This window comes from Novosphingobium sp. BL-S-19 (genome assembly GCF_055521675.1).
Genome location: NZ_CM145498.1, coordinates 3,286,396 through 3,342,334, shown reverse-complemented (window position 1 = coordinate 3,342,334; position 55,939 = coordinate 3,286,396). Strand labels below are relative to the sequence as shown.

Below are 55,939 nucleotides of genomic sequence, written 5' to 3'. Positions count from 1 at the left end.
TTGGCGGCGGCCTCGGCCAGCAGTTGGGCCACGGTCTTGCCGCCGTTCATGTTGGTGCGTAGCGCCTCGGTCAGATGGGTCGGCGCGGCGAGGTCCAGTTGCTGCATCATCGCCACGAACTCGGCCCGATCGGTCTTCTGCAGGCGAGGGTTTCCGGCAATCTCGGCGCCGATGGTCGAGTGGCTGCGGCCCTTGTAGTCGTGCGCGGGGTAGACCCGCGTATCCGCCGGCAGAGTCAGCAGCTTGCCGAAGAGGCTGTCGAACAGCGCCTCGGGATCGCCGCTGGGCAGGTCGGTGCGGCCGGTGCCGCCGATCAGCAGGGTGTCGCCGGTGAACACCCGGTCCGCCGCGACAAGGCACAGGGAATCGCGCGTGTGCCCCGGCGTATGCATCGCGCGCAGGCGCAAGTTGCCGACGATCAGCGTGTCCCCGTCATCCAGCCGCATGTCCGCATAGGGCGCCGGACTCAGCCGGTTCATCACCACCGGGGCATGGAGCAGCTGGGCAAGCTCCCGGCTGGCAGAGAAGTGATCGGCGTGGGTATGCGTGTCGATCACGTAGCGCACGTGAACGCCCATCTGCCCGGCCAGACCCATATAGCGGTCTATCTGCGACTGTTCGGGATCGATCAGCACCGCCGCACGCGTTTCCGGGCAGGCGAGGAGGTAGGACTGGCAGCCCCCCGTTGCGATTTGCTCGAAAAGCATAGGCGCATCTCCCGGCGATGAAGGCTCTTTCTGCCCGTCTCCATCGGGCCCAACAAGGCCGCGTCTCCGTTTCGGGCGCATATCTTTCGGGTGGGGCGAGCCTTGGCCGGGGTGGACCGAATCCGCACGGCTTGCCTCGGCAGGGGCGGGAATCCTAACCCTCGGCGTCCGGGTCACATTTTTCAGATCAAGGACATATCATGAAATTCGCTCTCGCCGCGCTGACCGCGCTTGCCGGCTTTGCCGCTGCCACGCCCGCCATGGCCGATGTCGTGACGGCAGAGGCCAACGTCGCCCGTTCCGAAGGCGATTGGGGCGGCGAACTGGCCGTGGGCGTGCCGGTGGTCCAGGACGGCGGCTTCGCGATCACGCCGGGCGTCGGCCTGTTCTTCCACGACCGCGATCATCCGAACTACTACCACGACAATGGCGACTGCTTCAGCAAGCAGAGCGGCGATCAGGTGTCCGGCGGCAAGTGCGACGATTCCGGCACCAAGGTCTTCGCCAAGGTGGAGGCGACCTATCGCCTGCCGATGTTGCTGGCGCTTGGCGTCGGCGCGCGGCTGAGCGGGGATAATGTGCGGCCCTATGGCACGGTATCGATGCCGGTGTTTCCGCATATCGATGTGAAGGGCAACGTGGGCGACCACTATGTCGCAGCGGGGCTGCAGGCGCGGTTCTGAACTGGTCGAAGATCCTCCCCATCGGGGGAGGGGGATCGCCCGTAGGGTGGTGGAGGGGGCTGGCGCAGCGCTGCCGAAAGCCCCCTCCGTCAGCGCTGCGCGCTGCCACCTCCCCCGGTGGGGGAGGAGCTTTGAGGCTTAGCCTTCCAGCAGGTCCAGATAGGCGATCACGTCATTATCGGTGGCGATGAACAGGCCGTCCTGCACGTCCTCGGTCTGCTGAGAGGCGACCTCCATCGCTTCCCATAGCGACCCGTAGAACAGCGTGGTCACCCCGCCGCCCTCGGGGCCGCCGTCGAGGTGGTAGAGCCGCACCGAAGCTTCGCCTGAAGTGGTGCGCATCAGCCCTTGTCCTCTGGGCGTTCGCGCTTGGCGCCATCGACCACGCGGTCGATCCGGGCGACTTCCGCCTCGGTGGCCTTGCGCTCGTTCTTGCTGCGGCCGTGCTGCGCGCGGTTGGCGTCTGCCTGCGCCTTGCTTTCCGAACGGGCCTTGGCCTTGCGGGCCATGCGCAGGTTGACGATCTCGGCCATGAGACCCTTCTACGCCTCGATGGGCGCGGTGGTAACCCCCAGATCGGGCAGGCCGACGGAGCGCTTGCCGGAAAAGTCCGTGCGCACGACGATCAACCCGTCCTTCTCCAGGAAATCGAGCAGTCGCTGCACGCGGCGCGGGCTGCTGGTGCCGTATGTCCGGGCCAGCACCATGTCGTCCGGGCAGGGCTGATCGTTCATCGCGGCGAGCGCGATCAGGTAGAATGGCGCCAGCGCATCGTCGGGCACGTGCTTGGCCAGATTGAACAGGTCGAACCACTTTTCGTCGTCCGGATCCTCGATCCCCGCCAGCGCGGCGGCGAAGCCGCGGCGGAAGGTCGTGGCGTCCAGCCCGCGCACCGAAATGCCCTTCATGCGGCAGCGGATCGTGAAGTCCTGGAACAGCGTGGTGGCCGGCTGGAACGCGCAATCGTCGTCCTTCGCCATCAGGTTCAGAATCTCGACCATCGCCGCGCGGTTTTCCTCGGGCTCCGGCTCCGGACGCTCGGGGCGCGGGGGCGGGGCGGCGGCGAGGGTGGGCGATTGCTCGATGGAGGCGGACAGGTCCTCCACATCGATCACCGGGCGCGGCGGCGGGCGGTGGAACTCCTGCCGCTCCGGCTCGACGTGCAGATTGTCGTGCAGCAACTCTCGCAGTTCGTCGGTGGAGGCGGTGGGCAGCGGCATCAGGCCGGGCGTGATCGACTTGGCGCCGGTGCGCACGGTGCCGATGTTGACCGCCACCGGGCGACGGCTGATCGCCGGGCCCAGGCCCAGGAACTGGCCGCGCGCAAGATCGCGGATCGATTCCGCCTGCCGCCGTTCCATGCCGAGCAGGTCTGCCGCGCGGATCATGTCGATGTCCAGGAAGGTGCGGCCCATCAGGAAGTTGCTGGCTTCCGCCGCCACGTTCTTGGCCAGCTTGGCCAGACGCTGGGTGGCGATGACGCCCGCCAGACCGCGCTTGCGGCCACGGCACATCAGGTTGGTCATTGCCGCCAGGCTGACGCGGCGCGCTTCTTCGGTGACTTCGCCGGCAGCGGCAGGCGCGAACATCTGCGCTTCGTCCACCACCACCAGCACCGGATACCACTGCTCACGCGGGGCATCGAACAGGGCGTTCAGGAACTGCGCGGCGCACTTCATCTGCTGGTCGATTTCCAGCTCGTCCAGCGCCAGCACGACCGAGGCGCGATGCTGGCGGATGCGCGCGCCAAGGCGGACGATCTCCGCCTCCGCATAAGCAGCGCCGTCGATCACCACGTGGCCGAATTCCTCGGCCAGACTCACGAAGTCGCCTTCCGGATCGATCACCACCTGCTGCACGATCGGCGCGCTCTCTTCCAGCAGGCGGCGCAGCAGGTGCGACTTGCCGGACCCGGAATTGCCCTGCACCAGCAGGCGGGTCGCGAGAAGTTCCTTGATGTCGATCTCGATCGGTTCGCCCTGCGGCGTCTGCCCGATCACGATGTTGGCGCTCACAGGTGCCTATTGGCAAAACCGGACGGGCGGGCGCAAGGGGGCGCGCCGCCTTTATCCATAGGTAGCGGCTCGGGGTGGCGGCCTCAGTCCGCCAGCGCGCTCCTCATGCGGGCCTGCAGTTCGGGCAGCACTTCGTTCTCGAACCAACGATTCCGCGCCATCCACAGGCGGCTGCGCCATGCGGGATGGGGCAGGGGGAAAAATCCTTCGGGGGCATCCCGCCAACGGCGGACGGCTTCGGTCATGTTCGGCGCGAATCCGCGCGGCAGGTAGCGTTTCTGCGCGTACTGGCCGACCAGCAGCGTCAGCCGCACGTCCGGCAGAGCGGCGCGCAGGCGGGAATGCCACAGCGGCGCGCATTCCGGACGCGGGGGCAGATCGCCGCCGGTACCTTTGCCCGGATAGCAGAAGCCGCTGGGCATATGCGCCACGCGCTCCGGATCGTAGAAGGTTTCGGGCGAAAGGCCGGTCCAGTCGCGCAGGCGGTCTCCGCTGTCGTCATCCCAGGCAATGCCGCTGGCGTGGACCTTGCTGCCCGGCGCCTGACCGATCACCAGAATCCGCGCGCCGAGGCCGGCCTGCACCACCGGACGCGGCGAGTGCGGCAGGGAATCGGCACAGACGCGGCAGGCGCGGATCGCGGCTAGCAGACCGTCCAGATCGGGCTCCCCCTCCACGGTGCCGCTATCCGGCGACCCGCAGCGAGGTGAGCGAGGAGGAATAAGGCGCAACCAGTTCCGCCGCGCGTTTCCAGTCGCCCTTCAGCCACAGATCGTGCGCGGCGGGATCGGCGGGCAGGATCACCGGCATCGTATCGCGCCCCTCCGCCCGCAGCGCGGCATTGGCGGGGGTGGTGAGCAGCGCGAAGCTGGGCACTTCGCTGTCCTTCCACACGGCCGCCATGGCGAAGATCGGCTGGTCGGACGCGCCGAACCAGCACTGGCGGCGCTTGCCGTCGCGCGGATCGACCTTGCCCCATTCCATGAAGGCACTGGCCGGGACGAGGCAGCGAAACTCGCTGTTGCGCAAGTTGCCGATCCAGAACGGGCTTTCTAGATTGCGCACGGTCAGGATGCCGTGGCGCCGTTCATCCGAGCCTTGCGGCGGCGGCGGCACGCCCCAGAGGCGCGGAATCATGCGGCGCGGCAGGCGCTTTTCCGGGCGCGGCCCCGCCACGAACTCGCGCCCCATGATGATCACCGGGGCAAAGCCGCCCGCCGAAACCGAGCCGCCGGGCCAGGGATCGTCGCCTGCATCGAACCCGAAAGTGCGGGCAACTTCGCGGGCGGGCGCGTCAAGGCGATAGATCATCGGCATGTCTGCTTCGGGCCCTAGACGCAGGAAAAAGCCGCGTCTATCGTCCCGCCATCCCCGGGGAGCTTGTGCCCAAGGCTTTCGAATCCCGAAAGCCGAACGGAAACAAATGGCTGAGAGGGGCAGGTCACGCTGCCCGACCCGTTGAACCTGAACCCGTTAACACGGGCGGAGGGAAGGGCGGGCCACAGGACTATTCTGTCGCGACCTTTCTTTCGTCCATAAGCCGAAGGAAAATCGCTTATGGCCGACATCAACTCCAAGCTGGAGATCGGCGTTACCACCGGACCCATTCGCGGGTCGAAGAAGATTCACGTCGGGCCCTTGGGGGTCGCGATGCGGGAAATTCACCTTGAGCCCGGTTCGGGCGAGGCGCCGGTACGTGTCTACGATACGTCCGGCCCCTACACCGATCCGAACGTCACCATCGACATCGCGGCCGGTCTTGCCGCCAAACGCCGCGAATGGATCCTCGCCCGCGGCGACGTGGAGGATTACGAAGCCCGCGCCGTCAAGCCGGAGGACAATGGCCAACTCGGACCTCATCGTTCGGGCGGCGTCCCGGCGTTCCCCAACGTGGTGAAGCGCCCGCTGCGTGCGAAGCCGGGCATGAATGTCAGCCAGATGCACTACGCCCGCCGAGGCATCATCACGCCGGAGATGGAATACGTCGCCGAGCGTGAGAACCTTGGCCGTGCGATGCTGAAAGAATATGCGCGCGACGGTCAGGACTGGGGCGCGGCCATCCCCGACTACGTCACCCCCGAATTCGTGCGCGAGGAAGTGGCGCGCGGCCGGGCGATCATCCCTTCCAACATCAACCACCCCGAAAGCGAGCCGATGGCGATCGGCCGCAACTTCCTGGTCAAGATCAACGCCAATATCGGCAACTCCGCCGTCGCCTCGGACGTGGCGAGCGAGGTGGACAAGATGGTCTGGTCGATCCGCTGGGGCGCGGACACGGTGATGGACCTGTCCACCGGGCGCAACATCCACGACACCCGCGAATGGATCATCCGCAACTCACCCGTGCCGATCGGCACCGTGCCGATCTATCAGGCACTGGAAAAGGTCGGCGGCATTGCCGAGGACCTGACCTGGGAAGTGTTCCGCGACACCCTGATCGAACAGGCCGAGCAAGGCGTGGACTATTTCACCATCCACGCCGGCGTGCGCCTGCCCTTCGTGCCGCTCGCCGCCAAGCGCGTGACCGGCATCGTCAGCCGCGGCGGATCGATCATGGCCAAGTGGTGCCTTGCCCATCACAAGGAATCGTTCCTCTACGAACGCTTCGACGAGATCACCGAGATCATGAAGGCCTACGACGTCGCCTACTCGCTGGGGGATGGCCTGCGCCCCGGCTCGATCGCGGATGCCAATGACGAGGCGCAGTTCGCCGAACTCTACACCCTTGGCGAACTGACCAAGCGCGCCTGGGCGCAGGACGTGCAGGTGATGATCGAGGGGCCGGGCCATGTGCCGATGCACAAGGTGAAGGAGAACATGGACAAGCAGCTTGAGGCTTGCGGCGAAGCGCCGTTCTACACCCTCGGGCCGCTCGTGACCGACATTGCGCCGGGCTACGACCACATCACCAGCGGCATCGGCGCGGCCATGATCGGCTGGTACGGCACGGCGATGCTCTGCTACGTCACGCCCAAGGAACACCTTGGCCTGCCGGACCGCGACGACGTGAAAGTCGGCGTCGTCACCTACAAGCTGGCCGCTCATGCCGCCGATCTGGCCAAGGGGCATCCGGCCGCCAAAGTCCGCGACGATGCGCTGTCCCGCGCGCGCTTTGAATTCCGCTGGCGCGACCAGTTCAACCTCAGCCTCGATCCCGACACCGCCGAACAGTACCACGACCAGACGCTTCCGGCCGAGGGCGCCAAGTCCGCGCATTTCTGCTCGATGTGCGGGCCGAAGTTCTGTTCGATGAAGATCAGCCAGGAAGTGCGGGACTTCGCGGCGAAGCAGAACCAGCCTTCGACCAGCTTCATCGCAGCGGAAGAGGGCGGCATGCTCGCCATCTCCGAGGCGGAGGCCGGCATGGCTCAGATGAGCAAGGTGTTCAAGGAAACCGGCAGCGAACTCTACATGGGCGCGGGCGGGTGCGAGCACGACTGACCGCGAGATTTCCCAAGACCCCACTTTTTGCGCTGCACTGCAAGAAAAGCGGGGTCTCCCGCCTTCGCGGTTGCGGAATGGGGTGCTAGGATGAGGGCCCCCTCAGGAGCCCCGAGTCCATGCGCAACCCCTCCGCCGACTGGATGAAGCTGGCGACCGACAGCTATTTGCTCTGGGCCGATTCGATGATGGTGATCGGGATGCGCACCTCGGACATGATGACCGGGCGCGGCAGCAGCCACGAGAATGTGCGCATGGTCACCGAAAAGGTGCAGGCCAACGCGGAACTGGCGGCCAAGCTGTTCTGGGGCGGCCCGACGACGCCCGAACGCGCCGCCCACAAGGCCGTGCGCCATTATCGCAAGCGCGTAAGGGCCAACCGCCGCCGACTTTCGAAGCGGTAAGGGGGGGGGCGGGCCACTCCCTTGCACTAACCCAATATTCGTCATTGCGAGCGTAGCGAAGCAATCCAGAGCGGCGCAAACCGCCCCTGGATTGCTTCGCTACGCTCGCAATGACGAAAGGGGGAGGTCGCGCCTCGCCTGGATCACCGCTTGCGCACGAACTCCGCGCGCAGCACCAGACCCTTGATGCCGGGATACTTGCAGTCGATCTCCTGCGCGTCGCCGGTCAGCCGGATCGAGGGGATCAGCGTGCCGCGCTTCAGCGTCTGGCCCGCGCCCTTCACGTCCAGGTCCTTGATCAGCGTCACCGCATCGCGCACTTCGATGGTGTCCGCCGCCGCGCGCTTGGCCGCGAGTTCGGAAGCGGGCAGCCATTCGCCGCTCTCTTCGTCGTAGATATAGTCTTCGTCGTCGCCCGACATGTCGTATTCTCCTGTTTTTCAGGCCCATGACAGGGCAAGCTGGCTTTGGCGAGCACCAAGGAGAGGCTGGGCATGAGCGCGGATAAGCAGGGCAAGGTCCATATAGGCATCGGCGGCTGGAGCTACGACCCCTGGCGAGAGACGTTCTATCCCAAGACCGTCTCCAAGGCGCGCGAGCTGGAATATGTCGGCCAGACCCTGACCGGCACGGAGATCAACGCCACTTTCTACGGCCGCCAGAAGCCCGCCAGCTACATCAAGTGGCGCGATACGGTGCCGGACGGCTTCCACTTCACGCTGAAGGGGTCGCGCTATTGCACCAACCGCAAGAACCTTGCTGAAGCCGGGGAGAGCGTGACCAACTTCGTCGAACAGGGCATCGTCGAACTGGGCGCGAAGCTGGGGCCGATCAACTGGCAACTGGCCGCGACCAAGAAGTTCGATGCTGACGAGATTGCCGCCTTTTTCGCCCTGCTTCCGAAGGAGCATGAGGGGCTGCACTTGCGCCACGCCATCGAGGCGCGGCACGAAAGCTTCGACGATCCCGCCTTCTTCGATCTCGCCCGCAAGGCCGGGGTGGCGGTGATTCTGGCGGACAGCCCGAAATACCCGGCCTTCGAAGCGGCGGCCGATGCCGCGCCCTTCGTCTACGCCCGCCTGCAAAACGCCCGCGCCGAGATCGAGCAGGGCTATCCCGACGCCGAACTCGACGCGTGGGCGGGGAAAATCCGGGGCTGGTCGAAAGACGGCAAGGACGTCTTCGTCTTCTTCATCGCCGGCGACAAACAGAGGAACCCGGCGGCAGCCATGGCGCTGATCGCGAAGCTGGCGGGATGACGAGGCAGTGGTCGCTCTACCCCCGATTCCGCTCAGGCTGAGCTTGTCGAAGCCCCGACGGCGTGGCGCGTACATCCTTCGACAAGCTCAGGATGAGCGGGGAGGGGGGAGACTTGGTCCAAGCCGGTCGCTCGGAACCTCCATCGCACTCCTCCGTTCCCTTGAGATGAGAAATCTCCTCGCCGCATCCGTACTCGCCGTGGCCCTTGCGGCCTGTTCCTCCGAACCCGCCAAGGCGCCCGAGCAGGCCAGCGAGACGGCGACCGCGCCGGCTGTGCCGGATGAGGTCGTAACCGAAGCGCCCACGGCATCCCCGACGACTGCGCCCGCGACCGACGCCAAAGTGCTGTCGCTGGAGGGCTTGGGCAATCTGCGCATCGGTGAGCCGGTACCGGCCGGATCCTCCTGGGCAGAGCGCGGGGCGCAAGCGTCCGACACCTGCCGCACGGTCACCTCGCCGGACTATCCGGGCGTCTATGCCATCGTCGAGCAGGGCAAGGTGCGGCGCATCACGGTGGGTGAGCGGTCGCAGGTCAAGCTGGTCGAAGGCGTGGGCGTCGGTTCCAGCGAGGCGGACGTGACGAAGTGGTTCGCCGGCTTCCGCGCGGAACCGCACAAGTACGAGGCGGCGCCTGCCAAGTATCTGACCGCGCCCAATGCGAAGAGCGGCGATCCTGCCTTGCGGTTCGAAATCGATCACGAGGGCAAGGTCAGCGCGATCCACGTCGGCACGATGCCTGTGCTGGCTTACGTGGAAGGCTGCGCTTAACACCCTTTTGCCCTGCCCTTAGGGCTGGCGCTCGCTTCGCACATGCGGCATGGGCAATTGATGCGTTCCCCCGATGCCCCCGATGTCAGGTCCGACCGCTTCCCGATGGGGGAAGTGGAATTCGTCCTCCTGATGGCCTCGCTCCAGGCGCTGATGGCGCTGTCGATCGATGTCATGCTGCCCGCGCTGGGCGCGATTTCGCACGATCTGCGATTGACCGACCCCAATCAGCGGCAGCTTATCGTCGGCGTCTTCCTGATCTGCTCCGGCCTGGGATCGCTGTTTCCCGGCGCTTTGGCGGACCGGTTCGGGCGGCGGCCGGTGGTGCTGACCGCGATCGCCGCTTACGTGATTACCGCCTTCCTTTGCGCGATTTCCGGCAGTTTCATGCTGCTGCTGATCGCGCGCGGGTTCATGGGGGCGTTCTGTTCGGCGATGATGGTCATGCCGATGACCATCCTGCGCGACCGCTTCGATGGCGACCGGATGGCGCGCACCCAGTCGCTGGTGGCGATGACGTTCATGGTGGTGCCGATGGTGGCGCCGATGATCGGGCAGACCGTGCTGCTGTTCGCCGGCTGGCGCTGGATCTTCGGGATCATGTGCACGATGGGCGTGATCGTGCTGGTCTGGAGCTGGTTGCGCCTGCCGGAAACGCTTCATGCCGATTATCGCCAGCCGATCCAGCCGCGCGTGATCGCCGGCAACATGGTGATGGCGATGAAGGAGCGCGCCTCGCTGGGGTACTTCCTGGGGGCGGCATTCGTGCAGGGCGCACTGTTCGGCTACATCAATTCCGCGCAGCAGCTGGTGGGCGAGCATTTCGGCGCCGGCACGCTGTTTCCGGTAGTGTTCGGCGGCATGGCGCTGGTCATGGCCTGCAGCAACTTCGCCAATTCGCGCATCGTAGAGCGGTTCGGCGCGCGGCGCGTCTCGCACGCGGCGCTGTGCTGCTACATCCTGTTCGCCGCGATCCACCTTGTGCTGGCGATGCGGGGTGAAAGCCTCTGGATGTTCATTCCGCTGATGACGGCGACGATGTGCATGATGAGCTTCATCGGTGCCAACTTCCAGGCGATCTCGCTCCAACCCTTTGCGCGGATCGCGGGGGCGGCGGCGTCGGTCATGTCGTTCGTGCGGACGGTGCTGGGCGCGGCGCTGGGATCGCTGATCGGGCAGGCCTATGACGGCACCGCGCGGCCGATCCTGGCGGCGATGGTGGTCTGCGGGCTGACCTCGCTGGTGCTGGTGCTCTATTCGGAGAAAGGGCAGCTGTTCCGCCGGGTCAATCCGCCGGGCTTCTACAAGGCGCATCCGCCAGCGGCGGGACACGAGTTCTGATGGTGTTTCGGGGGCGCACCGCCCCCGAATGTCATTCCGCTATGGTGGTTAGACCCTTCTGCCACGGAACAGCTGCACCAGTCCGACGACGATCGCGACGACCAGCAGCACGTGGATCAGCGCGCCCGTAACGTGGAATACGACGAAGCCCAGCAGCCACAGAATGATGAGGATGGCGGCTATGGTGAAAAGCATGGCATCTTCTCCTTGGTGAGATGCCGATAGAAACGCGCAAGGCGCTACTTGGCTGCACAGGCAATGCGGCAAATGCAACTCGTCTCAGGGGAGGGGCAGGCGGCAGATTGCAACGTTTGCAGCTGTTGCCGCGCCGCAGCGGGCCGGGCATGGTCCGGATGCGACCGCGAATCGCCCTTGCGCGCATCTCGCTGCCGCCCTTCGGGTCCACCGTTCAATACGATAGACAAGCGAAACAGACCGGCCGGGATAACCGACCGGTCTGTTTCGCTTGTGCTGCCGGCTGGCTTTGAAGGTTCAGTTTGGGAAGGTTCAGCTTGGGCTGGGTGGCGGGCGCCGGTGGGCCATGTCGGCAAGTTCGCGCCGGGACACGGCCGGGCGCGGCGCCTCGGTTTCCGGCCGCGGCCTTGCACGCGCTTCGCGCCACGATTGCCAGAGCAGCGCCGCCTTGCGCGGGCCGGATACGCGCACGCGGTGGTCCCAGGCATGGGCGCCCAATTTCTCCACCTCGCGCGCGATGTCGCCATAGATATCGGCGGCGGCCAGCACCGCCCAGCGCTGGCGAAAGGCCAGCCTGGCTGCGCCTACCCGGGCGGAGGCTTCGTAGTCCCGCGCCAGCGCACAGGCGCGTGCCACCAGCGGCACCAGGGCGCCGCGATAATGGGGCTTGGTCACTTCGCCGGGCGGAATGTCCGCTTCGGCCAGCCATTCCTCCGGCAGATAGCAGCGGCCCAGCGCGTCATCTTCCCAGACGTCGCGCACGATGTTGGCCAGCTGGAAGGCAATGCCAAGGTCGCAGGCGCGGTCCAGCGTATCGTCGTCGGCCGGGTCCACGCCCATGACCAGCGCCATGATCACGCCCACCGCGCCGGCCACGTGATAGCAATAGCGCAGCATGTCCGCCTCGCTGCGTGGGCGCCATCCGCTGGCGTCCAGCGCGAAGCCGGCCAGCACGTCCTCGATCAATCCATCGGCGATCGGCACCTCGCGCCGCAATTGGCCCAGCGCGTCGAAGGCCGGGGTGCCGGTGCCTTCGCCCGCAAGCGCGAGTTCGGTCAGCGTGCGGATCGTCGCCAGCCGGTCCTGCGGGGCGAGGCGTGTGCCCAAGGGAGCCCGGCGCGCGGCCCGGCCGTGGTCCTGCTCATCGGCGATATCGTCGCAGGCGCGGCACCAGGCATAGAGCAGCCACACGCGTTCGCGCGTGGTCCGATCGAACAGCCGGCTGGCCGCGGCAAAGCTTTTCGAACCCTTGCGGATCGAGCTTTGCGCGGCTTGCACCAGGTCTGCGCGATCGGACGTCATGGCCGGTCCTAGAGCGTGCTCGGGTCCATTTTGACGATCGGCACGATCGGCTCATGCGCCGCCATGCGCGTCAGCAGGGGTTCCAGTTCGGTATCGTCGATGATGATGCCCTGATGCGCCGGGCGGACGAAGCCCACTTCGGCCATGTGGCGGTTGAAGGCCAGCAGCAGGTCGTAGAAGCCGAAGGAATTGAGCACGCCCACCGGCTTGTCGTGATATCCCAGCTGCGCCCAGCTGACCGCTTCCCACAGCTCGTCCATGGTGCCGACGCCGCCGGGGATGACGATGAAACCGTCCGACAGGCGGGTGAATTCCGCCTTGCGCTCATGCATGGTCTTCACGATGTGCAGTTCGGTGCAGTCGTTGTTGGCGACCTCGCCACCGCGCCCGTTACCGCCGACAAGCGCTTCGGGGATCACGCCGATCACTTCGCCGCCTTCGGCCAGCGCGCCGGCCGCCACAGCGCCCATCAGGCCCAGCCGGCCGCCGCCGTAGACCACGCCGATGCCCTTGCGCGCCAGCGTGGCGCCCACTTCACGGGCCAGTTCGATGTAGCGCGGGTCGGCGGGGGTGGCCGAACCGCAATAGACGGCGATACGCTTCATTTCAGTCGATAACCTTCAGTTGTACCGCCGCACCATCGGGCAGATCGCGTGTCTGCCGCGCCAGGTCGCCGGTTAGATAGATCAGTTTGACAAGATCGATGCTGATCAGGTTCTCGGGCGCATAGTCGCCCGCGATCAGGGCCGGAAGCGTCAGGCTGTAGACTTCCCCCATTCCCGTCCAGCCCAGCCGCTTCGTCGCCGCATCGATCAGCGCATCGGCGCGCCAGATCGCCTGTGTTTCCTCCAGCGCCATGTGATCGCGCGCCGCCGCTTCGTCGCCCAGCAGGGTGACGGTGCCCATTTCGGGATCGACATAGTGGAACGCGCCGGCCTTGTCGGTAACCAGCAAGTGCCCCATCAGGCTGTGCGCCACCACTTCGGCGAAAGTCACGCCGGTCCAGCCCCACGCGGTGTTGAGGGCGTTGACTTCGCGGCTCATCGCAATTGCTCCACCATCAGCTTGGCGGTCGCCTTGGCACTGCCGACGACGCCGGGAATGCCCGCGCCCGGATGGGTGCCGGCGCCGACGAGGTAGAAGTTCTTCAGCTTGTCATCCCGGTTATGGCCGCGGAACCACGCGCTTTGCGTCAGCAGCGGCTCCAGGCTGAAGGCATTGCCCTTGTAGGCGCTCATGTCGCGTTCGAAATCGGGCGGGGCATAGTGGAACTTGGTGACGATGCGGTCGTCCAGATCGGGGATCAGGCGGCGGCTGACTTCGGCCAGCACGCGGCGTTCCAGCACCGGGCCCACTTCGTTCCAGTCCACCGGCAGCTTGCCCATGTTGGCCACGGGGACAAGCGCATAGAACGTGCTCTTGCCCGCCGGCGCCATCGACGGATCGGTGACGCTGGGGTGGTGGAGATAGATCGAGAAATCGCGCGGCAGCACGCCGTGTTCGTAGATATCGTCCAGCAGGCCCTTGTAGCGCGGGCCGAACAGCACGCTGTGGTGCGGGATGCCCGGCCAGGTGCCCTCCAGCCCGAAATGGACCACGAAGACGCTGGGCGAGAAGCGCTTGTGCGCCAGCTTCTTCGCCATTTCCTGCCCGCGCAGGCTGCCCGCCAGCAGATCGCGATAGGAATGCATGATGTCGCCATTGCTGGCCACCGCGTCGAAACGGCCCTTCCAGCCGCTTTCGCATTCCACTTCGGTCACCCGGTCGCCCACGGTGTGGATATGCGCAACTTTGTCGCCCAGCCGGATGGTGCCGCCGATGCGTTCGAACTGGCGGGCCATCGCCTGCGCCAGCTTGTTGGTGCCGCCGCGCGCCCACCAGACGCCGCCGTCCTTCTCCAGCTTGTGGATCAAGGCATAGATCGCGCTGGTGGTCATCGGATTGCCGCCTACCAGCAGTGTGTGGAACGAGAGCGCCTGGCGCAGATGCTCGTCCTTCACATAGTGCGAGACCATCGAATAGACCGATCGCCACGCCTGATAGCGGGCCAGCGCCGGCGCTGCCTTCACCATGCTGGAGAAATCCAGGAACGCCTGGTGCCCCAGCTTGACGTAGCCTTCCTGATAGACCCCCTCCGCATAGTGGAGGAATTCCTCGTACCCGCCGATATCGTTGGGGGCGACGCGGGCGATTTCGCGGCGCAGGACATTGTCGTCGTTCGAATAGTCGAACGTCACGCCGTCGGTCCAGTTGAGCCGGTAGAACGGCATGACCGGCATGATCTCGACATCGTCGGCCATGTCATGGCCGGACAGCGCCCAGAGTTCGCGCAGGGCCGCCGGGTCGGTGATGACGGTGGGGCCGCCGTCGAACGTGAAGCCGTCCACCTCGCGCACCCAGGCGCGCCCGCCCACGGCATCGCGCGCTTCGATCAGGGTGGTTTCGACACCGGCGTTCTGCAGGCGGATGGCAAGCGCAAGCCCGCCGAAACCGCCGCCGACCACGCAGGCCCGGCTGGATATGACGGTGGTCATCATGCCGGACCCTGCTCAAGTCCCAGATCGGCAAGCGGCCTGCCGCCGCCCGAAAGGCTGGCCAGCGCCGCGCCCAGCGGCACCGGCGGGCGGCCGATCAGCAGTCGTGCCCGGTCCGCCAGCGTGGAGCGGCCGGCGTAGAAACGCTCCACCAGCGGCTGCGGCAGGCGATAGAATCGTTCGAGTACCCGCCATCGCGCACCCGGCGGTGCGGCGGCGAACAGCATGCGAGTCAACATCCGGTAATAGCGCCCCCCGCGCCAATGGTTTGCGGCCCATGCATGGCTGACCCTTCCTAGGCTGATGCCGGAGAGCTTGTCGAGAGTGGTGAGATGATGCGCGAAACGGGCGGCGTCGGGAAGCGAATAGGACGTCAGCGGATGAACCAGAGCTGCACGGGCCCCGGCGCGTGCCATTTCCGGTGCTTCGCCGGCGGCCCAGAAACGTTCGAAGTCTCCATCGGCGATCACCGGCAGCACGCCGGTCTCTTCGTATTCCACAGCGGCGACGTCCCAGCCGGCAGCGCGCGCATAGTCGGCGATGCGGCCGCGCAGCAGGGGAAGGTCCAGCACCGGGCTGTCGGCATAATAAGTGTCCTCAAGGAAGATCTCGTTTGCGGAGAAGGGCAGGGCATAGACAAAGCGGTAGCCGTCCGCCTGTTCCACGCGCGCGTCCATCACCACTGGATGTTCCAGCCCGTGCGGCCGGGCGGTGCGCAGCATCTGCCCCGCGAATTTCTGCCAGCCGCCGGCCATGTGCGGCAACCCGCGCGCGCCGCGTGCGTCGATCACGGCGTCGGCCGCTATGCTGCACCCATCGGCCAGCGTGACCGACGTCGGCGTGGCGTGCCGGACTTCCGCGCCGGTGAGCAGCGTGCCCTCCGGCACCGCCGCGCGCACAGTGGCATCGAGGTTGCGGCTGGTGACGCTGGCGTAAGGCGTGGAGAGATGGCGGGAGAAACCGGGAAAGTGCACGTCATATCCCGGCCAGCGCGCGGCGACCATCGGGATGACCAGTTCGCGCGCGGCCGGCGTCAGATCGCTTTCGAAGAAGGACCAGACGTGCTCACCCCCCAATGTTTCGCCGCGCTCGATCAGAAGCACGCGCAATTCCGGGCGGTGACGCGCCATGGCAAGCGCGATCAGCGATCCGGCAAGACCGCCGCCAAGGATAGCCAGGTTGCACGTGCGAAGCTCCATCGTCCTGACGTTTAGGGAAGCCGGGGCCATGTCGCAACGTGGCAGGACAACTTGGCAGGCTTCGTTGTATGCTGCATATTTGTGACGATGAACGGGGATTTGACCATCTGCGACGCCCGGCCGGACGATGCCGGGGCCATCGCGTCGATCTATGCGCACTACGTGCTGGAAAGCACCGCGACTTTCGAAACCGAACCGCCTGCGGAACTGGAAACGCGCCGCCGCATCGGCGCGACGCTGGATGGCGGATACCCGTTCCTGCTGGTGCGCGACGGCAACGGGGACGGCCGCGTGATCGGCTTCGGCTTCGCCCAGCGCTACGGCCCGCGCGCCGGCTATCGCTATAGCGTGGAGACGACGATCTATGTGGAGCCGGGCTGCGTCGGGCGCGGCATCGGCAGTCAGTTGCTGGGCGCGCTGCTGGACCAGTGCGAGGCGCGCGGGTTCCGGCAGGCCTTCGCGGTGATCGCGGAGAGCGAGCCGGCATCGGTGGTACTCCACGCCCGCGCCGGCTTCCGTCCGGTGGGCACGCTGGCGGCGGCGGGCTGGAAACACGGCAAGTGGCTGGACGTCTTCGTCATGCAGCGCCAGTTGGGCGAGGGCGACCAGACGCTGCCGGAGCCGGAAACGATGCGGACCGGCACGGACGGCGCGCGCTGATCTGCGGATGAGTGGCTTTAGCCACGAAAGTCGATGCGGTTGGCTAGGATCACGGCCTGCGTGCGGCTGAAGACCTGCATCTTCTGCAGGATCGCGGAGACATGGGCCTTCACCGTCGTCATCGAGACATCCAGTTCGTAGGCGATCTGCTTGTTCAGCATCCCGGCGGTGAGCCGGCCCAGCACCACGCGCTGCTGCGGGGTCAGGCTGTCTATCCGCGCGCGGATGGAGGCTTGCTCGGCCGCATGGGCATCGGGTTCGGCAGTTTCGATCAGGGCAGGGCGGTAGATCGCCCCCGCCAGCACCTGTCGCAAGGCGGAGAGAAGATCGCCGGGCTGCAGCGATTTCGGAAGGAACCCGGCCGCGCCCGCCGCCAGTGCGCCGTGGATGGCATCGGGATCGGTCAGGCCGGACACGATCGCCACCGGCGTTTCCGGAAACCGCGCGCGCAGGGTTTTGAGGTCGGACAGACCTTCGCGCCCCGGCACCGGCAGGTCCAGCAGGATCAGATCGACCTTGCCCGCCCCTGCCATGCGCTCGGCCGCTTCGGGCAAGTCCGCCGCCTCCAGCACCGCGCAGCCGAATGCCTGTTGCAGCACCGTGCGCAGACCGTCGCGGACCAGAGCATGACCGTCGATGACGATTACGCGTTCCGGATCACCGAGCTTCACCGGCACGGCACGTCCTCCCCTGGTTGCCCCTGCGCTGTCGTCCCGGATTTTACGCCGATACGGACCGGCCTGCCACGAAGGCATGATCGGGACTGGAGCAATTCACCGGATGGGCGCGCAAAAGGTCACGGCCCTGTCACACGCGCGCGGCATAGGCGCGGAGGTAATGGCTTCTACGGATCTCCCTGACAGCCTGGAAGACGAACCGCAGCCGCTGCGGCTTGTGGTTCTTGCCGGGCACGGACCGCGTTCCGCCCTTCGCGGGGCCGACGCGCTGGCCCAGCATTTCGGGCAGAGCCATCGCTGCCTCGTGCCGTTGGCCGGCCGGCCGCTGATCGCGCATATCCTGCAGACCGCCGCGCAGCACCCGCGCGTCACCAGTCTGGCGATCTGCGTGGAGCGGCAGGCGTTCGATCCGGTGTGGGATGTGCTGACCCAATTGCCCGGGCGCGGCACCGTGGCGCTGGTGGAAGCGCAAGCAGACATTGCCGCCAGCGTGCGCGCGGCGGCGAAGGATTGGGACGGACCCTTGCTGGTCACCACCGCCGATCACGCGCTGCTCTCCGCAGACTCGATCGATGCGATGATCGCGGCGCTTGAGGCGGCAGACGTGGCCTTCGCGCTGACCCGGCGCGAGGCGGTGGAGGCCGCGCATCCTTCTGCCGGTCGCAGCTTCATCGCACTGCAGGACGGCGAATTCGTGGCCTGCGACCTCTACGGCATGGCATCGGCGCGCTTCGTCGATGCCGTGAACGTGTTTCGCGGCGTCCGCACGTCTGACCGCGAAGGGCTGCGCATCTGGCGCGCGATCGGGCTGGTGGGTTTCGTGATGGTGCGGCTGGGCATGGAAACGCTGTCCGGCGCCGTCATCCGCGCCTCGCGCCGGCTGGGCATGCGCGTGCGCGCGGTCGTGCTGGCGGACGGCACGCAAGCGATCGATGTCGACGATGAGCGGACGCACGCCATCGTGCGCGACCTGCTGCATGATCGGGGTGAGCAGGCGGACCCGAGCCGGGAAGCGGGCAGAAGCGCAAAGGCGGCTTTCGCCTGACGCACTGCGCCGGTGGCCCGAAGGCTTTGTTAGATCTCGATTTTCAGGGATTTACCAGGGTGATGGTGCGGTCGAGAAGACTCGAACTTCCACGGGCTTTCGCCCACAACGACCTCAACGTTGCGCGTCTACCAATTCCGCCACGACCGCACTGATCACCGGGGCTGTTTGGAACCGCCCCGTGGTAGGAGCGCGCCACTAGCAAGGAGCTTCGGACCCTGCAAGCGATTCGGGTGCGATTATTTATGCACAGCGCGATTTTTTTCCGTTTTTGGGCGGAGAAGCGCGAAATTCCGGGGTTTTTGCGAGAAAGAAAATTGCGAATGCTTGTATTGGTGGGCCGGAGCGTGGGTAGGTGACGCTCCGGCAGTAGGGTCCGCGGCATCGAAATCGTGCCGGGCAGGGCGTTGGGAAGCGGCGATCCGATATAGCCGTCGTGCCAACGCTACGGCTCCAATCCACCCCAACCCCGTCATCCCCGCGAAGGCGGGGATCCCGCTTTTCTTGCGGCATACGAGAGGGTGCAGAAGAAAGCGGGGCCCCCGCCTTCGCGGGGGCGACGAAGTGGTTTGAGTAAGCCCACCTGTTTCGCCGCCAGGCGGGGCGCCGTTCTGGATTGCTTCGGCGGCTTCGCCCCCTCGCAACGACGAAGGGGGCGATTGAGGGAGTGCCTCAACGGTTGCCGAGGTCGCCCTTGCCCACGGTGCCGCTGGCCATCTCCAGCATGCGGTCGAGGCTTTTCTTGGCGTCGAGGCGCAGCTGCTCGTCGATTTCGATGCGCGGCTCCAGATCGCGCAGGGCGATGTAGAGCTTCTCCATCGTGTTGAGCGCCATGTAGGGGCAGATGTTGCAGTTGCAGTTGCCGTCCGCACCGGGCGCGCCGATGAAGGTCTTGTCCGGGATCGCCAGTTGCATCTGGTGGATGATGTGCGGTTCCGTGGCGACGATCAGCGTCTGGGCATCGGTGGTCTTGGCATATTGCAGGATGCCGCTGGTCGAACCGACATAGTCCGCATGGTCGACGATGTGCGGCGGGCATTCCGGATGCGCGGCGATCGGCGCAGTGGGGTGCTGCGCCTTCAGCTTCAGCAGTTCGGTCTCGCTGAACGCCTCGTGCACGATGCAGACGCCGGGCCACAGCAGCATCTCGCGGCCGAACTTGCGGCTCAGATAGCCGCCGAGGTGGCGGTCCGGCCCGAAGATGATCTTCTGGTCGGCGGGGATCTGCTGCAGGATCGTTTCGGCGCTGGAACTGGTGACGATGATGTCGGACAGCGCCTTCACTTCGGTCGAGCAGTTGATGTAGGTCAGCGCGATGTGATCCGGGTGCGCGGCGCGGAAGGCGGCGAACTTTTCCGGCGGGCACGAATCTTCAAGGCTGCAACCCGCTTCCATGTCCGGCAGCACCACGATCTTTTCAGGCGAAAGGATCTTGGCGGTTTCGGCCATGAACTTCACGCCGCAGAAGGCGATCACATCGGCATCGGTCTCTGCCGCCTTGCGGCTGAGTTCCAGACTGTCACCCACGAAATCGGCCAGATCCTGCAATTCGGGGCGCTGGTAATAGTGCGCCAGGATCACCGCATTGCGCTCCTTGCGCAGCCGTTCGATCTCGGCACGCAGGTCGAGCCCGGAAAGGTTGGCGGGAATTGCGGTCATGGTGTCCCTCTGTCTGGCCGGTCCGGTTCGATGTCGGAATGCCCGACGCCGGAATTTGCGGCCTATCTAGGGACGCTTGCCGCGATGCCCAAGTGGAAAATTCACCCCGCCAGACGGCTCGCGAGGGCGATCCACCAAGGCGTGACCGACAGCAGTTCCACCATGACGTGCGACAGCAGCACAACCATCGCCACCGCCATGGTGGCGGGATGGGTATGGCCGATCTCGCGCCGGTCGTGGCGGACGATCAGCAGGACCACGCCCAGCTGGACCACCATCGAAACCCATTCGCCCCAGGGCATGATCAGCGGCATCGGCAGCAATCGGCCCAGCGCGGGTTCCATCAGGAGTATGGTGGAGCCGATCATCAGCCGCTTGTGCCAATCGCTCTGCTTGCGGCGAGATACCGCCATGCCCACCAGCAGCGCGAAGAACGCGGCCTCTATATGGACGAGCGCCAGGAAATAGGCCGGCGTGAAGAACGGCGGGAACATGTGCAGTTGCAGCGCGGTCAGGCACAGGGCGCTAGCCAGCACGACCATCGTCGGCACCATCACCGCGCTGGCCCAGCCCAATTTGCGATGCAGGGCCAGTCCGCCTCTTCCAGCCAGCAGCGACTGCGTGGTCAGCAGCCCCAGCCAGGCCAGCATCGCCATGCCGTGCAAATGCATGACCAGCGGCGCATGGGCATAATCGACGAAACCGCGCAGGCCGAATTGCGCGAAGGCGAAGACAATGAAGGCCGAAAGCCCGATCGCCATCTTCTGCCAGAAGGAAAAGGCGCCGATCCGCGCCTGCGGCAAAGTTGCCATGGAAATCTCCCCACTCACCCGTTTTCACGGGCCCCATCTTTTTCGAGATGTGGGGGAAATACTTGAAAACGGATTCAGGAAATACGCCGTTTCGACGAATTACTCTTTCGCCGCGACGAGCGTCCAAGTGTCTTCTTGGCGATTTACAAGGCTTCTTCTTTGCAGATCAAGAAGATGGGCAAGAACAGAGCGTCCGGCGGCGGGCCATAGTCTTTCATCCACGCCCTTGTACATGCGCGGTACCATTTCGCCGATGGTGTGATGGCCGGCCTCGATCTGTTTCAGGATCTGGCGTTCGCGCTGGCGGCGGTGACCGATCATCCCGCGCACCAGCTGGCGGGGCTTTTCGACGGCGGGGCCGTGGGCGGGGAAATAGACCGCGTCCTGCTGGCGCTCATAGAGCTTGGACAGGCTTTCCAGATAGGCGGTCATGTCGCCATCGGGCGGGGAGACGACGCTGGTGGACCAGCCCATCACGTGATCGCCAGTGAACAGCGCGCCGGTTTCCGGCAGCGCGAAGCACAAGTGGTTGGAGGTGTGGCCGGGGGTGGCCACGGCTTCCAGGGTCCAGCCGTCGCCATGGATCGCCTCGCCATCGGCCAGCACGCGGTCCGGCGCGTAGTCGGGATCGAAGGCGGCGTCGGCGCGTGGGCCGTCGTCGTCCAGCGTCAGCGGCGCGCAGCCGATGATCGGCGCGCCGGTGCGGGCCTTCAGCGGCGCGGCGGCAGGCGAATGGTCGCGATGCGTGTGGGTGCAGGCGATGGCGACGATGCGGGCTTGGCCCACGGCGTGCAGGATCGCCTCGATATGTTCGTCCTCGGCCGGGCCGGGATCGATCACGGCGACTTCGGCGCCGTCTCCGACGACATAAGTCTGGGTGCCGGTATATGTGAACGGCGAAGGATTGCGCGCGAGCACGCGGCGGACCAGCGGGGCGATCCGCTCTGTCACGGCATAGGGCTTGTCGATCAGGTCCGGTGCGTTCATGGCGCCGATATGGTGATTTGCGCGGCCGGTGTCGAGGTTCGCGTGCACGATGGAAGAGGGATGTGGATGGCCAAGAGCGTGGCAGGTGAGGCCGAACTGATCCTGGTGATCGATGCCGGGACGACCTCCAACCGAGCGATGGTCTTCGCGCCCGATGGCAGCGTGCGGGCGACGGCCCAGCGCCCGCTGACCCAACACTATCCGCAGCCCGGCTGGGTGGAGCACGATGCCTCGGAAATCTGGCAATCGGTGCTGGCCTGCGCGCGCCACGCGGCCTCTCAAGTGGGCGGGGCGGCGCGGATCGCGGCGATCGGGCTCGCCAACCAGCGCGAGACCGTGGTGGCGTGGGACAAGGCGAGCGGCGAACCGCTGGCCCGCGCGCTCGTCTGGCAGGACCGGCGGACCGACGATTTCTGCGCGGCCTTGCGAGAGGCCGGGCATGAGCCCGCAGTGCAGGCAGCGACCGGCCTGGTGCTCGACCCCTATTTCTCCGCCAGCAAGATGCGCTGGCTGATCGACAATGTGCCCGAAGTGCGCGCGGCGGCCGACGCCGGGCGGCTGGCACTGGGCACGGTCGATTCCTGGCTGCTGTTCAAGCTGACCGGTGCCCATGTCACCGATGCCGGCAACGCCAGCCGCACCGCGCTGATGGCGCTGGATGGCAAGGGGTGGGATCCGGGTCTGTGCGATCTGTTCGGGGTGCCGTCAGCCGCCCTGCCGGAAATCTGCGACAGCGCCGGCACTTTGGGAACCACACGCGGCGAATGGCTGGGCGCGGCGATTGCGGTAACGGGCGTGGCGGGTGACCAGCAGGCGGCGACGATCGGGCAGGGCTGCCTTACCCCCGGCGCGACCAAGGCGACGTACGGCACCGGCGCTTTCGTGCTGGCGAACATGGGGGAGGTGCCGCCAACTTCGCGCCACCGGCTGCTGGCGACAGTGCTCTGCCAGTTGGATGGCAAGCGGACTTATGCGCTGGAAGGGTCGGTCTTCGTGGCGGGCAGCCTGGTCCAGTGGCTGCGCGATAGCCTTGGCCTGATCGACGCGGCGGGCGAGACCGAAGTGCTGGCGCGTTCGGTGCCGGACAATGGCGGTGTCGTCATCGTCCCGGCGCTATCGGGGCTGGGCGCGCCGCATTGGCGGCCCGATGCGCGTGCGGCGATCACCGGGCTGAGCTTTGCGGCCAGCCGGGCGCATCTCGCCCGCGCGGCGCTGGAGGCGATGGCGATGCAGACACGCGATCTGGCGGAAGCGTTTGCAGCGGACGGCGCGCGCTGGACGCATCTGCGGATCGATGGCGGCATGAGTGCCAACGACTGGATGGCGCAGGACATCGCCGACGTGTTGGACATCCCGGTGGAGCGACCCGGCTTCGTCGAAACGACCGCGCTGGGTGCGGCGATGCTGGCGGCGAGCGGGGTGGGTCTGTTCGCGAATCTGGGCGAGGCGGCCAGTGCGATGGCGGGTGAGCGCAGCGCATTCGTGCCCCGAATGGCGGCTGAAGAGCGCGAACGCCGGATTGCGGCGTGGATGAAGGCGCTTGGTGCCGTCTAGGTCGCTTTAGGTGTCGTCTAGGTCGTTTTAGGTGCTTAGCTGGCGAGGCGGCGTTCGATCCGTTCGCGCAGCTGTTCCAGCGCGCTCGGCATCTTCTCGTCCGCCAGCTTCCAGCTGCCCTCCAGCCGCAGCAAGCGGTCGTAAAAGCGGCGCGTGGTCTCCACCAGCGTGGCCACTTCGGGCTCCAGCATCGCCAGTTGCCGCGCGTCGGACTGGCGCATGACGGGGGACAGGCGGCCATGGCGGCGCAGCTGCAATTCGCTGATCTCGCCCATGAAATAGGCACGGTGATTCAGCAGCCAGGCAATCGCATGCATCATCCGGGTGGTGGTGCGCAGCCCTTCGCTGGAGAGGGCGACACGCGCGAAATCGTCATCGCTGACCGGCCTGCCCGAAAGCCTGCCCGCCGGCGCGAATGCGTGGCGGACTTCGTCTGACAGCAGCAGCGCCTCTGCATAGAGGGCGTCGACAATGCGCGGGTTTATGGTCGCGGTTTCGGACATGCGGCGCCCGATATTTCTTAACAACGACTCGCGCACAACCGCCCAAAGGTAAATTTCCAAACCTATTTCGCGATTGTCCCCGTTCGGCACGCTTCATCGCTAACGGCGGTTAACTGAATTCATTGGGAAATTTTGAAAGGGGAATCGGTTCGTCGGGGCGCTTGCGACAGAGTCCTTTGTCCGGACTGACGTCCGGAAGCGGCACCAGCCCACTCCCCCACCCGACCACCCATTAGGATACACTCGTGGGTGGTCGGGTGGGGGAGTGGGCTGGTGCCGCTCAAAACGGCCGGATGGCCGTTTTGCCCGACCGCAAGGTCGGACAGCAAATTACGCGATGATATCCGGGATCAGATAATCCTCGATCAGCGAAATCTGGTCTTTCAGCCGCAGCTTGCGTTTTTTCAGGCGGGCGATCTGCAACTGGTCGCCGGCGCCGGCGGAATTGAGCGCGTCGATCGCCGCATCGAGATCACGATGCTCGATCTTCAGCATTTCGAGGCGCTTACGCATTTCCTCTTCGGTCACGCCGGGGTTCCCTAGTCTCGATCGGCAGCCCTGATTCGGCTGCCAAATGGCCGTCTGCAGCTATTTTTGCGTTGGGCCCACTTAACGCAGGCGGCACGCAGTTCACCGATATGAAGCAATCACACTCTTCGCAAGATAGCGCGAATGTGGTTCGATCTCTTTCGCGCCGCATCCGTCGATGCCGAGTCGCCAAGAAGCCGTGGGTGCCGCGGCAGACAGAACATTCGGTCGTCGGGTTTCGGCCCGGTCAGCTTCGCGGAAAAGCTGGCTCGGGTGCGGCTCAGCCCCCCGGAGAAGAGGAGAACTGTCGATGGATAGTCGTCACGTCAACGCCCTGCAAAGCAAGCATGCCGGCCTGGAGCGTCAAATTCATGACGAAATGTGCCGACCCATGCCCGATGTCGTGATGATCCAGGCCCTCAAGAAGAGAAAGCTCAAGCTCAAGGAGGAATTGGCGCGCCATTGAGCATGACCGCTCGGTGATGCCGGCGGCGCCTTGTTTCCCGGAAACAGGGGCTTTCACGGCCCCTTTAAGGCGCCGCCACGCCGGGATTTCGGTTTTGTAATCGCTGATCGCCTGCGCGAATGCGCGACGTTCTCAGGATAACAGCTGATTTCACGGCTTCGCCGCGTTTCCAAAGCGCTCGCTTTCGGTTACTCGGGTAGCCATGACCAGCGGAGCCGTCGAAGCAGCCCGGAATATCCTCACCCGCCTCCATGAGGTCATGGCCTCGCGCAACCATGCGCAGTCCAAGCTCAACAACGTGGTGGAAACGATCGGGGAGTGTCTCAATAGCGAGGTCTGCTCGATCTATCTGTTGCGTGAAGGGATGCTTGAACTCTTCGCCACGCGCGGCCTTGCGCAAGAGGCCGTGCACGTCACCCGCATGGCTGTGGGCGAAGGTCTCGTCGGCTCGATCGCCGACCGGATCGAGACGCTGAACCTGGCCGAAGCGGCCGCACATCCGGACTTTTCCTATCGGCCGGAAACGGGCGAAGACAAGTTCCACTCCTTTGCCGGTGTGCCGATCGTCCGCCGCGAACGCGCGGTGGGCGTGCTCTGCGTCCAGCACGTAGAGCCGCGCCGGTACGAGGAAGTGGAGATCGAGGCATTGCAGACGGTGGCCATGGTGCTGTCCGAGCTGATCACCAATGCCGACCTTGTCGACGAAGACGATATCAACGCGGCGGGATCGCTGCAGTCCGGCCCGCAGCAGCTTCGCGGGCTGGCGCTGGTAAAGGGCCTTGCCTCCGGCGTGGCCGTCTATCACCAGCCGCGCGTCACGATCGAGCACATCGTTGCCGAGGATACCGAGGCCGAGCGCCAGCGCGTGATCCTGGCGTTCGACAAGATGCGCGAACAGATCGACCGCATGGCCAGCCAGGCGGAATTCGGCATGGGCGGCGAGCATGAGGAAGTGCTCGAGACCTATCGCATGTTCGCCTACGACGAAGGCTGGACGCGGCGCATCAACGAGGCGATCGATTCCGGGCTGACTGCCGAAGCGGCGATCGAGCGCGTGCAGCAGCGGACCCGCATGCGCATGCGCCAGATCGACGATCCGCTGCTGGCGGACCGGATGCACGATCTGGAGGATCTGGCGAACCGCCTGCTGCGGATCGTTTCGGGTCAGCTGGGCACTGCCGCCTCGATGGGGCTGCGCAACGACGCGATCCTGATCGCGCGCAACTTGGGCCCTGCCGAGCTGCTGGAATACGACAAGCGCCGGCTGAAGGGCGTGATTCTGGAGGAAGGCTCGCTCACCAGCCATGTCGTCATCGTTGCGCGGGCCATGGGCATTCCGGTGCTCGGCCGCGTGCGGGGGCTGCGCGGCGTTGTGCGCGAAGGCGATCAGTTGCTGCTCGATGCCGATCAGGCGACGACGATGGTACGCCCGCCCGCCGGCGTGATCGAGGCATTCGAAGCACGTTTCGCCGAGAGCCGCCAGCGTCAGGCCGCCTATGCCGCACTGCGCGACGTGCATCCCACCACGCGTGACGGTACGCGCGTGCAGGTGATGATCAACGCCGGCCTGCGCGACGACATCGCCAATCTGACGATGACGGGCGCCGATGGCATCGGACTGTTCCGCACCGAGTTCCAGTTTCTGGTTTCCGCCACGCTGCCCTCGCGCGAACGCCAGACCCGGCTCTATCGCGATGTGATGGAGGCGGCGGGTGAAAAGCCGGTCAAGTTCCGCACGGTGGACATCGGCGGCGACAAGACGCTGCCCTATCTGCGGCATGACGATGGCGAGGGCGAGGAGAATCCGGCGATGGGCTGGCGCGCGCTGCGCGTCGCGCTCGAACGAGAGGGGCTGCTGAAAGTGCAGGCACGAGCGCTGCTGGAAGCGGCGGCGGGGCGCACGTTGCACGTCATGTTCCCGCTGGTGGCCGAACCCTGGGAGTTCGATCAGGCCAAGGCGGTGTTCGAGGGGCAGCTGGCTTATCTGCGCAAGCAGAAGAAAGTGCTGCCCGAAGCGATCCACTACGGCGTCATGCTGGAAGTGCCGGCGCTGGCCGAGCAGTTGGACGTGCTGGCGCCGAAGATTTCGTTCCTGTCGATCGGCACCAACGACCTCACGCAGTTCCTGTTCGCGGCCGATCGCTCCAATCCCAAGCTGGCGGAACGCTACGACTGGTTGAGCCCGGCGATCCTGCGCTTCCTGCGCCGCGTGGTGCGCAGCTGCGAAGGGCACAACGTGGAAATCGCGGTCTGCGGCGAAATGGGTGGTCGCCGTCTGGAGGCACTGGCGTTGCTGGGGCTGGGGATTCACCGGCTGTCGATCACGCCGGCCTCGGTCGGTCCGATCAAGGATCTGGTCGGCAAGGTCAATCTGGCGGAAATCGAGGCTGCGGTGGACGGCTGGCTGGCCGAACCGCCGCGCGATCTGCGCGCAGCGCTTACCGCCTGGGCCGCCGAACGCGGCATCGCGGTGGAATGATGCCGAGGCTGTTGTGGAGTGGTGAAAAGCCTCCGCAATGGCCGATTGACACGGGTTTGACTTGCGGGGATGTTACTTACCGTGCACGGGGTCGCATCCGCCGCAGATTTCTGAGAGAATAGTCGGCGCCCCGATTGACTTTGGGAGGCTGCCCGGCTTGGTGTCGATCCCGGTTCGGAACTGTCAAACTCACTGAATTCCCTTCGGGAGCGGAATGGAACACGTCGAAAATCAAGATGCGGGCGATCAAGCGCTCAGGAATGCGGACATCACCGTAGGCACCGTGCTGACACGCGCGCGTGAGGCGGCGGGCCTGTCGCGTGCCGATATCGCCATGCAGACCAAGATCGCCGAACGCCATCTGGCCGCGATCGAGGAAGACCGGCTGGGTGATCTGGCCGCGCGCACCTATGCCGTGGGCTTCTCTCGCGCCTATGCTCGCACGCTGGGGCTGGATGAGAAGGAAATCGCCGAGATCGTCCGTCGCCAGCTTGAAGCGGAAGGCGGGCGCGAGCCGGTTGTGGTCCACGATTTCCAGCCCGGCGATCCCGCCCGCGTTCCTTCGGCCAAGCTGGCCTGGTTCGCCGGCGCCGGTGCGCTGTTGGTGATCGTGCTGCTCGTGGTGTTCTGGGGCAGCTATCTCTCGCCCGAGGGCAAGCTGCCCGATCTGCTTTCGCCCAAGCCCGCGCCTGCGCCCACTCAGGTGGCTGTGCCGGTTCCGGCAGCTACGCCCACCGCTGCGCCCACCAATGGCCCGGTGGTGCTCACCGCGACCGAGGAAGGCGTGTGGGTGCGTGTGACCGATGGCGCCAATCGCCTTGTCGAAACCACGCTGAAAAAGGGTGAAAGCTGGACGGTGCCGCAGACTGCGCAAGCACCGCAGCTTCGCACCGGCCGCCCCGATGCCCTGGCGCTGACGGTCGGCGGGCGGGCGATTCCGGCGCTGGCCGACAAGCCGACGGTGATGTCGGGTGTGTCGCTTACGCCGGCGGACCTGGCTGCGCGGGCCAATCCGCAGGCTGCCGCTCCGTCGGGCGCGGCGCCCGCCGCTGCCCCGGCTGGCGCGTCCGCCGGCCAGCGTGCGCCTGCCCGCCCGGCCTCGCAGGCGACCGTGCCGGTGACCGAGGCGAACCCGGCGCCGGTTCCCGGCAACGACGCTGCGGCGCCGGCCGCCGCACCGCTTTCCACGACTTCCAACTGACCCTGCCTCGACAGGGGGCGCATCTTGCGGCACCCCTGTCCGCAGGCTTGGTTAATGCCTCGTTCGGAGCGGACGCGGCAGCCTTGAGCCGACCGACCTGTCGACCGATCTGCCGCGCGGCAGGGGCGGCGTAAAGGGGGCGTGTCAGCCGGGCATCGCCCGAGACGGAGATGATTTTGCAATGACTTCTTCACTGAACAGCGTGCGCCGGATGCGCCTTGCCGCGACCGGCGTTGTCGCGCTGGCCCTTGCCGGCGTGAGCTTCGCCGCGCCCGCGCAGGCGCAGGATGGTTCGACCGATGCCCGCCTCAAGAAGGTGGAGACCGAAGTGCGCGCGCTGCAGCGCAAGGTCTTCCCGGGGGGCGACGGCAAGTATTTCGCGCCGGAAATCACCGCTCCCGCCGCCACGCCGACCCCGGCGCCCGGCCAGCCCGCTTCCACGCCGGTCAGCGACATGCTGGTGCGTCTGGACGCGGTGGAAGCGCAGATGGCGCGCCTGACCGGGCAGGTGGAGCAGAACACCAACCGCATCGACCAGCTTGAAGCCAAGCTTGCTGCAGGCATGCCGGCGCCTGCTCCGGTTCCTGTCGATCCCGCTGGCCCGCAGCCGACTGCCTCTCAGTCCAACCTGTCTGCCATGGGCGGCACCCAGCCTGCCGTGATGAAGCCCGCCGCCAGGCCGGCCGAGCTGAAGCCGGCGGTGGAGACCAAGCCGGTGGGTCCGTCGAACTCGCGGATCGACGGGGTGAAGGCGGTCGTCAAGCCGCAGTCGGCCGACGCTGCCGATGACGAATATTCCTATGGTTTCCGCCTGTGGGAAGCGAAGTACTATCCCGAGGCCGAGCAGCAGCTGAAGCTTTACCTCGAAAAGTATCCCAAGCACGCCCGCGTCAGCTGGGGCCGCAACCTGCTCGGCCGCGCCTATCTGGATGATGGCAAGCCGCTGGAAGCTGCCAAGTGGTTCGTCCAGAACTATCAGGCGGACAAGCGCGGCGATCGTGCGCCGGACAGCCTGCTGTACCTCGCGATCTCGATGAAGCAGATGAAGGACACCAAGCGCGCTTGCATCGCGCTGTCCGAATTCAGCGAGACTTACGCCGCAGAGGCCGCCGGCCGCCTGAAGGGTCTCTACGATTCCACGCGCAATGGGCTCACCTGCGCCTGATCTTCGCTTGATACCGGCACCGGAGGCGGTTGAACGCTTCCGTGCCGGGATCGAGGCGATCTGGCCGGAGCTGGCCGATGAAGCCGCGCGATTGGGTGTGGCCGTGTCAGGTGGGCCGGACAGCACGGCGCTGCTGCTGCTGGCCGTGGCGGCACTGCCCGGCCGGGTGGAAGCGGCCACGGTTGACCACGGACTGCGCCCCGAAAGCGCGGGCGAAGCGGCCGATGTGGCGCTGCTGTGCGGGCGGCTGGGCATTCCCCATGCGACGCTTTCCGTCACCGTCGCGGCCGGCAATGTGCAGGCGGAGGCACGTGCTGCGCGCTATGCTGCGTTGGCGGATTGGGTCGCGGAGCGCGAGCTTAGCGCTCTGACCACGGCGCACCATGCCGACGATCAGGCCGAAACGCTGCTGATGCGGCTGAACCGGGGCAGCGGTGTCGCTGGATTGGCCGGGACGCGCGGGCGGGGGCGGGTGCCGGAAACCGCGATCCCGCTGCTGCGCCCGGTGCTGGATTGGCGGCGCGCGGAACTGGGCGAGGTGGTTGCGGCAGCGGGCCTGGTGGCGGCGCAGGATCCCAGCAATTCAAACGACCGCTTCGATCGCGTGCGCATCCGCAAGGCGCTGGCCGATGCGGATTGGCTCGATGTGGCTGCCATTGCCCGCAGTGCCGAGAATCTGGCGGATGCCGATGCCGCGCTGGACTGGATGGCGGCGCTGGAATGGCGTTCCTGCGTGAAGAAGGAACCGATGGGGCTGCGTTATCGCCCTCAGGCCCCGCGCGCGGTGGCGCTGCGGGTCTTGGCGCGCTGCGTGGCCGAACTGGGTGGGGATGAGCCACGCGGCAGCGCCATCGCGCGGTTGTTCGACACGCTGTGCGAGGGCAAGCCGGCGTCGATCGGCGAACTGGTCGTGCGGCCGAATGCGGGCGGGTGGAGTTTCGCCAAGGCCCCGGTGCGCGCGGCGAAGAAGATCAAGGGCTGATTGCGGGGCGGTTGCCGAGGAGCACGCCCCGCTATTCCGGAATTCCGCCACCAAATCCCGTCATCCCCGCGCAGGCGGGGATCCCGCTTTTCTTGCGGTATACGAGGGGTTGCAGAAGAAAGCGGGGCCCCCGCCTTCGCGGGGGCGACGGGAGTGGTGTTTGTCATGGGTTCAATGGTTCTGGTCGTTGTTTGGTCTGCCAGCCACGCCGCCCATCGTCATTGCGAGCGTAGCGAAGCAATCCAGAGCAGCGCAAACCGCCCCTGGATTGCTTCGCTACGCTCGCAATGACGATGTGAGGTTGTGATGCAGATGGGTGCTGCTCAGGCGCACTCGCCCGCCGCAATCACGCTCCGACGAGATTGTCGCCCATCGCGGCCTGCTTGCCGCGCGTGATGTAGACCTTGTCGCCCAGCTTGGTCACCGCGAACAGCTTGGCTGCGAAGTCGTCCGGCATGCCGACGCAGCCGTGGCTGGCGTAGCCCTTCGCCACTTCCGAACCGTGCAGGGTAATGCCGTCGTTGGTCAGCCGCTGCATGTAGGGCATCGTCGCCCCGGTGTAGATGTTGGAGACGTGATCCTTGTCCTTCTCGGTGATCGGGAACACGCCGAGCGGGGTGGGCGTATCCTCGGTACCGAGCAGCACGGCAGTCGCACCGATCTCGTAGCCGTCGCGGAATACCGACAGCACGCGCGCGTCGAGGTCTACGGTGATGACGATCGGGCCGGCGGGCGCGCCGGTTTCGTCCCAATGCCATTCGCCGTACTTGATCGCGCCTTCGATCGGCAGGATCCGCTTGATGACGAAAGCGCTTTCGGCGGCCCGGGCAGGGGCGGGCGCAGGGGCCGGAATTGAGGCCGGTGCTTTTGCCGGAGCAGCAGCGTGGAATGTCGACGCCGCGCTGGCCGGGGTTGCGGGCTGCGTGGCCATGATCAGCACGCCCGCGATCACCGCAAGAGCAGGTGCCGCCGAAGCGAGGAGGAGCTTGGCCCCCATCGGGGCGCGCTTGCGAAGATTGGCGTTGTTTTCCACGAGGACGCTTATCGCGCGTTCTCGCAAATCTTGCCAGCGCGTTAACTAATCACGTCCCGATTTAGGACCGATTTGCCGCCGAAACGTTAACGTGCTGCGTTAGTCCGTTAGTTTTCGTTCGGCGCGGCAATGCCTTGGCGCAAAATGGAATTGGCGAGGTCTGCCACATCCTCTGGCTGCATGTCATCCGACCAGACGGCGTAGCGCAGGCCCAGAAATACGTTCATGCCCATGATCGCCCAGGCATGCGCCTCGCCCAGTCCTTCGCGCAATTCGCCCTTGCGCACGCCTTCGCCCAGGCGTTCGGTAATGCGTCTGGCGGTCGATTCGTAGTGGATGCGGAAGCTGGCGGGATCGACGAATTCGCACTCGTCGATGATGCGATAGATTTCCTTGTGATCGCGGGCGAACTGCAGGAATGCGGTCAGCGCGGCCTGCTCGGTTTCCAGCGCGGGCAGGGGCTCGCGCAGCGCTTCGCGCGCGGCTTCGCGCACTTTGCCGCTGAGATCGTCCACCAGCGCGCGGAAGATCTCATCCTTCGAATCGAAGTAGGTGTAGAAACTGCCCAGCGCTGTGCCCGCGCGCTGAGTGATGCCGGTGATCGAGGCTTCGTGAAAGCCGCGCTCTCCGAATTCCACCGCCGCCGCGTCCAGCAATTTGCGCAAGGTTCGCCGCCCGCGTTCGGTGCGGGGGGTCTTGGCCGATGTCAGCCGATCTGCAGGTGCGGCATCGACCGGCGGCGAGGGGGCGTCTGTGGTCACAGGGACACAGCTAGACCTGGAACCGGTCCGTGGCAAATGTTCAATGTTGAAACATGGTTCAAGTATCAATATGGTCGCCTCCAACGATAAGATCCATTGGGAGCGACTAGTGATGCAAAAGGCGCAGAGGGGCGGCGCGCGCGGCCGTGCAGCGAAGAATTTCCTTACCTTGACCACGATTCTGGCGGGCCTGTCCGCAGTGCCCGCGATGGCGCAGGATGCCGCGCCGGCACCGGACGCTACGGCCCCGGCCACCGTGGGAGAGGGCGAGATCATCGTCACGGCCCGCCGCCGCGAGGAACGCCTGGTGGACGTGCCGATCGCCGTCACCAGCTTCAGCGGCGCCCAGCTGGAACGGTCCGGCGCGGCGGACATCACCGATCTGGCCCAGACGGTACCTAACGTGACATTGGAGCCCTCAAGAGGCACTAATTCCACGCTGTCCGCCTTCATCCGCGGCGTCGGTCAGCAGGACCCCGTTTCGGGCTTCGAACAGGGCGTCGGCATCTATCTGGACGACGTCTATCTCAATCGTCCCCAGGCCGCCGTGCTCGATATTTACGACGTGGAGCGCATCGAAGTGCTGCGCGGTCCGCAGGGCACGCTTTATGGCCGCAACACCATCGGCGGCGCGGTGAAGTACGTCACCAAGTCGCTGCCGGACGAGTTCGCCTTCAAGGCCCGCGCGACTTACGGCACCTACAACCAGCTTGACGGCGTCATCACCGCCTCGGCGCCGATCAACGAGATCGTCCGCGTCGGCGGTTCGGTGGCGCGGCTTACGCGCGATGGCTTTGGTGAGAACATCACCACCGGCAAGGACAATTACGACAAGGACATCTGGGCCGCGCGCGGCACGGTGGAGATGGGCGGCAGCGGCCAGCCGGTGCTGATCCGCATCACCGGCGACTATACGCGCGATCGCAGCAATCCGCGCGGGGGGCATCGCCTGATCGCCGGCTCCGCACCGGGCAGCGAGATCCTGCCGGACGTGTTCGACACTGCCGGTGCCATCGACGATCCGAAGCAGGATATCGAGGCCTGGGGCCTGGCGATGAACATCAAGGTCGATCTGACCGACGCGCTGATGTTCAAGTCGATCAGCGCCTGGCGCAAGGACCATTCGGCGACGCCGATCGACTTTGACGCCAGCCCCACCGTCGATCTGGACGTGCCGGCGTTTTACGACAACGAACAGCTGAGCCAGGAATTCCAGCTGGCCTACGACAAGGGCCCGCTGCAGGCGATGGTCGGCTTCTACTGGCTGAACGCCAGTGCCGACACCTACTTCGATTCGCGCACCTACACGACGTTGCCGGCTCTGCTGCCGATGCTGACCGGTCATACCGAGGCCGATGTCGACACCAAGACCTGGGCGGTCTTCGGCGACATGACCTACAACTTCACCGACCAGCTTAGCCTCTCGGTCGGCGGCCGCTATACCTGGGACAAGCGTGAGGCGGACATCATCAAGCAGACCTATTTCCGGGGCGGCGGCGCACGCTTCGGCAATCCGGGCATTCTCTATTCCACCGACACGAACTTCTCCGGCAGCGCGGTCTACAAGAAGTTCACCCCGCGCGCTTCGCTCTCGTTCAAGCCGAACCGCGATCACAACATCTATGCAAGCTATAGCCAGGGCTTCAAGGGTGGCGGCTTCGACCCGCGCGGCGTCGGCAAGAATGCGCCCACCAGCAATGCCAACGGCATTCCAAGCGATGCGGAAGTGGCCGATTACCTGAGCTTCAAGCCGGAAACGGTGAACAGCTACGAAGTGGGCTACAAGGGCAACCTGTTTGGCGGCGCGCTCTACGTGGCGGCAGCGGCGTTCCGGATGGACTACAAGGACATCCAGATCCCCGGTTCGGTGGCCTGCACCGTCAGCGGCGTGCCCACGTTCTGCGGTGTCGTCTCAAATGCCGGCAAGGCGCGCCTGCAGGGGCTGGAACTGGAAACCACCGCGCAACTGGGCCGCGATCTCGCCACTTCGGGTGACAGGCTGAGCCTGTCCGCATCGATGGGCTACATCGATGCCAAGTTCCTGAAGTACGAGACTTACATCGCGGGGAAGACCGTGGACGTGGCCGATTACCGTCACATCCAGAATACCCCCAAGTGGACCGCCAGCGGCACGCTCAGCTACGATCTGCCGGTGGGTGAGGGAGACGTGATGTTCGCCACCACCGTGTCCTATCGTTCGAAGGTTCACCAGTTCGAATATCCGAACCCCTATCTGGACCAGAAGGGCTATGCCCTGTGGGATGCCAGCCTGGTCTATTCGGCGCCGGGCGGACGCTGGACGCTGGGCGTGTACGGCAAGAACATCCTCGACAAGGAGTACATCACCTCCGGCTACAGCTACATCCGGCAGGATGCGGTGACCGGGGCGGTGATCCCCGATGCCAATGGCAACCCGATCCCGACGCTGGGCACCCAGGGCACGCTGACCGGCTTCTACGGCAATCCGCGTCAGGTGTTCGTCACCGGCACGGTCAAGTTCTAAAATCGTGCAGGGGGAGCGTGGGGCCTGCCACGCCGGCAGGCCCCACGCACAACCGGTTCAAGAGGATCCCATGAGGATGGACTACAGCCTCCATCGCTATCGCAGCGCCTGCGGGCGGCTGGACCTTGTCGCCCGCGACTATCCGGCGCGCGACTTCACGCGCACCGGCCCCGCGCCCGTGCTGTTGATGATGCACGGGTTGACGCGGAACAGCGCCGATTTCGAGCCGCTTGCGGCGCACCTTTCCGGCACTTACCGGCTGATCGTGCCCGATCAGCGCGGGCGCGGGCTTTCGCAGTGGGATCCGGATCCGGCGAACTACCGGCCGGACGTCTATGCGCAGGACATGTTCGCCCTGCTGGACGGGCTGGGCATCGAACGCGCCTGCCTGATCGGCACCTCCATGGGCGGGCTGATGGCGATGGTGATGAATGCGCTGCGGCCCGGCCTTGCCAGTGGTTTCGTGTTCAATGACATCGGCCCGGTGCTCGATCCCGCCGGGCTGGCGCGCATTCAGGGCTATGTCGGGCCCTCGGCGCCGATGGCGTCGTGGACCGAGGCGGCGGCGCGCTGCCGCGCGGTCAATGCTGCGGCCTTTCCCGATTACGGCACGGCGGAATGGCTGGCCTTCGCCCGCCGCACCTGCCGGGAGAATGAGAACGGCACCGTCTTGCTCGATTACGATCCCGCGATCGCACAGAGCATGGCGGGTGACGCGCCGCAGACCGTGCCGCCCGATCTCTGGCCCTTGTGGGATGCGCTGGATGCGGCGCCGGTGCTGACGGTGCGCGGCGCCTTGTCCGACCTGCTGAGCCTGGAAACCGCGCGGGAGATGGCACAGCGCCATTCGGGGCCCTACAGCCATGTCGAAGTGCCGCGTGTCGGCCATGCCCCGATTCTCGATGAGGTGCCCGCGCTCGCGGCGATCCTCGCTTTCTGCAAGGAACATCTGGACTGATATGAGCGCCTCCGCTTCCCTGCCGAAGGTTTCGTCACGCAAGGCCGCCTCGCCCAATCTGGTGCTGGCGATGCTGCTGCTGGTCTACATCTTCAACTTCGTGGACCGGCAGATTCTGGCGATTCTGGCCGCGCCGATCCAGAAGGAGCTGGGGCTGGACGATGCGCAGATGGGGATGCTGGGCGGGCTGGCCTTCGCGATCCTCTATTCGACGCTCGGCGTGCCGCTGGCTTGGCTGGCCGACCGCACCAGCCGGTCCTGGGTGATTACCGGATCGCTGCTGGTCTGGAGCCTGTTCACCGCGCTTTGCGGCGCCGCGCAGGGGTTCTGGCACTTGTTCTTGGCCCGCCTTGGCGTCGGCGTGGGGGAGGCGGGCGGCGTCGCCCCGTCCTACGCGGTGATCGGCGATCATTTCCCCAGCGAGAAGCGGGCCTTCGCGCTTTCCATCTATTCGCTGGGCATTCCCATTGGCGCTGCGGCGGGCGTGCTGGCGGGCGGCTATGTCGCCGCGCGGGTGGACTGGCGCACGGCTTTCGTCGTCGTCGGGCTGACCGGGTTGCTGGCCGCCGTGCCGTTCCGCCTGATCGTGCGGGACAAGCCCAAGCCGGTGGTTGCCGCGCCCACGGTGCGTTTTGCCGAGGTGGCTTCCACGCTGATGCGCAAGAAGGCGTTCTGGCTGCTCTCGTTCGGCGCGGCGTCCAGTTCGATGCTGGGCTATGGCGTGATGTTCTGGATGCCCAGTCTGCTGCAGCGCAGCTTCGGGCTCGATCTGGTGCAGACATCGTGGTTCCTGGGCGCGGTGCTGCTGCTGGGCGGCACCGTGGGCGTGCTGGCCGGTGGGCGACTGGCGGACCGGCTGGGCAGTGCAGACCGCGCTTTCTATGGCTGGGTGCCCGCAATGGCCTATGTTCTGGCGGTGCCGCTCTATGCCGGTGGCATCTGGACGCACAGCGTGCCCACTGCCTTCTTGCTGTTCCTGTTGCCGCAGGCGCTGGCCTACGTCTGGTTGGGCCCGGTGACGAGCGCGGTGCAGCACCTTGTCGAGCCGCCCGCGCGGGCGACGGCATCGGCGCTGTTCCTGTTGATCAACAACCTGATCGGCCTTGGCGGCGGCATCTATGCGCTCGGCGCGCTGTCGAAGGCATTGACCCCGGTGTGGGGGGCGGAGGCGCTACGCTATTCGATGCTGATCGGGTTGGGACTCTATCTGCTGGCGGCGTTGCTTATGGGGCTGGCCGGACCAGCGCTGCGCCGGGAATGGGTACGCGAAAGCGCCTGATCCCAAAACGGGATTCCGGCCGGTGAGAGGGCTGGCTTGCGCACTGGGGGCGGTATAGGCTGGCGCCGGGATGCATAGCTACGGGTGGCTCAATCGGACGGGGAACTTGCGCCTGCGCTGGCTAACGCTGCTGGCGCTTGCCGTCTTTGCCGTGCCCGCTGCCGCCGATCCGCCGCGCACTACCGTTACCGCCGATACGCGGCTCGATTTCGGCAAGATGGTGGTGGTGGATAGCGGCAGCCGCCGCATTTCGGCCAGCGGCATGGTGACGGACAGCGGTGTGCTCTCCGCCCCCGGCAACAGCACAAGGCCGGCGCAGTTCACCGTGGCCTACGATCGCGGCAACGAAAGCCGGCGTCCGCTCGACATTACCGTGGAAGTCGTGCTCTCGGCGCCGGGCACGATCACCAGCGGCGGCGTTTCGGGGAAGCTTTCCGCCTTCGAGACGGACCTTCCCGGCTATGCCACCGTCACGCCGGGGCAAGTGGTGCGGGTAACGTTCGAAAGCTGCGCGCAGCGCGTCTGTTCGCGCAGTTTCCGCGTCGGCGCGCGGATGGACCTTACGCGCCGTTATGGCGGCGGCACGCTGGCGATGCCGCTGCCGATCGACGCCACCGTGGTCAGCGTCGACTGATCGGCAGCCCGCGGGCTTTTGCCTAAGGGCGCGGAAGGCCCGGCTTCGCTGATTTCTTCCTAGAATGAACAGGATGGCCCGGCGTCTGCCCGGTGCGGAACCCCTGCGCCTTCCGACCGTTTCCTTGCGGCGGAGGCTTGCAGGGCTCCGCGCTCGGTCAGGGGGCGGCCGGACGAACCGGAACTGGCGCCCCTTGCGCCGCGCAGCGAGTGAATGCCGTGTCCCGATCGCCTGTCCTTCCCGTGGCCGCCGGTTTCGTTGCGGCCGGTGCTCTTACCGGATTGGCCGGATCCGGGCCTGCGCTGGCGGCGGATGGCCTTGCCGGCACAAGCGGCGCCACCGGCCAAGCCGCCGGGGTGGCCAGCGCGACGGTGGTGCAACCGCTGTCGGTCCGCTCGCTGTCGGACCTCGATTTCGGATCGGTCGGCGATGTCGGCGGGCAGGGCGGCAGTCTGGTGATCGCGCCCGGAGGGGACAAGGCCCGTTATGCCGGGGCCGCCCATTCGGCCTGCCTTGCCGGAAACGCGGACTGCGCCAGCCCCCATGCCGCGCGCCTGCGGGTGGAGGGCGAACCCGGCCGCGCCTATCGCGTCGTCGTGCCGGGATCGGTGCAGGCCCACACGGCCGGTGACGACATGCCCACGCTTCCCGTCACCGGCCTGACCGTCCGCACTGACAGCCGCCCGCAGGCTGGCGCGCAGGGCGTGCTGGATCGGGCGGGTGCGGATGGTTTCGAGATCGGCGGGGAATTGCGCATACCGCCCGGGACCGAAGCCTCGCACTACCACGCGCAAGTCCCGGTCATAGTCGTCTACAGCTGATTCGGCGGGATTTTCGGTCCGATTACGCATCTCGGGGCCGGATTACTCATACAAGGGAATGAATCGGTCAGTACTTTGGTATGAAACGGAAGTATTGATTATTTTTCAGTAAGAACCCTCAGCATAAGTGCCTAGTCAACACGAGACGGGGTCGCCTCGTGCAGTTCGGTCGGTCGGGACGTCCGGACTATTCAGGAGGTACTTTTCATGAAGAAGCTTGCACTTGTTTCCGCACTGGCGGTTGCCGCCGCTTCGCCGCTCTTTGCCGGTTCGGCACTGGCCGCCACCGCGCAGGGCACCGCCACGGCCACCGTCGTCGCGCCGATCACGCTGACGCACACCTCGGGCGCGGCGCTGGCCTTCGGTTCGTTCACCGCCGGCACCGGCGGCACCGTGGTCGTCAGCTCGGCCGGCGCGGGTTCGAAGACCGGCGGCGTCGTCCTGGTCGCGGGCTCGACCAACACGGCGGACGCTTTCTCGGTCGGCGGCGATGCCAGCCGCGCCTTCACGATCTCCACCTCGGGCAGCACCGTTGCCAGCGGTTCGAACACGATGGCCTTCACCACTGCCGCCTCGTCGACCGCCGGCACGCTCGGCAGCTCGGGCGCGGCCAGCTTCACCGTGGGCGGGACGCTCACCGTGGGTGCGAACCAGGCGGCCGGCAGCTACACCGGCAGCTACGACGCGACCGTCACCTACAACTGACAACAGCTTTGGGGGGTGGGCCCTCCGGAGGCGCTGGGGGGCGCCATCCGAAGGTCCGTCCGTGTCGGCCCCGAGGGGGGCTCGGGGCCGACATACCTTTCCGCCAGCCGCCGCAAGGGATCGGGATGACCCGTAGGAGACAGAACCGGGCCAGTCTTGCTCTTCTCGGGGCAGCGCTTTTCGCGCTGTTTCCGGGGGCGGCGCTGGCGGCCGGGGCGAAAGGTTCGGCCACCGCCGAAGTGGTGGCGCCGGCGCAGATCGTGCCGCTGGCTTATTTGCGCTTCGGCAGCTTCACGCGGCCGACCACGGCCGGCACCGAAACCGTGAGCACCACCGGCACCGTCAGCGGCACCGGCGGCATGGCGGGCAACCTGTCCTTGCCGCAGGGGAACGGCGGGCGCGGGCAGGCCATGTTCCAGCTCAACGGGTCGGCCAATCGCCTCTACATCGTGTCCCTGCCGGGCACGACGACGATCTCCTCCGGCGCGGCGACGATGCAGGTGAGCGACTTTACTTCGGATGCGGGGATCTTCGGCATCGGTGTGCTAGGGGCGTCCGGGCAAGATACGCTGAATGTGGGCGGTACCCTGAACGTCTCGGCCAATCAGGCGCCGGGCAATTACTCCGGCACGTTCACGCTGACCGTCTACTACCTTTAATGGATTTGCGGCACCGGCCCGCTCCCCCACCCGGCCACCCACGAGTGTACCCTGATGGGTGGCCGGGTGGGGGAGCGGGCCGGTGCCGCTACGAAAATGCGCATTCGCGCATTTTCCAAACAAACGCATAAGTACTTAAGTATGATTGCGCCTGATTCCATGCAGTTGCATGGGTGGAATTACTAGGGGCATTCGGGGGTCGCAATTTTGCGCGTCGCATCGGTACTGGGGAACGGCGCGCGTCTGCTGCGTGCCGGCGGTTTGGCGACTCTTTGCGTCGCGACTGCCGCCGTGGCGCAGGACGATCCGCTCAAGGCCCCGCCGCCACAAGCCGCCGCTCCCGTGCCCGAAGGCGCCGTGGGCGGCATGGGCGATATCAATCTCTACCCCAAGCGTGTGGTGATCGACGATCGCGCGCGCATCGCCTCTGTCGGCCTCTACAACCGCAGCATCGAGCGCGGCGAGTACGACATCACCATTGCCGACAAGATGATGACCAGCGACGGCCGCCTGCTCGATATCGAAACCGTCGATCCTGCCGATCGTGCGAAAGTCCACGGCGCCGCGGCGATGCTGCGCTGGTCGCCGCGCCGCGCGGTGCTGGGCGGCAGCGAGGCGCAGACGATCCGCATCATGGCCCGCGTTGCGCCGGATACGCCGCCGGGCGAATACCGCGCGCACTTCTCCGCGGTTGCCGTGCCGCCAGAGGATGCCTCCTACTCGATCGAGCAGGCGGCGGGCGGGCAGAAGCCCAATTCCATCGGCGTGCGCATCGTGCCGCGTTTCGGCATTTCGATCCCTGTGATCGTCCGTGTCGGCCAGACCACGCTGACGGCGGGGATCGAGAACGCGCATCTGGTGCCCCTGCCCGGTGGAGGGAAGGGGCTGCAACTGACCATTACCCGGTCCGGCACGCGCTCCGCCTTCGGTGACATTGCCGTGACCGCGCCGGGCGCGAAGGCGCCGCTGGCGGTGCTGAAAGGGCTGGGCGTCTATACCGAGATCGATGCGCGGCAGGTTACCGTGCCACTGGACCCCGCTGCCGACGCGCGCCTTACGGCCAGCGGCGCGAAGCTGACCGTCACGTACACCGATGACGATGTTGAGCCCGGCAAAGTGCTGGCCAGCCGGGATATCACCGTGCCGTGAGCCGGGGCCGGGGCGGCCGGGACGAAAGGCGGACTGGCTTTCCGAAGGCGGCCGGGCTCGTACCGTTTCTGGCCGGCGCGTCGCTGCTGGTACGCGGGGATCGCGCCGCGCCGACGGCCTCGCCGGCCGGGGAGGACGCCCCGCCCGCGCCGCATCATGCGCTGGCACAACGCCCCGTTCCCCGTCCCAGTTTCGCCGCGCTTCCGCTGCCGGGATTGACCGCCAAACCGATCATCGTGCCGCCGCGATCATTGCCGATCCGGGTGGCCCTGAAGGCTTCGGCGGCGCCGGTTGCTCTGGCGGCCGCCGACGTTCGCACGGAACCTTCGGCTGAACCTGGGCTCGTTCCGGGGGGAAACACCGCCCGTCAGCCTTTGGCGTCGGCTGCACCGCGCCCGCTCGACCCGCCGCCTGCGCCGATCGCGCTGGTGTTGCCGGCGATGTCCGAGGTGCCGTTTCTGCCGGCGGTGGTTCCCCTGATCGACCGCACATCGGCGGCACCGCCCCCGGTGCTGGATCTGCCAGCGCCGGTTCCGCTGATCGCTGCGCTGCCTCTCGCCACAGCGCCCACGGACGACCCGCGCCCGGCATTGCTGCTCGCCGTTACCCAGCATTCGGCAGCGGACACACCTCCGACGGAAACCCCGTCGCAGGCCCTCGCGGCCTCGCGCTCATTGCCCATGCCCAGCTTCGGCCTCGGCAGTCCGCAAGCCGCCAAGGACGCCGCCCCCGCAAGCCCGGCCAATCTCACCCCCGCCAACGCCACGCAGACCTTTCCCGCCAATGTCACTCCAGTCATCACCTACGACGACGAGGTGATCCTGGCGGTGAAGGTCGCCACCGCAACCGGCACTACCGGGGGTGAGGACACCGTGATCGCCTATGGCACGCGCGGCGGGCTCTATCTGCCGCTGGGGGCACTGGCGCGGACGCTCGATCTGGCGATCTCGGTCGGGGACGAGGGCAACTACGCCAGCGGCTGGTTTCTGGACGAAAACCGGCACCTGACGATCAACTTGCGCGAAGGCACGGCGGAGGCGGGCGGCAAGGCGGTTCCGCTGGCGAAAGGCGATGCGGTCGCGTTCGACGGCGAACTCTACGTCCGGGCCGAGCGCATCGGTGATCTGCTGCCACTGACGGTCACGCCGAACCTGCGCGATCAGTCGATCGTCATCAAGACGCTGGAACCGTTCCCCGTCGAACAGCGTCTTGCCCGCGAGGCAGAGCGTGAGCGGCTGGGCAACGAGCAGGCCTCCGCCGCCAATACCGAGCGTCGTTTCCCGCGTGAGGATACGCCGTGGCTGCCGATCTCGGTGCCGATGGCCGATGTGGAGACGCGCGCGGTGTCCGACACGACGCTGGGCGAGCGGGTGGAGACCGACTTGCGGCTGGCGGGCGATCTGGCCTGGATGAGCGCGCAAGTCTTCCTCACCCATTCCACGCGCGATGGGCTGACGGCGGCGCATATCGAACTGGGCCGCACCGATCCCGATGCCGATCTGCTGGGGCCGCTTCATGCCACATCGTTTGCGATGGGCGATGTGGCGACCACGTCGCTGCCCATCGGCCTGCGCGGTGTGGCCGGGCGCGGCGGCACGGTGACCAATGCCCCGGTGGAGGCGGCATCGGTGTTCGACAGGATCGACCTGCGCGGCCAGCTTCCCGATGGCTACGAAGTGGAGCTTTACCGCAACGGCGTGCTGGTGGGATCGACGCGGCTGGCGGTCAACGGGCAGTACCAGTTCCTGCAAGTGCCGGTCGATTACGGGCTGAACCTGTTTCGCCTCGTGTTCTACGGGCCGCAGGGGCAGCGCAGCGAGGAAGTGCGCCGCATCTCCGTGGGTGACGGGCGGCTGTCGAAGGGGCAGGTGGTCTACACGGTGGGTGCGGTGCAGAAGGACGAGAACCTGCTGGGCGTTACCGCGCCGCGTTTTATTCCGGGGCTCGATTACGGCCGCTGGCGGGCGAGCGCGCAGCTTGCCTATGGCATGACCTCGGGCGTGACGGCGATGGTCAGCGGCGGCTGGTTCGATAGCGACTTCGGCGATCGCTGGCTGGCCAGCGCCGGCCTGCGCACCGGGCTGGGCGGGCTGGCCGCCAAGCTGGACTTTGCCATGCAGGACGGGGCGACGCCGCTGGGCGGCGTCGGCAAGACCGGGCGCGCGATCGAGGCGGGGCTGGGCGGGCGGGTGCTGGGCGCGTCCTTCACGCTGACCCATGCCGAATATCGCGGCGATTTCCTGGACGAAGTGCGGGTGTTCGACGGGCAGCCGCTGCGCCGCGTCACCGAACTGGATGCCAATGCCACGCTGCGGCCCGGCGGCGAGGGCGGGTTGGCGATCCCGCTCTATGCGCGGGCGCGGCGGATCGAATATGCCGGGGGCGAAGTACAGACCACCGCCTCGCTGCGCGGATCGGCCCGAGTGGCGGGGGTGCTGGCGTCGAATACGCTGGAATATTCGCGCTACGAGCCGGCGAAGGACGTGGGCGGCGGCATCGTCAACCAGTTGATCGGCACGTTCGACCTCTCCACCCTGAACGGATCGCGCACGCAAGTCCGCGCTTCCGCCAGCTATAGCGTGGTGCCCGATCCCCGACTTGAGGCGGTGTCGCTGGAAGTGGACCGCTCGCTGGATGATCGGACGCTGGTGCGCGCCTTGGTCGCGCAGACGTTCCGCCGTAGCGATACGCAATTGGGCCTGTCCGCAGAGCGCCGGTTCCGCCGCTTCACGCTGGCGTTCGACGGTACTTATGGCCTGCGCAACAAGGTTCATTCGGTGGCACTGCGGTTGGGCTTCGGCTTCGGCCGCGATCCGCTGACCGACCGCGTTTATGTCGCGCCGCCGGGGCAGGCATTGTCCGGCGCGGTGGCCTTGCGCGCCTATGAGGATAACAATGGCGACGGCCAGTACGACGCGGGCGACAAGGTCCTGCCCGAAGTCGCTTTCGGATCGGGTACCGGCACGGGGGAGACCGATGGGCAGGGCGTAGTGCTGCTCACCGGCCTGCCTGCGGGCACGCGCGCCAGCGTGCAGGTGGATCCCACGTCGTTGCCCGATATCGCGCTGGCCCCGGTGACGCGCGGCATCGAAGTGGTGCCGCGCCCCGGCCGCATCCACCGCGCCGACTTCGCGGTGGTGGCGATGAGCGAGATCGAGGGGACGGCCTATTTCGAAGGCGCCGGCGGTCCCGAGGGAAAGGCCCGTTCGCACGGGGTTTCCGGGCTGCAATTGCGGCTGATCGATGCCGCAGGAAAAATGGCGGCGAATGCGCGGACCGAGGCGGACGGGTTCTATCTGTTCGAGCAAGTGCGCCCCGGCCGCTACACCTTGGCCATCGATCCCGATCAGGCGGCGCGGCTGAAAATCGTGCTGCGCGATGCCGTGGCGGTGGATGTCGGGCCGAGTGGCAGCACGCTTTCGCGCGACCTCTTCGTGGTGCAGCAGTAGCGTACTGATTTTTGCAACGATCCGTCCGGATCATTGCGTTTGATAGATCGCCGTGTGCCGGGCAGAGCATGACTTATGTGTCGCGTTCTTCCGATCTCCGCTCCGCTCAGCGCCAGACTTGCCTGTATTTCTGCCCATCGGCAGGATCGGGGGCAGGATCAGGTGAGCGGCTCGCGCCGCTGAGGAGGCTTGCCAGACGTGACCGAAGCGCCATCCAACCGGATACCCCGTTCCACCGCCGAAATCGTGGCCGCTGCCGCTGCGCGCGGGCTGACGATCCCGCCCGAATGCATGGAGGGCGTCGCCGCCAACCTCGCGCTGCTGGCGCGTCATGCGGAAACGCTGTCTGGACCGGAACGCGGACCGGGGCTCGGCACCGGCCAGTGACGGCGAGCGCTCTCGAAATCGCCGCCGCCGTGCGCGGCGGGCGGCTCACTGCGGGTGAAGTGGTGGAGCTTTGCCTCGCCGCGTTGCCGCAGCCTGCGGACGATCCGCTGGTGGCGATTACCCGCCTGCTGCCCGAACGCGCGCGGGCCGAAGCGGCGGCGGTGGACGCGCTGATCGCGGCGGGCAAGGATCCCGGCCCGCTCGCCGGCGTGCCCTATGGCGTGAAAGACCTGTTCGATGTGGCGGGCCTGCCCACCACCGCCGGCTCCACGCTCTATGCCGATGCGCTGCCCGCCGTGGCGGATGCCGAAGCCGTCGCCCGGCTCAAGGCGGCCGGCGCGGTGCTGGTCTGCACGCTCAACATGGACGAATTCGCCTATGGCTTCGCGACGATCAACGCGCGCCACGGCACGACCCGCAATCCTCACGATCCCTCCCGCCTTGCAGGCGGTTCCTCGGGCGGCTCGGCGGCGATCGTCGCTGCCGGGCTGCTCCCCTTCTCGCTGGGGTCGGACACCAATGGCTCGGTCCGCGTGCCGGCCAGCCTGACCGGCCTCTATGGGTTGAAGCCCAGCCATGGCGACCTGCCGCTGGCCGGCGTGTTCCCCTTCGCCGAGAGCTTCGACGATGTCGGCCCCTTCACCCGCACGTCCGCCGACATGGCGCTGGTGTGGGAAGTGCTGTCCGGCCGCGATGCCTCAGCGGATGACGCTCCGCTCCGGATCGGCCGACTGGGCGGGCGGTTTCGGGAGAATGCCGACCCCGACCAGCTTGCCGCCATCGACGCGCTTGCCGCCGATGCCCCGCTGGTGGAGCTGCCGGATATCGCCCGCGCTCGCTCCGCGGCCTTCCTGATTACCGCCTTCGAGGGCGGCAACCTCCATCGCAAAGCCTTGTCCGTTTCGGCCATGGCCTTCGATCCCGCGACGCGGGACCGTCTCCTCGCGGGTGCACTGCTGCCCCGGGCACTCTACGAGGAGGCGGTGCGTTTCCGGGATGCATTTCGGGCGCAAGTCCATGCGCTGATGGCGCAGTTCGATGTGCTGCTGGCCCCGGCGACCCCCTGCGTCGCCCCGCCCATCGCCGATCCGCGCATAGAGATCGATGGGGCGCTCAGCCCCGCGCGGGCCGATCTTGGCATTCATACGCAGCCGATCAGCTTCACCGGGCTGCCCTCGCTGGCGGTTCCGTTGTACCGTCCGGGACGCCTGCCGATCGGCCTGCAGCTTATTGGAGCGCCAGGCGGGGAACCGGCGCTGCTGAAGCTGGCCGCACGGCTGGAGGCACAGGGCGTGACGGGCGCGACAATACCACCCGGAACCACAACCGGGTCGCAATAAGGGGCAGAAGCGTGACGGAAACTACGAGCACCATGGAGGCACCGCCCGGCGGCAGGCTGGAACGCTGGTTCACGCTGAGTGAGCGCGGCACCAATGCCCGCACCGAAGTGCTGGCGGGCGTCACCACGTTCCTGACCATGGCCTATATCGTGCTGGTCAACCCGGCGATTCTGGGCACGGCGGGAATGCCGGTGGCCTCGGTCGCGGCGGCGACGTGTTTTGCGGCTGCCTTCGCCTCGATCCTGATGGGTTTTGTCGCCAATACGCCGCTGGCGCTGGCGCCGGGCATGGGGCTCAACGCCTATTTCAGCTTCACCGTGGTGCAGCAGATGGGCGTGCCCTGGCCGGTGGCGCTGGGCTGCGTGTTCATTTCCGGCGTGGCGTTCCTGGTGCTGACCGTGACCGGCGTGCGCCAGCTGATCGTCGCGTCCATCCCGCAATATCTGTTTGCGGCAGTGGCGGGCGGCATCGGCCTGTTCATCGGCTTCATCGGCTTCAAGGATGCCGGCATCATCGTCGCCAATCCGGCAACCTTCGTGGCGCTGGGTGACCTGAAGGCCCCCGGCGCAGCGCTGGCGCTGTTCGGACTGGTGCTGATCGGCGCGCTCAGCGTGTGGAACGTGCGCGGGGCCATGCTGATCGGTATTCTGGCGACTACTGTGGTCGCGTGGCTTTTCGGCATGGTTTCGGTGAGCCCCGAACCCTATTCGCTGGAGGCGTTGACCGGCACCGCGTTCAAGCTGGACCTTGCCGGCGTGTTCGGCCTTTCCGGCAGCCACGGGCTGGGCCTGCTGGAAATCCTCTTCGTGTTCCTTTTCGTCGACTTGTTCGACAATATCGGCACGCTGGTCGCCGTGACCAAGCGGGCCGGGCTGATGGATAGCGAGGGGCGCATCCCGCGCCTCAACCGCATCCTCATTACCGATGCCACCGCCACCATCGTCGGTTCGATGGCGGGCACCAGCACCGTCACCAGCTATGTCGAAAGCGCGGCGGGCGTGCAGGCGGGCGGGCGCACCGGGCTGACCGCCGTGGTCACCGGGCTGCTGTTCCTGGCGACCATGTTCGTCGCCCCTTACGCGCAGCTGATCCCGCTGGCGGCCACTGCTCCCGCGCTGATCATCGTTGGCGGGCTGATGCTGTTGCCCTTGACCGAGGTGAAGTGGGAAGACCCGCTGGCCGCGATCCCCGCGTTCCTGACCGTGGCGATGATCCCGTTCACGTTCTCGATCGCCAATGGCCTGGCCTTCGGCATCACCGCCCACGCCGCGCTGAAGATCGTGCGCGGCACGGTAGAGAAGAAGGACTGGTTTCTGCTGGTGCTGGCGCTGCTGTTCGTCGCCCGCTTCGTCTGGATGGGGGCTGCCTGATGCGCGCGATGACTGCACTTGCCGGGGCCATCGCGCTTACGGCCACGCTCACCACCCCGGCCCTCGCGGCCGACAAGCTGGACGCCAACCCGCGCACTTTGGTGATGACGGCCTACGAGCCCGAATGGAACGCGCTGGTCCATGCGGTGCAACAGCCGATGTCCTACCAGCTCAACGGCATGACCTACATGACCGGGGTGCTGGAGGGTAAGCCGGTGCTGCTGATGCAAAGCGGCGTTTCGATGGTCAACGCGGCGATGAACACGCAGCTGGTGATCGACCGGTTCGCGGTGAAGCGCATTGTCTTTTCCGGCATCGCCGGCGGCGTCGATCCGGGCCTGTCCATCGGTGATGTGATCGTGGCGGAGAACTGGGGCCAGTATCTGGAAGTCTCCTTCGCGCGCCAGACCGATGCCGGCTGGTTGCCGCCGGAGAAGACCGCCACCGGTGCGCCGGGCAACTGGGAATTCATGTATCCCCGCCCGATCCGCGTCAGCAATGCGGTGCAGGGATCGCAGCATGTTTTCACTTTCGCGATGGACCCGCAGCTGCTGGACCTCGCCCGCAAGGTGGCGCCCACGGTGAAGATGGAGCGCTGCGTCGCGGCGGCGACCACCCAGCGCGCCGGTTCGGAACTGTGCCTGCCGCACGATCCCAAGGTCGTGGTCGGCGGCACCGGGGTCAGCGCCGGGGTCTTCGCCGACAATGCGAAGTTCCGCGAATACCTGCACGCCGCATGGAACGCGCGCGTGCTGGACATGGAAAGCGCGGCGGTGGCGCAAGTCGCCTATGCCAACCAGGTGCCCGCCATCGTCTTTCGCAGCCTGTCCGACCTTGCCGGCGGAGACCGCGAAAAGAACATGGAGGACACCTTCGAGCACCTCGCCTCGGTCAATTCCGCGCATGTCGTGCGTGCGTTCCTGACCGCGCTGCCGGACTGACGCGATGGGATTGACCACCGTCACCGGCGCGCGCGGGATCGTCACCGCACCGCACTATCTCGCGGCCGAAGCGGGGCGGTCGGTGCTGATGGACGGCGGCAATGCGGTAGAGGCCACCGTGGCCGTCGCCGCGACGCTGGCGGTGGTCTATCCGCATATGACCGCCATCGGTGGCGACGGGTTCTGGGTGATCCGCGAGCCGGATGGACAGGTTCATTCGATCCATGGTTGCGGCGGCGCGGCGGCGAAGGCGGACCTGACGCTCTACGCCGGGCTGGATGCAGTGCCGACGCGCGGGCCGCTTGCGGCGAACACTGTGGCGGGGACGATCTCCGGCTGGGCGGCGGCGCTGCAGAGCGCCGGGGGCTCGCTGCCGCTGGAACGCCTGCTGCGCGATGCGATCCGCTGTGCGGAGGAGGGCGTTGCCGTCACCGCCGGCGGCGCCGCCATCGCTGCGGCCAAGGGCGAGGAATTGCGCGGGGCGCCGGGGGCTTATGCCACGGTGTTCGAGCCGGAAGGACGCCCGCTTGCGGAGGGCGATGTGCTGCGCAATCCGGCGCTGGCGGGGACTTTGCGCAAGCTGGCAAGCGACGGGCTCGACAGCTTCTATCGCGGCGAACTGGCGGCACGGATCGGCGAAGACCTTGCCGCACTGGGCAGCCCGGTTTCGGTGACCGACCTTGCAGCGCATCGGGCCACGCGGCCCGCGCCGCTCTCCGTGCCGATCCGAGGGGCGCGGCTCTACAACAGCGCGCCGCCGACGCAGGGTTTCGCCTCACTGGTGATCCTTGCGCTGTTCGACCGGCTTTCCGCCGATGCGCCCGACAGCTTCGCGCATGTGCACGGACTGGTGGAGGCGACCAAGCAGGCCTTCCTGCTGCGCGACGCGCATGTCGGCGATCCGGCCCATACGGACTATGATTTTCAGGGCCTGCTGGACGATGCGGCCGCGCTGGATGCCATGGCGGCGCGGATCGATCCGGCCAAGGCGCTGGCATGGCCGCAGCCGCCGCAGTGGGGCGATACTTGCTGGTTCGGCGCGGCGGACAGCGAAGGGCGCGTGGTCTCCTCGATCCAGTCGACTTACTTCGAGTTCGGCTCGGGCCTAGTGCTGCCGCAGACCGGGATCGTCTGGCAGAACCGGGGCAGTTCGTTCCGGCTTGCGGAAAGCGGCTGGAATGCGCTGAAGCCCGGCCGCAAGCCGTTTCACACGCTGAACCCCGCGCTGGCGGTGTTCGATGACGGGCGCATCATGGCCTATGGCACCATGGGGGGCGAGGGGCAGCCGCAGACGCAGGCCGCGCTGTTCAGCCGCTATGCCCGGTTTGGCGTGGACCTGCAGCAGGCGATCAGCGCGCCGCGCTGGCTGCTGGGGCGCACCTGGGGGGATGTCACCACCTCGCTCAAGCTGGAGGATGGCTTCGACGACGCGCTTTACACCGCACTGGCGGAGGCCGGGCACGATGTGGAGCGGGTCGGCCCGCTGACGGCTATGATGGGCCATGCGGGAGCGGTCGTGCGCCTGCCGGATGGCACGTTCGAGGGCGCAACCGATCCGCGCAGCGATGGCGGCGTGGCGGCATGGTGAGCGGTCCATTCCATTCCTCCCCTGCAAGGGGAGGGGGAACGCCCCCGCTCATCCTGAGCTTGTCGAAGGAAGGGTGGTGGAGGGGTGTCAGCCTCCCAGTCGCGCCACGACGCACCGGTTACACCCTTCCGTCGGCCCTAACGGGCTGCCACCTCCCCTTGCAGGGGAGGATTCTATGACCGGAATTCGCGCCGTCACCCGCTGCAAAACGCTGGGCACCGCGCCCTACAGCGAGATCGAGCACGGCCTCTATCGCGGCTATCTCAGCCCCGCCTACCACGCCACGGTCGACCTTGTCGGCGCCTGGATGGTGGAGGCGGGGATGCGTGTCGATCTCGACCCCGCCGGTAACTTGCGTGGTCGCTACGAAGGCGCCAAGCCCGGCGCACCGGCGCTGGTGATCGGCAGCCACCTCGATTCCGTGCGCGACGGCGGCTGCTACGACGGGCCGCTGGGGGTGATGCTGGGCATCGAATGCGTGTCCGCGCTCTACGAACAGCGCCAGCGCCTGCCTTTCGCCATCGAGGTCTACGGCTTCGGGGACGAGGAAGGATCGCGCTTTCCCGCCGCCATGCTGACCAGCCGCGCGGTGGCAGGCACGCTGGATGTCGATCTGGACACGATCGTCGATGCGGAAGGCGTGTCGCTGGCGGTGGCGCTGGGCTCGTTCAAGACCGACTACGACGTGGTCACTGCCAAAACGCCGACGCAGGGGCTGGCGGTGGAGACCTACCGGAACGCCAGCCGCGCGCCGGGTGAGGTCATGGCCTATCTGGAAGCGCATATCGAACAGGGCCCGGTGCTGGAGGCGGAAGGGCTGGCGCTCGGCACCGTGACCGGCATCGCCGCGCAATTGCGCTACGCCGCCACCGTGCGCGGCATGGCGGGCCATGCGGGCACAAGCTCCATGCCGCTGCGCCGCGATGCGCTGGCGGGCGCGGCGGAAATGGTGCTGGCCATCGAAGAGATCGCCCGCGCCGATGCTTCCGACCTTGTCGCCACGGTGGGCCGGCTTGAGGCAATGCCCGGCGCGGCCAATGTGATCGCGGGAGAGGTGCGCTTTTCCATCGACGTCCGCTCGGGCGAGGCGGCGCGGCGTGACCGGGCGGCGCAGGCGGTCGTTGCCCGGTTGGAGCAGATCGCCTCTAAGCGTGGGCTCGTGCTCGATCTGGCGCTGGTGCACGACTTGCCCGCCAGCCCTTGCGATCCCGCGCTGATGGACCTGATGGATGCGGCCATGGCCGAAGCCGGGCAGCCGCCGCGCCGACTGGTTTCGGGGGCCGGGCACGATGCCATGGTGATGGCGGCGCTTTGCCCCACCGCCATGCTTTTCATTCGCTGCCAAGGCGGGATCAGCCACAATCCGGCCGAGCATGTCGAAACCGCCGATGCCGATGCGGCGCTGCGGGTGATGCTGGGCTTCATAGACAAAATGGGCCAGAAACATTTGGGAGAGCACGTTGCCGACCGAACTTGATCCGCTGTTGTTCGGTGAGATCGATCCGCCCCAGCGCCTGCTGATGGGCCCGGGCCCGATCAATGCGCACCCGCGCGTGCTGCGCGCGATGAGCGCGGACCTGCTGGGCCAGTTCGATCCGGAAATGACCGGCTACATGAACCAGGTCATGGCGCTCTACCGCCCGATCTTCGGCACGCAGAACCAGTGGACCATGCTGGTGGACGGCACCGCGCGCGCGGGGATCGAGGCGGCGCTGGTGTCCATGGTGGCGCCGGGCGATGTCGTGCTGGTGGTGAATTTCGGCCGCTTCGGCCTGCTGCTGACCGAAATCCTCACCCGCATCGGCGCGGTGATCGAGACGGTGGACGCGCCGTGGGGCGAAGTCGTCCCGCTGGACCGCATTGCGGAGGCCATTGCCCGCTGCCACCCCAAGATCGTCGCCACCATTCACGGCGATACCTCCACCACCATGGCGCAGCCGCTCGATGGGTTCGGGGCGCTGTGCCGGCAGGCAGGCGCGCTCAGCTATGTCGATGCCACGGCGACCATCGGCGGCATGGAACTGGCGGCGGATCGCTGGGGCGTCGATATCGTCACCGGCGGTTTGCAGAAGTGCATGGGCGGGCCTTCGGGCTCCGCGCCGATCACGATTTCGGACAAGGCGGCAGAACATATCGGCCGCCGCCGCCATGTGGAGCAGGGCATCCGCCGCGACGACATCGTGGACGGTTCGGGCCCGCGCATCCGATCCAACTATTTCGACCTCGCCATGGTCATGGATTACTGGTCGGACAAGCGCCTGAACCACCATACCGAGGCGACCTCGATGCTCTACGCCGCCCGCGAGTGCGCGCGCATTGCCTTGGGCGAGGGGCTGGAGGCCCGCTATGCCCGCCATGCCGCGGCGGGCCGGGCGATGACGGTGGGCCTGCGCGCCATGGGCCTCACGGTCTTTGGCGACGATGCGCATCGCATGGCGAACGTCACCGGCGTGTTCATCCCCGCAGGCGTGGATGGCGAGGCCGTGCGCAAGGCCATGCGCGAGCAGTTCGAGATCGAGATCGGCACCGCCTTCGGGCCGTTGCAGGGCCGGATCTGGCGCATCGGCGCGATGGGGTACAATGCCATGAAGCACAAGGTGCTGCTGACTTTGGCGGCGCTGGAAGCGTGCCTGCGGATGGAGGGCTTCAAGGTGCCGCTGGGCGATGCGGTGCCGGCGGCGCTGGAGGCTTGGGCCCTTCGACAGGCTCAGGAGGATGAGCGGGCATGAGCGTGTGCGGTCGGCAGGGGCTTCGACAAGCTCAGCCTGAGCGGAGTTTCAAGGGAAGTGTTACCCTAGGTCCGCTCGTCCTGAGCTTGTCGAAGGACCACAGCGAGGCGGTGCGCCCATGACCCGCGACCTTGTCGGCTACGGCCGCACACCACCCGATCCGCAGTGGCCGAACGGCGCGCGTGTGGCGGTGCAGTTCGTCATCAATTACGAGGAAGGCGCCGAAAACTCCGTCCTCAACGGCGATGAGCGCTCCGAAGCGTTCCTCAGCGAGATGGTCGGCGCCGCCAGCCATGCAGACCGGGCGATGGCGATGGAGAGCCTCTATGAATACGGCAGCCGCGCCGGGTTCTGGCGGCTCCACCGGATCTTCACCGAGCGGAGCCTGCCGGTGACGGTGTTCGGCGTGGCGAAAGCTATGGAGATGAACCCCGAAGCCGTCTCCGCCATGCTGGAGGCGGATTGGGAAATCGCCAGCCACGGGTTGCGCTGGATCGATTACCAGTATCTGCCTGAAGAAGTGGAACGGGCTCATATCGCAGAGGCCATTGCCCTGCACGAAAGGCTCACCGGCAGCCGCCCGTTCGGCTGGTATCAGGGCCGCACCTCGCCCAACACCGCGCGGCTGGTGGCGGAGGAGGGGGGCTTCCTCTACGATGCGGACAGCTACGCCGACGACCTGCCGTATTGGGACAGGAAGCACGGAAAACCGCAGCTGATCGTGCCCTACACGCTCGACGTGAACGACATGAAGATCGTCGCCTACAACGGCTTTACCGAGGGCGAGCAGTTCTTCCGCCACATGCGCGACACCTTCGACCAGCTTGCCGAGGAAGGCGGGCGGATGATGTCCATCGGCCTTCACGGCCGCATCGCCGGCAAGCCCGGCCGTGCCCGCGCCGTCGCCCGGTTCCTCGATCACGTAACCGAGAGCGGTGACGCCTGGATCACGCGCCGCATCGATATTGCCCGCCACTGGATGGAGCATTTTCCGGCATGACTATCGACGATCCCAACCTGCTCGCCGAAGTGACCGCTGCCTTCCGCGAATACGAGCGGGCGCTGATGGCGGACGACATCCCGGCAATGGATGCGCTGTTCCACGAAGCGCCGACCACCAACCGCTACGGCGTGGGCGAAGTGCTCTACGGGATCGAGGAAATCCGCGAATTTCGCAAGGGTCGCGGCGGTTCGCCGCAGCGCCGGCTGGGCCGCGTGGCGATCACCGTCTACGGCGACCGCTATGCCACGGCCGATGCGGAATTCTTTCGCGAAAACAGCGACCGGCGCGGCCGTCAGACGCAAAGCTGGGTGAAGTTTCCCGATGGCTGGAAGGTGGTCTCCGCCCATGTAAGTCTGGAAGGAAACACGCACTGATGACGGCGCTGTTCGAGCACAGCCCTTGGGTGGAGGAACGCGCCGACGCGCGGCCATCTTCCGGCGATCGGCTGGCGGATCTGCTGGCGGTGCTGCATGAGGCGACGCCGGAGGAGCAACTGGCGCTGATCCGCGCGCACCCGGAACTGGCGGGCAAGGCGGCGATCGACCGGACCTTGACCGAAGCCTCCGCCGCCGAGCAGGCCAGCGCCGGGCTCGACCGGCTGAGCCCGGAGGAATACGAACGCTTCCACACACTGAACGCCGCCTATCGCGACCGTTTCGGCTTTCCCTTCGTGATCTGCGTGCGGCTGACCGACAAGGCCGGCATTCTGGCGGCGATGGAGCGGCGGCTGGAAAACGGCCGTGAGGCAGAGGTGGCGACGGCGCTGGAGCAGATCGGCGAGATCGTCCGCCTGCGGTTGGAGGACATGGCGTGAGCGCGCCCGACGCCATCGGCCTTCCGGCACTGGAAGCGAAGCTTGCGCGCGAGATCGAGCTGATCGGCTTCGTCCGCCCCGATTGGGTGCGTCCGCGTGCGCATGATGGGGAGCGGGTGCTCGACGTTGCGGTAATCGGCGGCGGGCAGTGCGGGCTTTCCGCCGCTTTCGGCCTGCGCCGCGAAGGCGTGTCCAACGTCATGGTCTTCGACGAGAACGTGGCCGGGTTCGAGGGACCTTGGGAGACGTACGCGCGCATGGTCACGCTGCGCACGCCCAAACACCTCAACCCCATCGATTTCGGCATCCCCTCGCTCACCTACCGCGCCTGGTGGGAGGCGCAGCACGGCGCGGCCGGCTGGAATGCGGTGGACAAGATCGCACGCGGCGACTGGATGGAATACTTGCGCTGGTATCGCCGCGTGCTGTACCTGTCGGTCGAGAACGGCGCGAAGCTGACGCGGATCGAACCGCTGCCCGAACGCGGCCTGCATCGTCTGCATTTCGCCGGTGGAGCGGTGGCGCTGGCGCGCAAGGTCGTGCTGGCCACCGGTATCCAGGGCGGCGGCGAATGGCACACGCCGGCGATGGTGCGCGACAACCTGCCCAAGTCGCTATGGGCCCATACCAGCGAGCCGATCGATTTCGACGCGCTCCACGGCAAGCGCATCGGCATTCTGGGCGGCGGGGCTTCGGCCTTCGACAATGCCAACTATGCGCTGTCGCAAGGGGTGGCGGCGGCGGAAGTCTTCATCCGCCGCAACGACCTGCCGCGCGTCAATCCGATCCGCTTCATGGAGCGGGTGGGCTTCACCGCACGCTATCCGGCGCTGGACGATGCTACGAAATACGCGGCGATGGACTGCTTCCTGGGCCACAACCAGCCGCCCACCAACGACACGTTCGCGCGGGCTGCGGCATGGCCGGGCTTCCACCTCCACCTCGGCGCGCCGTGGCTGGATGTGGCGGAGCATGAAGGGCGCGTGCGGGTGACGACGCCGCATGGCTTCCACGATTTCGATTTCGTGGTGGTCTCTACCGGCCTTGTCAGCGATCCCGGCCTGCGCCCGGAATTGGGCGCAGTGGCGGACCGCATCCTGCGCTGGGGCGAGCGAGTCACGCCCGTGGGCCCGCGCAATGCCCTGATCGACGCGCATCCCTATCTCGGCCCTGCTTTCGAGTTCGTGGCGCGTGAGGGGGCGGATCCGGCTCCGCTGCATGGGCTGTTCGCGTTCAACTATTCCGCGCT

Annotated in this window: 55 protein-coding genes and 1 tRNA gene (2 of these 56 running past the window's edge); 34 read left to right on the top strand and 22 right to left on the bottom strand. The window is 66.7% G+C overall.

Features of this window, described 5'->3' with window-relative positions; translation table 11 throughout:
• A protein-coding gene (locus tag ACZ1JV_RS23965; RefSeq protein ID WP_465150830.1) for an MBL fold metallo-hydrolase crosses the window boundary here: on the bottom strand, nt 1-707 show its 5' portion. 337 nt of this gene lie to the left of the window's left edge; only the first 707 of its 1,044 coding nucleotides appear in the window; the start codon lies at nt 705-707; its stop codon lies off the left edge, out of view.
• A 200-nt stretch (nt 708-907) separates the two neighbouring features.
• On the opposite strand from ACZ1JV_RS23965, the gene ACZ1JV_RS23960 reads away from it, so the two are divergent.
• Nucleotides 908-1,390, top strand: a complete 483-nt coding sequence (locus tag ACZ1JV_RS23960; protein ID WP_465150829.1) for a hypothetical protein — start codon at nt 908-910, stop codon at nt 1,388-1,390.
• Nucleotides 1,391-1,528: 138 nt separating this feature from the next.
• Here the strand turns inward: ACZ1JV_RS23960 and ACZ1JV_RS23955 are convergent, their stop codons facing one another.
• The 5 genes from ACZ1JV_RS23955 to ACZ1JV_RS23935 all read right to left on the bottom strand — a co-directional run bounded on the left by ACZ1JV_RS23955 (nt 1,529) and on the right by ACZ1JV_RS23935 (nt 4,716).
• Entirely contained in the window at nt 1,529-1,732 is a 204-nt protein-coding gene (locus tag ACZ1JV_RS23955) for a hypothetical protein (RefSeq protein WP_465137301.1), read from the bottom strand.
• Entirely contained in the window at nt 1,732-1,923 is a 192-nt protein-coding gene (locus tag ACZ1JV_RS23950; RefSeq protein ID WP_465150828.1) for a DUF4169 family protein, read from the bottom strand. The genes ACZ1JV_RS23955 and ACZ1JV_RS23950 overlap by 1 nt, the downstream gene beginning before the upstream one ends.
• Before the next feature lie 9 nt (nt 1,924-1,932).
• Nucleotides 1,933-3,405, bottom strand: coding sequence for a helicase HerA domain-containing protein (locus ACZ1JV_RS23945; RefSeq protein WP_465150827.1), 1,473 nt, complete (start codon nt 3,403-3,405; stop codon nt 1,933-1,935).
• A gap of 83 nt (nt 3,406-3,488) precedes the next feature.
• Nucleotides 3,489-4,082: a uracil-DNA glycosylase family protein gene (locus ACZ1JV_RS23940; protein WP_465150826.1), complete on the bottom strand. Its 594-nt coding sequence runs from the start codon at nt 4,080-4,082 to the stop codon at nt 3,489-3,491.
• A gap of 7 nt (nt 4,083-4,089) precedes the next feature.
• Nucleotides 4,090-4,716, bottom strand: a complete 627-nt coding sequence (locus ACZ1JV_RS23935) for an SOS response-associated peptidase family protein (RefSeq protein WP_465150825.1) — start codon at nt 4,714-4,716, stop codon at nt 4,090-4,092.
• Nucleotides 4,717-4,962: 246 nt separating this feature from the next.
• On the opposite strand from ACZ1JV_RS23935, the gene thiC reads away from it, so the two are divergent.
• Both thiC and ACZ1JV_RS23925 read left to right on the top strand, forming a co-directional pair.
• Nucleotides 4,963-6,846, top strand: coding sequence for a phosphomethylpyrimidine synthase ThiC (gene thiC / locus ACZ1JV_RS23930; protein ID WP_465150824.1), 1,884 nt, complete (start codon nt 4,963-4,965; stop codon nt 6,844-6,846).
• 119 nt (nt 6,847-6,965) lie between these two features.
• Entirely contained in the window at nt 6,966-7,250 is a 285-nt protein-coding gene (locus ACZ1JV_RS23925) for a hypothetical protein (RefSeq protein ID WP_465150823.1), read from the top strand.
• A gap of 143 nt (nt 7,251-7,393) precedes the next feature.
• Here the strand turns inward: ACZ1JV_RS23925 and ACZ1JV_RS23920 are convergent, their stop codons facing one another.
• Nucleotides 7,394-7,672, bottom strand: coding sequence for a PhnA domain-containing protein (locus ACZ1JV_RS23920; protein WP_465150822.1), 279 nt, complete (start codon nt 7,670-7,672; stop codon nt 7,394-7,396).
• Between the two features lie 72 nt (nt 7,673-7,744).
• Between ACZ1JV_RS23920 and ACZ1JV_RS23915 the strand changes: the two genes are divergently transcribed.
• The 3 genes from ACZ1JV_RS23915 (at nt 7,745) to ACZ1JV_RS23905 (ending at nt 10,619) form a co-directional block, all read left to right on the top strand.
• A complete protein-coding gene (locus ACZ1JV_RS23915; protein ID WP_465150821.1) occupies nt 7,745-8,509 on the top strand; it encodes a DUF72 domain-containing protein in 765 nt (254 codons plus the stop codon).
• 166 nt (nt 8,510-8,675) lie between these two features.
• On the top strand, nt 8,676-9,278 hold the full coding sequence (locus ACZ1JV_RS23910; protein ID WP_465150820.1) for a hypothetical protein: 603 nt from the start codon (nt 8,676-8,678) through the stop codon (nt 9,276-9,278).
• Nucleotides 9,279-9,338: 60 nt separating this feature from the next.
• Nucleotides 9,339-10,619, top strand: coding sequence for a multidrug effflux MFS transporter (locus ACZ1JV_RS23905; RefSeq protein WP_465150819.1), 1,281 nt, complete (start codon nt 9,339-9,341; stop codon nt 10,617-10,619).
• A 48-nt stretch (nt 10,620-10,667) separates the two neighbouring features.
• On the opposite strand, the gene ACZ1JV_RS23900 is transcribed toward ACZ1JV_RS23905, so the two are convergent.
• The 6 genes from ACZ1JV_RS23900 to crtY form a co-directional block, all read right to left on the bottom strand.
• Nucleotides 10,668-10,814 (bottom strand): lmo0937 family membrane protein, encoded by a 147-nt coding sequence (locus ACZ1JV_RS23900; RefSeq protein ID WP_395327998.1) that lies wholly within the window; start codon nt 10,812-10,814, stop codon nt 10,668-10,670.
• Nucleotides 10,815-11,126: 312 nt separating this feature from the next.
• Complete coding sequence (locus ACZ1JV_RS23895) at nt 11,127-12,116, bottom strand: phytoene/squalene synthase family protein (protein ID WP_465150818.1); 990 nt, start codon at nt 12,114-12,116, stop codon at nt 11,127-11,129.
• 8 nt (nt 12,117-12,124) lie between these two features.
• Nucleotides 12,125-12,721 carry an LOG family protein gene (locus tag ACZ1JV_RS23890; protein WP_465150817.1) on the bottom strand — a complete coding sequence of 199 codons (597 nt, stop codon included), beginning with the start codon at nt 12,719-12,721 and terminating at the stop codon, nt 12,125-12,127.
• 1 nt (nt 12,722) lies between these two features.
• On the bottom strand, nt 12,723-13,160 hold the full coding sequence (locus ACZ1JV_RS23885; protein ID WP_465137313.1) for a hypothetical protein: 438 nt from the start codon (nt 13,158-13,160) through the stop codon (nt 12,723-12,725).
• Nucleotides 13,157-14,653, bottom strand: a complete 1,497-nt coding sequence (locus ACZ1JV_RS23880) for a phytoene desaturase (RefSeq protein WP_465137314.1) — start codon at nt 14,651-14,653, stop codon at nt 13,157-13,159. Before ACZ1JV_RS23880 ends, ACZ1JV_RS23885 begins: the two co-directional genes overlap by 4 nt.
• Complete coding sequence (gene crtY / locus ACZ1JV_RS23875) at nt 14,650-15,849, bottom strand: lycopene beta-cyclase CrtY (protein ID WP_465150816.1); 1,200 nt, start codon at nt 15,847-15,849, stop codon at nt 14,650-14,652. Before crtY ends, ACZ1JV_RS23880 begins: the two co-directional genes overlap by 4 nt.
• Nucleotides 15,850-15,936: 87 nt before the next feature.
• Between crtY and ACZ1JV_RS23870 the strand changes: the two genes are divergently transcribed.
• Nucleotides 15,937-16,509 carry an N-acetyltransferase family protein gene (locus tag ACZ1JV_RS23870; protein WP_465150815.1) on the top strand — a complete coding sequence of 191 codons (573 nt, stop codon included), beginning with the start codon at nt 15,937-15,939 and terminating at the stop codon, nt 16,507-16,509.
• Nucleotides 16,510-16,526: 17 nt separating this feature from the next.
• On the opposite strand, the gene ACZ1JV_RS23865 is transcribed toward ACZ1JV_RS23870, so the two are convergent.
• Nucleotides 16,527-17,186, bottom strand: a complete 660-nt coding sequence (locus ACZ1JV_RS23865; RefSeq protein WP_465150814.1) for a response regulator — start codon at nt 17,184-17,186, stop codon at nt 16,527-16,529.
• Between the two features lie 160 nt (nt 17,187-17,346).
• On the opposite strand from ACZ1JV_RS23865, the gene ACZ1JV_RS23860 reads away from it, so the two are divergent.
• Entirely contained in the window at nt 17,347-18,231 is an 885-nt protein-coding gene (locus ACZ1JV_RS23860) for an NTP transferase domain-containing protein (RefSeq protein ID WP_465150813.1), read from the top strand.
• 63 nt (nt 18,232-18,294) lie between these two features.
• Here the strand turns inward: ACZ1JV_RS23860 and ACZ1JV_RS23855 are convergent.
• The 4 genes from ACZ1JV_RS23855 to ACZ1JV_RS23840 form a co-directional block, all read right to left on the bottom strand.
• A tRNA-Leu gene (locus ACZ1JV_RS23855) sits at nt 18,295-18,381 on the bottom strand.
• 522 nt (nt 18,382-18,903) lie between these two features.
• The gene (nadA, locus tag ACZ1JV_RS23850; RefSeq protein ID WP_465150812.1) at nt 18,904-19,890 is read right to left on the bottom strand and encodes a quinolinate synthase NadA; all 987 of its coding nucleotides are present in this window, start codon (nt 19,888-19,890) and stop codon (nt 18,904-18,906) included.
• Between the two features lie 101 nt (nt 19,891-19,991).
• The gene (locus ACZ1JV_RS23845) at nt 19,992-20,702 is read right to left on the bottom strand and encodes a hypothetical protein (RefSeq protein ID WP_465150811.1); all 711 of its coding nucleotides are present in this window, start codon (nt 20,700-20,702) and stop codon (nt 19,992-19,994) included.
• Between the two features lie 99 nt (nt 20,703-20,801).
• The gene (locus ACZ1JV_RS23840; protein ID WP_465150810.1) at nt 20,802-21,689 is read right to left on the bottom strand and encodes an MBL fold metallo-hydrolase; all 888 of its coding nucleotides are present in this window, start codon (nt 21,687-21,689) and stop codon (nt 20,802-20,804) included.
• 66 nt (nt 21,690-21,755) lie between these two features.
• On the opposite strand from ACZ1JV_RS23840, the gene glpK reads away from it, so the two are divergent.
• Nucleotides 21,756-23,243 (top strand): glycerol kinase GlpK, encoded by a 1,488-nt coding sequence (glpK, locus tag ACZ1JV_RS23835; protein ID WP_465150809.1) that lies wholly within the window; start codon nt 21,756-21,758, stop codon nt 23,241-23,243.
• Nucleotides 23,244-23,278: 35 nt separating this feature from the next.
• Here glpK and ACZ1JV_RS23830 read toward each other — a convergent pair whose 3' ends face one another.
• Together ACZ1JV_RS23830 and ACZ1JV_RS23825 are read right to left on the bottom strand one after the other, a co-directional pair.
• On the bottom strand, nt 23,279-23,746 hold the full coding sequence (locus ACZ1JV_RS23830; RefSeq protein WP_465137323.1) for a DUF1465 family protein: 468 nt from the start codon (nt 23,744-23,746) through the stop codon (nt 23,279-23,281).
• 330 nt (nt 23,747-24,076) lie between these two features.
• On the bottom strand, nt 24,077-24,274 hold the full coding sequence (locus ACZ1JV_RS23825) for a YdcH family protein (protein WP_395395682.1): 198 nt from the start codon (nt 24,272-24,274) through the stop codon (nt 24,077-24,079).
• A 310-nt stretch (nt 24,275-24,584) separates the two neighbouring features.
• On the opposite strand from ACZ1JV_RS23825, the gene ACZ1JV_RS23820 reads away from it, so the two are divergent.
• The 5 genes from ACZ1JV_RS23820 to tilS all read left to right on the top strand — a co-directional run bounded on the left by ACZ1JV_RS23820 (nt 24,585) and on the right by tilS (nt 30,567).
• Complete coding sequence (locus ACZ1JV_RS23820; RefSeq protein ID WP_465150808.1) at nt 24,585-24,740, top strand: DUF465 domain-containing protein; 156 nt, start codon at nt 24,585-24,587, stop codon at nt 24,738-24,740.
• Nucleotides 24,741-24,942: 202 nt separating this feature from the next.
• Entirely contained in the window at nt 24,943-27,219 is a 2,277-nt protein-coding gene (gene ptsP / locus ACZ1JV_RS23815) for a phosphoenolpyruvate--protein phosphotransferase (protein WP_465137325.1), read from the top strand.
• 214 nt (nt 27,220-27,433) lie between these two features.
• Nucleotides 27,434-28,420, top strand: coding sequence for a helix-turn-helix domain-containing protein (locus ACZ1JV_RS23810; protein ID WP_465150807.1), 987 nt, complete (start codon nt 27,434-27,436; stop codon nt 28,418-28,420).
• 181 nt (nt 28,421-28,601) lie between these two features.
• Nucleotides 28,602-29,585: a tetratricopeptide repeat protein gene (locus ACZ1JV_RS23805; RefSeq protein ID WP_465150806.1), complete on the top strand. Its 984-nt coding sequence runs from the start codon at nt 28,602-28,604 to the stop codon at nt 29,583-29,585.
• Nucleotides 29,566-30,567, top strand: a complete 1,002-nt coding sequence (gene tilS / locus ACZ1JV_RS23800) for a tRNA lysidine(34) synthetase TilS (protein ID WP_465150805.1) — start codon at nt 29,566-29,568, stop codon at nt 30,565-30,567. Before ACZ1JV_RS23805 ends, tilS begins: the two co-directional genes overlap by 20 nt.
• 346 nt (nt 30,568-30,913) lie before the next feature.
• Here tilS and ACZ1JV_RS23795 read toward each other — a convergent pair whose 3' ends face one another.
• Both ACZ1JV_RS23795 and ACZ1JV_RS23790 read right to left on the bottom strand, forming a co-directional pair.
• Nucleotides 30,914-31,564 (bottom strand): L,D-transpeptidase family protein, encoded by a 651-nt coding sequence (locus ACZ1JV_RS23795; RefSeq protein WP_465150804.1) that lies wholly within the window; start codon nt 31,562-31,564, stop codon nt 30,914-30,916.
• Between the two features lie 143 nt (nt 31,565-31,707).
• Entirely contained in the window at nt 31,708-32,361 is a 654-nt protein-coding gene (locus tag ACZ1JV_RS23790) for a TetR/AcrR family transcriptional regulator (RefSeq protein WP_465150803.1), read from the bottom strand.
• A gap of 112 nt (nt 32,362-32,473) precedes the next feature.
• Here ACZ1JV_RS23790 and ACZ1JV_RS23785 point away from each other — a divergent pair, with 112 nt between their 5' ends.
• From ACZ1JV_RS23785 to ACZ1JV_RS23690, 20 genes are all read left to right on the top strand, one after another.
• The gene (locus ACZ1JV_RS23785) at nt 32,474-34,864 is read left to right on the top strand and encodes a TonB-dependent receptor (protein ID WP_465150802.1); all 2,391 of its coding nucleotides are present in this window, start codon (nt 32,474-32,476) and stop codon (nt 34,862-34,864) included.
• Between the two features lie 76 nt (nt 34,865-34,940).
• On the top strand, nt 34,941-35,822 hold the full coding sequence (locus ACZ1JV_RS23780) for an alpha/beta fold hydrolase (RefSeq protein WP_465150801.1): 882 nt from the start codon (nt 34,941-34,943) through the stop codon (nt 35,820-35,822).
• A gap of 1 nt (nt 35,823) precedes the next feature.
• Nucleotides 35,824-37,101 carry a spinster family MFS transporter gene (locus ACZ1JV_RS23775; protein ID WP_465150800.1) on the top strand — a complete coding sequence of 426 codons (1,278 nt, stop codon included), beginning with the start codon at nt 35,824-35,826 and terminating at the stop codon, nt 37,099-37,101.
• A gap of 70 nt (nt 37,102-37,171) precedes the next feature.
• Nucleotides 37,172-37,735, top strand: coding sequence for a DUF4402 domain-containing protein (locus ACZ1JV_RS23770; RefSeq protein ID WP_465150799.1), 564 nt, complete (start codon nt 37,172-37,174; stop codon nt 37,733-37,735).
• Nucleotides 37,736-37,953: 218 nt separating this feature from the next.
• On the top strand, nt 37,954-38,556 hold the full coding sequence (locus tag ACZ1JV_RS23765; protein WP_465150798.1) for a DUF4402 domain-containing protein: 603 nt from the start codon (nt 37,954-37,956) through the stop codon (nt 38,554-38,556).
• 207 nt (nt 38,557-38,763) lie between these two features.
• Nucleotides 38,764-39,261, top strand: coding sequence for a DUF4402 domain-containing protein (locus ACZ1JV_RS23760; RefSeq protein ID WP_465150797.1), 498 nt, complete (start codon nt 38,764-38,766; stop codon nt 39,259-39,261).
• Between the two features lie 125 nt (nt 39,262-39,386).
• A complete protein-coding gene (locus ACZ1JV_RS23755; RefSeq protein ID WP_465150796.1) occupies nt 39,387-39,920 on the top strand; it encodes a DUF4402 domain-containing protein in 534 nt (177 codons plus the stop codon).
• A 207-nt stretch (nt 39,921-40,127) separates the two neighbouring features.
• Nucleotides 40,128-41,069, top strand: a complete 942-nt coding sequence (locus tag ACZ1JV_RS23750; protein WP_465150795.1) for a fimbrial biogenesis chaperone — start codon at nt 40,128-40,130, stop codon at nt 41,067-41,069.
• On the top strand, nt 41,066-44,518 hold the full coding sequence (locus ACZ1JV_RS23745; protein WP_465150794.1) for a hypothetical protein: 3,453 nt from the start codon (nt 41,066-41,068) through the stop codon (nt 44,516-44,518). The genes ACZ1JV_RS23750 and ACZ1JV_RS23745 overlap by 4 nt, the downstream gene beginning before the upstream one ends.
• Nucleotides 44,519-44,716: 198 nt before the next feature.
• Nucleotides 44,717-44,905, top strand: coding sequence for an AtzG-like protein (locus ACZ1JV_RS23740; RefSeq protein WP_465150793.1), 189 nt, complete (start codon nt 44,717-44,719; stop codon nt 44,903-44,905).
• A complete protein-coding gene (locus ACZ1JV_RS23735; protein ID WP_465150792.1) occupies nt 44,902-46,245 on the top strand; it encodes an AtzE family amidohydrolase in 1,344 nt (447 codons plus the stop codon). Before ACZ1JV_RS23740 ends, ACZ1JV_RS23735 begins: the two co-directional genes overlap by 4 nt.
• 32 nt (nt 46,246-46,277) lie before the next feature.
• Entirely contained in the window at nt 46,278-47,615 is a 1,338-nt protein-coding gene (locus ACZ1JV_RS23730) for an NCS2 family permease (protein ID WP_465152639.1), read from the top strand.
• Nucleotides 47,615-48,556, top strand: coding sequence for a 5'-methylthioadenosine/S-adenosylhomocysteine nucleosidase (locus tag ACZ1JV_RS23725; protein ID WP_465150791.1), 942 nt, complete (start codon nt 47,615-47,617; stop codon nt 48,554-48,556). Before ACZ1JV_RS23730 ends, ACZ1JV_RS23725 begins: the two co-directional genes overlap by 1 nt.
• A gap of 4 nt (nt 48,557-48,560) precedes the next feature.
• Complete coding sequence (locus ACZ1JV_RS23720; RefSeq protein ID WP_465150790.1) at nt 48,561-50,144, top strand: gamma-glutamyltransferase family protein; 1,584 nt, start codon at nt 48,561-48,563, stop codon at nt 50,142-50,144.
• A 175-nt stretch (nt 50,145-50,319) separates the two neighbouring features.
• The gene (locus tag ACZ1JV_RS23715; RefSeq protein WP_465150789.1) at nt 50,320-51,621 is read left to right on the top strand and encodes an allantoate amidohydrolase; all 1,302 of its coding nucleotides are present in this window, start codon (nt 50,320-50,322) and stop codon (nt 51,619-51,621) included.
• Between the two features lie 43 nt (nt 51,622-51,664).
• Nucleotides 51,665-52,873: a pyridoxal-phosphate-dependent aminotransferase family protein gene (locus ACZ1JV_RS23710; RefSeq protein ID WP_465152638.1), complete on the top strand. Its 1,209-nt coding sequence runs from the start codon at nt 51,665-51,667 to the stop codon at nt 52,871-52,873.
• 118 nt (nt 52,874-52,991) lie between these two features.
• Nucleotides 52,992-53,873 (top strand): allantoinase PuuE, encoded by an 882-nt coding sequence (puuE, locus tag ACZ1JV_RS23705; RefSeq protein ID WP_465137345.1) that lies wholly within the window; start codon nt 52,992-52,994, stop codon nt 53,871-53,873.
• Nucleotides 53,870-54,250, top strand: coding sequence for an oxalurate catabolism protein HpxZ (hpxZ, locus tag ACZ1JV_RS23700; protein ID WP_465150788.1), 381 nt, complete (start codon nt 53,870-53,872; stop codon nt 54,248-54,250). Before puuE ends, hpxZ begins: the two co-directional genes overlap by 4 nt.
• Entirely contained in the window at nt 54,250-54,690 is a 441-nt protein-coding gene (gene uraD, locus ACZ1JV_RS23695; protein ID WP_465150787.1) for a 2-oxo-4-hydroxy-4-carboxy-5-ureidoimidazoline decarboxylase, read from the top strand. The genes hpxZ and uraD overlap by 1 nt, the downstream gene beginning before the upstream one ends.
• Nucleotides 54,687-55,939, top strand: the 5' portion of a protein-coding gene (locus ACZ1JV_RS23690) for an FAD/NAD(P)-binding protein (protein WP_465150786.1). Its footprint extends 214 nt past the window's final position; 1,253 of the gene's 1,467 nt are visible here — the first part of the coding sequence; the start codon lies at nt 54,687-54,689; the stop codon falls past the right edge of the window. Before uraD ends, ACZ1JV_RS23690 begins: the two co-directional genes overlap by 4 nt.

Bases quoted from the DNA above. Each gene is read 5' to 3' on its own strand.
- ACZ1JV_RS23805 (WP_465150806.1), top strand. From the start codon at position 28,602: ATGACTTCTTCACTGAACAGCGTGCGCCGGATGCGCCTTGCCGCGACC.
- ACZ1JV_RS23810 (WP_465150807.1), top strand. From the start codon at position 27,434: ATGGAACACGTCGAAAATCAAGATGCGGGCGATCAAGCGCTCAGGAAT.
- ACZ1JV_RS23770 (WP_465150799.1), top strand. From the start codon at position 37,172: ATGCATAGCTACGGGTGGCTCAATCGGACGGGGAACTTGCGCCTGCGC.
- uraD (WP_465150787.1), top strand. From the start codon at position 54,250: ATGACGGCGCTGTTCGAGCACAGCCCTTGGGTGGAGGAACGCGCCGAC.
- ACZ1JV_RS23760 (WP_465150797.1), top strand. From the start codon at position 38,764: ATGAAGAAGCTTGCACTTGTTTCCGCACTGGCGGTTGCCGCCGCTTCG.
- ACZ1JV_RS23845 (WP_465150811.1), bottom strand. From the start codon at position 20,702: ATGGCAACTTTGCCGCAGGCGCGGATCGGCGCCTTTTCCTTCTGGCAG.
- ACZ1JV_RS23905 (WP_465150819.1), top strand. From the start codon at position 9,339: ATGCGTTCCCCCGATGCCCCCGATGTCAGGTCCGACCGCTTCCCGATG.
- ACZ1JV_RS23935 (WP_465150825.1), bottom strand. From the start codon at position 4,716: ATGATCTATCGCCTTGACGCGCCCGCCCGCGAAGTTGCCCGCACTTTC.
- puuE (WP_465137345.1), top strand. From the start codon at position 52,992: ATGACCCGCGACCTTGTCGGCTACGGCCGCACACCACCCGATCCGCAG.
- ACZ1JV_RS23840 (WP_465150810.1), bottom strand. From the start codon at position 21,689: ATGAACGCACCGGACCTGATCGACAAGCCCTATGCCGTGACAGAGCGG.
- ACZ1JV_RS23910 (WP_465150820.1), top strand. From the start codon at position 8,676: ATGAGAAATCTCCTCGCCGCATCCGTACTCGCCGTGGCCCTTGCGGCC.
- ACZ1JV_RS23955 (WP_465137301.1), bottom strand. From the start codon at position 1,732: ATGCGCACCACTTCAGGCGAAGCTTCGGTGCGGCTCTACCACCTCGAC.
- ACZ1JV_RS23725 (WP_465150791.1), top strand. From the start codon at position 47,615: ATGCGCGCGATGACTGCACTTGCCGGGGCCATCGCGCTTACGGCCACG.
- ACZ1JV_RS23960 (WP_465150829.1), top strand. From the start codon at position 908: ATGAAATTCGCTCTCGCCGCGCTGACCGCGCTTGCCGGCTTTGCCGCT.
- ACZ1JV_RS23795 (WP_465150804.1), bottom strand. From the start codon at position 31,564: ATGGGGGCCAAGCTCCTCCTCGCTTCGGCGGCACCTGCTCTTGCGGTG.
- ACZ1JV_RS23785 (WP_465150802.1), top strand. From the start codon at position 32,474: ATGCAAAAGGCGCAGAGGGGCGGCGCGCGCGGCCGTGCAGCGAAGAAT.
- ACZ1JV_RS23720 (WP_465150790.1), top strand. From the start codon at position 48,561: ATGGGATTGACCACCGTCACCGGCGCGCGCGGGATCGTCACCGCACCG.
- ACZ1JV_RS23950 (WP_465150828.1), bottom strand. From the start codon at position 1,923: ATGGCCGAGATCGTCAACCTGCGCATGGCCCGCAAGGCCAAGGCCCGT.
- ACZ1JV_RS23870 (WP_465150815.1), top strand. From the start codon at position 15,937: ATGAACGGGGATTTGACCATCTGCGACGCCCGGCCGGACGATGCCGGG.
- ACZ1JV_RS23830 (WP_465137323.1), bottom strand. From the start codon at position 23,746: ATGTCCGAAACCGCGACCATAAACCCGCGCATTGTCGACGCCCTCTAT.
- nadA (WP_465150812.1), bottom strand. From the start codon at position 19,890: ATGACCGCAATTCCCGCCAACCTTTCCGGGCTCGACCTGCGTGCCGAG.
- ACZ1JV_RS23880 (WP_465137314.1), bottom strand. From the start codon at position 14,653: ATGATGACCACCGTCATATCCAGCCGGGCCTGCGTGGTCGGCGGCGGT.
- ACZ1JV_RS23890 (WP_465150817.1), bottom strand. From the start codon at position 12,721: ATGAAGCGTATCGCCGTCTATTGCGGTTCGGCCACCCCCGCCGACCCG.
- ACZ1JV_RS23775 (WP_465150800.1), top strand. From the start codon at position 35,824: ATGAGCGCCTCCGCTTCCCTGCCGAAGGTTTCGTCACGCAAGGCCGCC.
- ACZ1JV_RS23730 (WP_465152639.1), top strand. From the start codon at position 46,278: ATGGAGGCACCGCCCGGCGGCAGGCTGGAACGCTGGTTCACGCTGAGT.
- ACZ1JV_RS23925 (WP_465150823.1), top strand. From the start codon at position 6,966: ATGCGCAACCCCTCCGCCGACTGGATGAAGCTGGCGACCGACAGCTAT.
- ACZ1JV_RS23915 (WP_465150821.1), top strand. From the start codon at position 7,745: ATGAGCGCGGATAAGCAGGGCAAGGTCCATATAGGCATCGGCGGCTGG.
- thiC (WP_465150824.1), top strand. From the start codon at position 4,963: ATGGCCGACATCAACTCCAAGCTGGAGATCGGCGTTACCACCGGACCC.
- ACZ1JV_RS23780 (WP_465150801.1), top strand. From the start codon at position 34,941: ATGGACTACAGCCTCCATCGCTATCGCAGCGCCTGCGGGCGGCTGGAC.
- ACZ1JV_RS23820 (WP_465150808.1), top strand. From the start codon at position 24,585: ATGGATAGTCGTCACGTCAACGCCCTGCAAAGCAAGCATGCCGGCCTG.
- ACZ1JV_RS23895 (WP_465150818.1), bottom strand. From the start codon at position 12,116: ATGACGTCCGATCGCGCAGACCTGGTGCAAGCCGCGCAAAGCTCGATC.
- ACZ1JV_RS23920 (WP_465150822.1), bottom strand. From the start codon at position 7,672: ATGTCGGGCGACGACGAAGACTATATCTACGACGAAGAGAGCGGCGAA.
- glpK (WP_465150809.1), top strand. From the start codon at position 21,756: ATGGCCAAGAGCGTGGCAGGTGAGGCCGAACTGATCCTGGTGATCGAT.
- ACZ1JV_RS23710 (WP_465152638.1), top strand. From the start codon at position 51,665: ATGGGCCCGGGCCCGATCAATGCGCACCCGCGCGTGCTGCGCGCGATG.
- ptsP (WP_465137325.1), top strand. From the start codon at position 24,943: ATGACCAGCGGAGCCGTCGAAGCAGCCCGGAATATCCTCACCCGCCTC.
- ACZ1JV_RS23860 (WP_465150813.1), top strand. From the start codon at position 17,347: ATGGCTTCTACGGATCTCCCTGACAGCCTGGAAGACGAACCGCAGCCG.
- crtY (WP_465150816.1), bottom strand. From the start codon at position 15,849: ATGGAGCTTCGCACGTGCAACCTGGCTATCCTTGGCGGCGGTCTTGCC.
- ACZ1JV_RS23900 (WP_395327998.1), bottom strand. From the start codon at position 10,814: ATGCTTTTCACCATAGCCGCCATCCTCATCATTCTGTGGCTGCTGGGC.
- hpxZ (WP_465150788.1), top strand. From the start codon at position 53,870: ATGACTATCGACGATCCCAACCTGCTCGCCGAAGTGACCGCTGCCTTC.
- ACZ1JV_RS23715 (WP_465150789.1), top strand. From the start codon at position 50,320: ATGACCGGAATTCGCGCCGTCACCCGCTGCAAAACGCTGGGCACCGCG.
- tilS (WP_465150805.1), top strand. From the start codon at position 29,566: ATGGGCTCACCTGCGCCTGATCTTCGCTTGATACCGGCACCGGAGGCG.
- ACZ1JV_RS23755 (WP_465150796.1), top strand. From the start codon at position 39,387: ATGACCCGTAGGAGACAGAACCGGGCCAGTCTTGCTCTTCTCGGGGCA.
- ACZ1JV_RS23885 (WP_465137313.1), bottom strand. From the start codon at position 13,160: ATGAGCCGCGAAGTCAACGCCCTCAACACCGCGTGGGGCTGGACCGGC.